Annotated in this window: 41 protein-coding genes and 1 tRNA gene (2 of these 42 cut by a window edge); 32 read left to right on the top strand and 10 right to left on the bottom strand. The window is 60.7% G+C overall.

Translation table 11 applies throughout. From position 1 onward, the window contains the following. Positions 1-308, top strand: the 3' end of a protein-coding gene (locus tag DW892_RS05705) for a hypothetical protein (protein WP_117766311.1). The gene continues 877 nt to the left of window position 1, outside the view; the window shows 308 of its 1,185 coding nt (coding positions 878-1,185); its start codon lies off the left edge, out of view; its stop codon occupies positions 306-308. A 234-nt stretch (positions 309-542) separates the two neighbouring features. On the opposite strand, the gene gltA is transcribed toward DW892_RS05705, so the two are convergent. The 5 genes from gltA to glmU form a co-directional block, all read right to left on the bottom strand. After that, entirely contained in the window at positions 543-1,952 is a 1,410-nt protein-coding gene (gene gltA, locus DW892_RS05700; protein WP_089572633.1) for an NADPH-dependent glutamate synthase, read from the bottom strand. Then, entirely contained in the window at positions 1,943-2,782 is an 840-nt protein-coding gene (locus DW892_RS05695; RefSeq protein WP_006235793.1) for a sulfide/dihydroorotate dehydrogenase-like FAD/NAD-binding protein, read from the bottom strand. Before DW892_RS05695 ends, gltA begins: the two co-directional genes overlap by 10 nt. 374 nt (positions 2,783-3,156) lie before the next feature. Continuing rightward, on the bottom strand, positions 3,157-3,786 hold the full coding sequence (gene pth, locus DW892_RS05690) for an aminoacyl-tRNA hydrolase (protein ID WP_187364989.1): 630 nt from the start codon (positions 3,784-3,786) through the stop codon (positions 3,157-3,159). Positions 3,787-4,011: 225 nt separating this feature from the next. Then, the gene (locus DW892_RS05685; RefSeq protein ID WP_089573682.1) at positions 4,012-4,998 is read right to left on the bottom strand and encodes a ribose-phosphate pyrophosphokinase; all 987 of its coding nucleotides are present in this window, start codon (positions 4,996-4,998) and stop codon (positions 4,012-4,014) included. A 191-nt stretch (positions 4,999-5,189) separates the two neighbouring features. Continuing rightward, the gene (gene glmU, locus DW892_RS05680; protein ID WP_117766309.1) at positions 5,190-6,602 is read right to left on the bottom strand and encodes a bifunctional UDP-N-acetylglucosamine diphosphorylase/glucosamine-1-phosphate N-acetyltransferase GlmU; all 1,413 of its coding nucleotides are present in this window, start codon (positions 6,600-6,602) and stop codon (positions 5,190-5,192) included. A 206-nt stretch (positions 6,603-6,808) separates the two neighbouring features. On the opposite strand from glmU, the gene DW892_RS05675 reads away from it, so the two are divergent. From DW892_RS05675 to DW892_RS05665, 3 genes are read left to right on the top strand one after another with little or no spacing between them, the layout of a single operon-like run. After that, positions 6,809-7,687, top strand: a complete 879-nt coding sequence (locus tag DW892_RS05675) for an energy-coupling factor transporter transmembrane component T (protein ID WP_117766401.1) — start codon at positions 6,809-6,811, stop codon at positions 7,685-7,687. After that, positions 7,687-9,330: an ABC transporter ATP-binding protein gene (locus DW892_RS05670; RefSeq protein ID WP_117766307.1), complete on the top strand. Its 1,644-nt coding sequence runs from the start codon at positions 7,687-7,689 to the stop codon at positions 9,328-9,330. The genes DW892_RS05675 and DW892_RS05670 overlap by 1 nt, the downstream gene beginning before the upstream one ends. Before the next feature lie 4 nt (positions 9,331-9,334). Continuing rightward, entirely contained in the window at positions 9,335-10,048 is a 714-nt protein-coding gene (locus DW892_RS05665) for a DUF6580 family putative transport protein (protein WP_117766305.1), read from the top strand. 535 nt (positions 10,049-10,583) lie between these two features. On the opposite strand, the gene DW892_RS05660 is transcribed toward DW892_RS05665, so the two are convergent. Continuing rightward, a complete protein-coding gene (locus DW892_RS05660) occupies positions 10,584-11,402 on the bottom strand; it encodes an exodeoxyribonuclease III (protein WP_117629805.1) in 819 nt (272 codons plus the stop codon). Positions 11,403-11,537: 135 nt separating this feature from the next. Here DW892_RS05660 and DW892_RS05655 point away from each other — a divergent pair, with 135 nt between their 5' ends. From DW892_RS05655 to DW892_RS05645, 3 genes are all read left to right on the top strand, one after another. Then, complete coding sequence (locus tag DW892_RS05655; RefSeq protein ID WP_117766303.1) at positions 11,538-12,290, top strand: NAD-dependent protein deacylase; 753 nt, start codon at positions 11,538-11,540, stop codon at positions 12,288-12,290. Positions 12,291-12,385: 95 nt separating this feature from the next. After that, positions 12,386-14,116: a dihydropteroate synthase gene (gene folP / locus DW892_RS05650; RefSeq protein WP_117766302.1), complete on the top strand. Its 1,731-nt coding sequence runs from the start codon at positions 12,386-12,388 to the stop codon at positions 14,114-14,116. After that, positions 14,117-14,818 carry a hypothetical protein gene (locus tag DW892_RS05645; protein ID WP_117766300.1) on the top strand — a complete coding sequence of 234 codons (702 nt, stop codon included), beginning with the start codon at positions 14,117-14,119 and terminating at the stop codon, positions 14,816-14,818. A 188-nt stretch (positions 14,819-15,006) separates the two neighbouring features. On the opposite strand, the gene DW892_RS05640 is transcribed toward DW892_RS05645, so the two are convergent. Further along, the gene (locus tag DW892_RS05640; RefSeq protein WP_158567031.1) at positions 15,007-15,780 is read right to left on the bottom strand and encodes a type III pantothenate kinase; all 774 of its coding nucleotides are present in this window, start codon (positions 15,778-15,780) and stop codon (positions 15,007-15,009) included. A 196-nt stretch (positions 15,781-15,976) separates the two neighbouring features. Between DW892_RS05640 and DW892_RS05635 the strand changes: the two genes are divergently transcribed. The 13 genes from DW892_RS05635 to DW892_RS05575 all read left to right on the top strand — a co-directional run bounded on the left by DW892_RS05635 (position 15,977) and on the right by DW892_RS05575 (position 40,626). Next, positions 15,977-16,053: transfer RNA gene (locus DW892_RS05635), tRNA-Met, on the top strand. Positions 16,054-16,506: 453 nt separating this feature from the next. Beyond that, positions 16,507-18,537 (top strand): bilirubin reductase, long form, encoded by a 2,031-nt coding sequence (gene bilR / locus DW892_RS05630; RefSeq protein WP_233546845.1) that lies wholly within the window; start codon positions 16,507-16,509, stop codon positions 18,535-18,537. 212 nt (positions 18,538-18,749) lie between these two features. Next, entirely contained in the window at positions 18,750-20,054 is a 1,305-nt protein-coding gene (locus DW892_RS05625) for an ATP-binding protein (protein WP_117766294.1), read from the top strand. A 285-nt stretch (positions 20,055-20,339) separates the two neighbouring features. Further along, complete coding sequence (locus tag DW892_RS05620) at positions 20,340-21,389, top strand: hypothetical protein (protein ID WP_147349854.1); 1,050 nt, start codon at positions 20,340-20,342, stop codon at positions 21,387-21,389. Further along, on the top strand, positions 21,390-22,229 hold the full coding sequence (locus DW892_RS05615; RefSeq protein ID WP_117766290.1) for a hypothetical protein: 840 nt from the start codon (positions 21,390-21,392) through the stop codon (positions 22,227-22,229). 14 nt (positions 22,230-22,243) lie between these two features. Beyond that, positions 22,244-23,188, top strand: coding sequence for a hypothetical protein (locus DW892_RS05610; RefSeq protein WP_117766288.1), 945 nt, complete (start codon positions 22,244-22,246; stop codon positions 23,186-23,188). A gap of 39 nt (positions 23,189-23,227) precedes the next feature. Then, entirely contained in the window at positions 23,228-33,988 is a 10,761-nt protein-coding gene (locus DW892_RS05605) for a hypothetical protein (protein WP_117766286.1), read from the top strand. Positions 33,989-34,443: 455 nt separating this feature from the next. Then, on the top strand, positions 34,444-34,839 hold the full coding sequence (locus tag DW892_RS05600) for a helix-turn-helix domain-containing protein (RefSeq protein WP_117766284.1): 396 nt from the start codon (positions 34,444-34,446) through the stop codon (positions 34,837-34,839). Between the two features lie 181 nt (positions 34,840-35,020). Then, entirely contained in the window at positions 35,021-37,903 is a 2,883-nt protein-coding gene (locus tag DW892_RS05595; RefSeq protein ID WP_187364987.1) for a proton-conducting transporter membrane subunit, read from the top strand. 12 nt (positions 37,904-37,915) lie between these two features. Next, positions 37,916-38,494: an NADH-quinone oxidoreductase subunit B family protein gene (locus DW892_RS05590; RefSeq protein ID WP_117766282.1), complete on the top strand. Its 579-nt coding sequence runs from the start codon at positions 37,916-37,918 to the stop codon at positions 38,492-38,494. Beyond that, a complete protein-coding gene (locus DW892_RS05585; RefSeq protein ID WP_117766280.1) occupies positions 38,494-39,183 on the top strand; it encodes an NADH-quinone oxidoreductase subunit C in 690 nt (229 codons plus the stop codon). The genes DW892_RS05590 and DW892_RS05585 overlap by 1 nt, the downstream gene beginning before the upstream one ends. A gap of 5 nt (positions 39,184-39,188) precedes the next feature. After that, positions 39,189-40,277, top strand: a complete 1,089-nt coding sequence (locus DW892_RS05580; protein WP_117766278.1) for a nickel-dependent hydrogenase large subunit — start codon at positions 39,189-39,191, stop codon at positions 40,275-40,277. Between the two features lie 7 nt (positions 40,278-40,284). Beyond that, entirely contained in the window at positions 40,285-40,626 is a 342-nt protein-coding gene (locus DW892_RS05575; RefSeq protein ID WP_117630030.1) for a 4Fe-4S dicluster domain-containing protein, read from the top strand. 799 nt (positions 40,627-41,425) lie between these two features. Here the strand turns inward: DW892_RS05575 and DW892_RS05570 are convergent. Continuing rightward, complete coding sequence (locus tag DW892_RS05570) at positions 41,426-42,055, bottom strand: response regulator transcription factor (protein ID WP_117766276.1); 630 nt, start codon at positions 42,053-42,055, stop codon at positions 41,426-41,428. Next, positions 42,052-43,197, bottom strand: a complete 1,146-nt coding sequence (locus tag DW892_RS05565; protein WP_117778699.1) for a sensor histidine kinase — start codon at positions 43,195-43,197, stop codon at positions 42,052-42,054. The genes DW892_RS05570 and DW892_RS05565 overlap by 4 nt, the downstream gene beginning before the upstream one ends. A gap of 210 nt (positions 43,198-43,407) precedes the next feature. Between DW892_RS05565 and DW892_RS05560 the strand changes: the two genes are divergently transcribed. From DW892_RS05560 to DW892_RS05535, 6 genes are all read left to right on the top strand, one after another. Continuing rightward, the gene (locus DW892_RS05560) at positions 43,408-44,346 is read left to right on the top strand and encodes an ABC transporter ATP-binding protein (RefSeq protein ID WP_117766272.1); all 939 of its coding nucleotides are present in this window, start codon (positions 43,408-43,410) and stop codon (positions 44,344-44,346) included. Positions 44,347-44,355: 9 nt separating this feature from the next. Continuing rightward, the gene (locus tag DW892_RS05555) at positions 44,356-45,543 is read left to right on the top strand and encodes an ABC transporter permease (RefSeq protein WP_117766270.1); all 1,188 of its coding nucleotides are present in this window, start codon (positions 44,356-44,358) and stop codon (positions 45,541-45,543) included. Next, the gene (locus tag DW892_RS05550; protein ID WP_117766268.1) at positions 45,530-46,735 is read left to right on the top strand and encodes an ABC transporter permease; all 1,206 of its coding nucleotides are present in this window, start codon (positions 45,530-45,532) and stop codon (positions 46,733-46,735) included. Before DW892_RS05555 ends, DW892_RS05550 begins: the two co-directional genes overlap by 14 nt. Before the next feature lie 165 nt (positions 46,736-46,900). Then, positions 46,901-47,614 (top strand): ABC transporter ATP-binding protein, encoded by a 714-nt coding sequence (locus tag DW892_RS05545; RefSeq protein ID WP_117766266.1) that lies wholly within the window; start codon positions 46,901-46,903, stop codon positions 47,612-47,614. 8 nt (positions 47,615-47,622) lie between these two features. Further along, entirely contained in the window at positions 47,623-50,289 is a 2,667-nt protein-coding gene (locus DW892_RS05540; RefSeq protein WP_117766264.1) for an ABC transporter permease, read from the top strand. Between the two features lie 201 nt (positions 50,290-50,490). Further along, positions 50,491-51,696, top strand: coding sequence for a DUF362 domain-containing protein (locus DW892_RS05535; protein WP_117766262.1), 1,206 nt, complete (start codon positions 50,491-50,493; stop codon positions 51,694-51,696). Between the two features lie 251 nt (positions 51,697-51,947). Here DW892_RS05535 and DW892_RS05530 read toward each other — a convergent pair whose 3' ends face one another. Continuing rightward, positions 51,948-52,913 (bottom strand): alpha/beta hydrolase, encoded by a 966-nt coding sequence (locus DW892_RS05530; protein ID WP_117766260.1) that lies wholly within the window; start codon positions 52,911-52,913, stop codon positions 51,948-51,950. Between the two features lie 186 nt (positions 52,914-53,099). On the opposite strand from DW892_RS05530, the gene DW892_RS05525 reads away from it, so the two are divergent. The 6 genes from DW892_RS05525 to DW892_RS05500 form a co-directional block, all read left to right on the top strand. Then, complete coding sequence (locus DW892_RS05525) at positions 53,100-53,783, top strand: hemolysin III family protein (protein ID WP_187364986.1); 684 nt, start codon at positions 53,100-53,102, stop codon at positions 53,781-53,783. Positions 53,784-53,891: 108 nt separating this feature from the next. Beyond that, positions 53,892-55,265: a hemolysin family protein gene (locus DW892_RS05520; RefSeq protein WP_117766258.1), complete on the top strand. Its 1,374-nt coding sequence runs from the start codon at positions 53,892-53,894 to the stop codon at positions 55,263-55,265. 24 nt (positions 55,266-55,289) lie between these two features. Then, a complete protein-coding gene (locus DW892_RS10575; RefSeq protein ID WP_222847534.1) occupies positions 55,290-56,123 on the top strand; it encodes a hypothetical protein in 834 nt (277 codons plus the stop codon). Positions 56,124-56,259: 136 nt separating this feature from the next. Then, a complete protein-coding gene (locus DW892_RS05510; RefSeq protein WP_099432470.1) occupies positions 56,260-56,649 on the top strand; it encodes a YtxH domain-containing protein in 390 nt (129 codons plus the stop codon). Further along, positions 56,649-57,404 carry a hypothetical protein gene (locus DW892_RS05505; protein WP_055252569.1) on the top strand — a complete coding sequence of 252 codons (756 nt, stop codon included), beginning with the start codon at positions 56,649-56,651 and terminating at the stop codon, positions 57,402-57,404. Before DW892_RS05510 ends, DW892_RS05505 begins: the two co-directional genes overlap by 1 nt. A gap of 72 nt (positions 57,405-57,476) precedes the next feature. Beyond that, positions 57,477-57,671 carry the start of a polysaccharide deacetylase family protein gene (locus DW892_RS05500; RefSeq protein ID WP_233546843.1) on the top strand. 1,212 nt of this gene lie beyond the right edge of the window, so only the first 195 of its 1,407 coding nucleotides appear in the window; it begins with the start codon at positions 57,477-57,479; its stop codon lies off the right edge, out of view.

The following is a 57,671-nucleotide window of genomic DNA, read 5'->3' as shown; positions in this document are numbered from 1 at the left end:
CCGAGGCTAAGCCGGTCCCGGTCGACCCGGAGATGCCGGCGCCGCAGCCCGAGGTCAAGCCCGAGGTGAAGCCCGAGGTGAAGCCCGAGCAGAAGCCGGGGGTCAAACCGGAGGTCAAGCCTGCCGTAACGTCAGCTAAGACGATTACGGTGACCAAAACGGTCGCCAAGGCCGCTCCGGCCGAGAAAGCCGACACCGCCCTGGCCGCCTCGGGCGATAGCGCCGCGATGACGGTCGCCGCCCTGGGCATCGCCGGCGCAACCGTTGCCGCGGCAGGCATCGCTGCGACCAAGCGCCGCAAGCGTTAGGTTTTGGCGACGGCGCCCATCCTCGGCTTCAGCACAATCTCAATCTGTAACACCAAGCGGGATATTTAGCCTCTAACTGTTACAGATTGAGACAAAACGACCGGGCAAGTCCCCAACCACCACAAAGGTGCCTGTCCCCATCGTGGTGGTTGGGGCGGCCGGCATAGAAAAAAGTCCCCGCCGGGCGTGTGCTCGACGGGGACTTTGCCGTTTGATGGCGAGCGCTGTAGGTGATTACTCGCCCAGCAGGCTCTTGGTGATGGAAGCGGCGGCCTTCTTGCCGGCGCCCATCGCCAGAATGACCGTAGCGGCACCGGTGACGATGTCGCCGCCGGCCCAGATGCGGGGATCGGTGGTCTGGCCGGTCTCCTCGTCGGCGACGATGTAGCCCCACTTGTTGAGCTCCATCTTGCCGCCGATCTTGGCAGCGAAGGGGTTGGCGTTGGTGCCGATAGCCGAGATCGCGACGTCGCAGGGGATCTCCTCGATGGCGCCCTCGATGGGCACCGGGCGACGACGGCCGGACTCGTCGGGCTCGCCGAGCTCCATCTTCTGGACCTTGACGGCGCACACGGAGCCGTCCTCGCCAGCGACAAACTCGAGCGGGGAGACGAGCGGCAGAACCTCGACGCCCTCGGCCTTAGCATGGTGCAGCTCGGCGCGACGGCAGGGCATCTCGTCCTCGGTACGGCGGTAAGCGATGATGGCGTGCTCGGCGCCCAGGCGCTTGGCGGTACGGACGGCGTCCATAGCCACGTTGCCGCCACCAAAGACGACGACGTTCTTGCCGTGCTTGGTGGGGGTGTCGTACTCGGGGAACTTGTTGGCCTTCATCAGGTTCACGCGGGTGAGGTACTCGTTCGCGAAGAAGACGTTGGGCAGGTTCTCGCCGGGGACGTTGAGGAACTTGGGCAGGCCAGCGCCGGTCGCCACGTAGATGGCGTCGAAGCCCTGCTCGAACAGCTCCTCGGCCGTGGCCATGTTACCCACGACGGAGTTGTACTCAAACTTGACGCCCATGTCCTCCAGGCCGTCAATCTCGCGCTTGACGACTGCCTTGGGCAGACGGAACTCGGGGATGCCGTAGACCAGCACGCCGCCGCCGGTGAAGAATGCCTCGAAGACGGTGACGTCAAAGCCGTTGCGGGCGAGCTCGCCGGCGCAGGTGATGCCGGACGGGCCGGAGCCGACGACGGCGACCTTCTTGCCGTTCTTGGGAGCCATCTTGGGCGTGGAAGCGAGCTCGGGGCGGTCACCCAGGAAGCGCTCGAGCTGGCCGATGGCCACGGGCTCGGACTTCTTGCCACGGATGCACTTGCCCTCGCACTGGTTCTCCTGCGGGCAGACGCGGCCGCAGATGGCGGGAAGCATGGAGTCCTCGCGGATGGTATCGAGAGCGCCGCCGAAGTCCTTCGCGCGGATCTGCTCGATAAAGCGGGGGATGTTGATGTTGACGGGGCAGCCCTCAACACAGAACGGCTTCTTGCAGTTGAGGCAGCGCTCGGCCTCAGCCAGCGCCATCTCCTCGGTGAAGCCCTTGTCGACGGGGCGGAAGTCGCAGGCGCGCTCGGCAGCCGGCTCCTCGTTATCGGGGGTGCGGGGCGACTTCATATCGGCAACGAAACGACCGTTAACTAGTGGCATGCGCAGCTCTTTTCCTCATAGGCCTTGAGGGACTCGCCCTCTTCGGAACGGTAAGCGGCCTGGCGGGCACGAAGGTCATCCCAGTCGACCAGGGTGGCATCGAAGTCGGGGCCGTCGACGCAAGCGAACTTGGTCACGCCGCCCACCTCGACGCGGCAGCAGCCGCACATACCGGTGCCGTCAACCATGATGGGGTTGAGCGACGCGGTGATGGGGGTGTCGTACTTCTGGGCGGTGAGGGTCGAGAACTTCATCATCGGAACGGGGCCGACGCAGAAGACCTGGCTCACGGCCTTGTCCTGCAGCAGGCGCTCCAGCGGAGCGGTGACAACGCCCTGCTCGCCGTAGGAGCCGTCATCGGTGGTGATGTGGATGTGGTCCTCGTCGAGGAGCTCGCGGAACTGGTCCTCCATGAGCAGGAGGTCCTTGGTGCGGGCGCCCATGATGGCGTGGACCTCGTGGCCGGTCTCGACCAGGTGCTTGGCGACCGGGAAGGCAATTGCCAGGCCGACGCCGCCGCCAATGACGGCGCAGGGGCCCTCGGCCATCTCGGTGGGAACGCCCAGCGGGCCCACGACGTCGCGCAGTGACTCGCCGGCCTCATAGGTGGAAAGCATCTCGGTGGTCTTGCCGATCACCATGAAGATGAACTCGACCCAGCCCTCGTCACCGTTCCAACCAGCTAGGGTAAACGGGACGCGCTCGCCCGTCTCGTTGGCGCGAACCATGAGGAACTGTCCAGCGTGCGCATGCTTGGCGATCGCGGGCGCCTCGATGCGGAACTTGAACACCTTCTCCGAGAACTGCGTCTTCTCCAGGATCTTATACATAGAACCCCTCTCTTGTTAGGGCCGCCGAACCGTGCCTCCACGGAAATGGACGGTAGCCCGAGTAAAACCGTACGCGCACAGGCGTTGTGCAGACATACGGTGCAAATTATACCCTCATGGACATGCTGTTTACGTGTGTCTTCGGCGGTTGGGAAAAGGGTTTATCCACTTCGACCTACCAAATAGGGATAGGTTTATTTTGGTCGGTTTTATCAGGCAAAACGGCAAAGGGGGCCGGCCTCGGGTTGTGATGAGGCCGGCCCCCTTTGGGGTGTTATGCGTGTATGGCGGCGCGGGGTTTATTGCGATGCGGCCACCGGGGCGTTTCCGCAGATAAAACCTGCCAAAATAAACCTGTCCCTAAACGGTAGGTTTTAGTGCTTGCCGTTGGCGGAGGCGGCGCCGTTGACGTGGTCGCGGGCATAGATCACGCCGTGCACGATGGCGAGACCCGCGGCGTCGGCGGCGCGGGCGCAGGTGTCCTGGAAGTCATCGGCCTCGCGGGCGCGCAGCTGTTTGAGCACATAGTCTGCCACGGCCATCTTGCCGGGAGGGTTGCCGATGCCGGTGCGGATACGGCTAAAGTCGCGGCTGCCCATCTTGTCGATGATGGAGCGCAGGCCGTTGTGCCCGGCGTGGCCACCGCCCACCTTGACGCGCACGTCACCGGCGGGGATGTCGAGCTCGTCGTGAATCACGAGTAGCTCCTCGGCCTTGATCTTGTACTCGCGGCAGAGCTTGGAGATGGGGCCACCCGAGGTATTCATATACGACTGCGGCTTGACCAGCACGATCTGGCGCTTGCCACCCTCTTCCTCGGGATCGTTGATGTTGATGAGTGCGACCTCGGCGCCGGCCTGGTTTTTCCAGTACGTGACACCGGCCTGACGGGCCAGCTCATCGATCGCCTTAAAGCCGGCGTTGTGGCGGGTCTCGGCATATTCCTCACCCGGGTTGCCAAGTCCGGCAACCATGCGAATCTTAAGCGGCTGTGCAGCTGCCATATTTGTCCTTCCGTTACACATAAAAGTTTAATCAACGACAAAGGCTACCACGCCCGCCGAAGGCGAGACTTCGTTTCAGCGAAATCCCACCAGACAAAAGCGCGGCCGCGGCAGAGCGAGCCGTCGGAACAGAAGAAACCCCCGCGCGACCTTTGCGAAGCAAGGGGGAGCGCGGGGGTTTCTTCTGTTCCGACGGCGATGCGCCGGGTTGCAAGGACGATGCGATTACAGCGCGAAGTCGCCGCCGACGAGCGTGGAGACGGGCTCCTCGTGGTAAACGGCGGAGATGGCCTGAGCGAACTCCTCGGCGACCGAGATAGTCTTGATCTTGCCGCCGACCTCGACGGGGATGGCGTCGGTGACGACGCACTCGACGATGGGGGCATCGTTCAGGCGCTCGATGGCCGGACCGGAGAAGATGCCGTGGGTGGCGCAGACGTAGATGTCGCCGGCGCCCATAGCCTTGAGCTCCTTGACGTTGGCGCACAGGGTGCCAGCGGTGTCGATCATGTCGTCGTTGATGATGCAGGTCTTGCCCTTGATGTCACCGATGATGCCCATGACCTCGGCGGCGTTGTGGCGCGGACGGCCCTTGTGGGCGATGGCCAGGTCGCAGCCGAGCATGTCGGACAGCTTCTTGGCGGCCTTGGCGCGACCCACGTCGGGGGAGACGACAACCAGGTTGTCGGTGTCGAAGTGCATGTCGTTGTAGTACTGGCCAAACAGCGGCAGTGCGGACAGGTGGTTAACCGGGATATCGAAGAAGCCCTGGATCTGGCCCTGGTGCAGGTCGAGGGTGATGATGCGGTTGACGCCGGCACGCTCGAGCAGGTTGGCGACGAGGCGGGCGGTGATGGGCTCGCGCGGGCCGGCCTTGCGGTCCTGGCGGGCATAGCCGTAGTGGGTGATAACGGCGGTGATGGAGCGGGCGGATGCGCGCTTGGCAGCGTCGGTGGCGATGAGCAGCTCCATGAGCATGTCGTTGACGTTGCCGCCGGCCACGGACTGAATCAGGAAGACGTCGGCGCCGCGGACGGTCTCGTCGTAGCGGGCGTAAATCTCACCATTGGCGAACTGCTTTAGCGTAAGGCCCGAAAGCTCGACCCCAAGGTACTCAGCAATCTTCTGAGCGAGGGGACGGTTGGAGGAACCGGAATACACGCGGATGGACTTGCGCATATTCTCCGACTTCTCGGGATCATTAATCGGCATTACCCTTCTCCTTTATATCGAATGCCATATAGATGCCTTGTTGCATTGTAACCGCGCGACGGGGTTAATCGGGTCTTGATAACGTCTTTACCGTCAACGGACACGAACCGACCACTCATCCTGTCGCGCAGGTCACGATAGAAAAAGGAGCCGTCCCCATGGGAACAGCTCCTTAGATGCTTGGTAAAACGTTATACCTCGTCGTCCTCGTGCAGGCGGCGGCGATAATCGGCGGCCCAGCCCTCAATATTTACCTGACGGGCGCGGCCCAGACCGAGTGCGTCGGCCGGGACCGGCTCGGTGATGACGGAGCCGGCGGCCACGAGCGCGCCGTCGCCGATCTGGGCGGGCGCGACCATCATGGTGTCGGAACCGATGAAGGCATCCTTGCCGATGACGGTCTTGTGCTTGTGCACGCCGTCGTAGTTGCAGGTGATGGAGCCCGCGCCCACGTTGACGCCGGAGCCCATGGTGGTGTCGCCGATGTAGGACAGGTGCGGAACCTTGGAGCCCTCGCCGATCGTGGACTTCTTGATCTCCACGTGCGTGCCGGCCTTGGATCCGTCGAGCATGTGGGTGCCCGGGCGCAGGTAGGCGCGCGGGCCGCAGTCGACGCCGTTCTCGATGACGGCCTCGATGGCGATGGTCTCATCGATGGTGCAGCCGCTGCCGACGGTGGTGTCGGTGAGACGGCTGTTGGGGCCGAGCTGGCATTCCTCGCCCACGGTGACGTGGCCGATCAGGTGCGTCTGCGGCCACACGACGGTGTCGCGGCCGATGGTGGCGTCGGGGCCGATCCAAGCCTGCGTGGGGTCGATGAACGTGACGCCCTCTGCCATCCAGTGCTCGTTGATGCGGTCGCGCGCGATGGCGGTGAGCTGCGCGAGCTGGATACGACTGTTGACGCCCAGGCCGTCGCGGTAGTCGTCGCAGTGGAAGATGGAGGCTGCCTGGCCGTGACCCTTGAGGATTTCGAGCATGTCGGGCAGATAGTACTCGGACTGCGCGTTGTCGTTGCCGATCTCGTTGATGTGGGCGGCGAGCTGCGCGCCGTCGAAGGCGTAGCAGCCGGCGTTGCACTCCAGCAGCGTGGCGGCCTGCTCGGGCGTGCAGTCCTTCTGCTCGATGATGCGCTCGATCTGACCATCGGCACCCAGCTTGATGCGGCCGTAGCCAAAAGGATCGGGCGGGGTCATGGTCATGACGGTGCAGGCGAGCTCGCCGGTGGCGACGGTCTGTGCGAACTTGGCGACGGTGTCGGCGGTGATGAGCGGCAGGTCGCCGTTGAGCACGACGACGGGGCCTTGCGTGATGCCGCAGGCCTCGAGCGCGACCTTGACGGCATGGCCGGTGCCCAGGCGCTCGGTCTGCTCGACGCACTCGACCTTGGTGGCGCTGTTGGCGTAGGCGCCATCGATGAGGGCGCGCATCTCGTCGGCGTGGCTGCCGATGACGACCACGACGCGGCTGCAGCCGGCCTTGATGGTGGCGTCGACGATCCACTGAACCATGGGCTTGCCCAGGATTTTGTGCGAAACCTTGCAGTGGTTCGACTTCATGCGGGTGCCCTCGCCGGCGGCGAGGATAATTGCGGTTGCGTCCATGTGATCTCCTGTTACGTTATTAGAGACGTGTGTTTGGAAACGATACACGGCGCAATATGATACCGCAGGCATATGATGAGCGCGTAACGATTGGTTTGCGGCAGCTGATGCTTGGGCCGGCGGTGCGGCGTTTGCGCTGGTTGTGTATGGCGGAGGCGCTGCGGCGTTGTCGTTTGAGCGAGGGGACGGGGGTGCCCGTGGATATCATGCGAGAGGAATCGGGCAACGAGCCCGTCGCGGCATTCTCGATGTCGCATCCGGCGGTGCCGGCACTCTACATGGTGCTGACGTTGGGGCTCACCATGTTCTCGATGCAACCGGTGCTGATCGCGCTGTCGCTCGCGGGCGGGTTGGCGTATGGATTTGCGACGCGCGGGGCTGCCCGCACGTTGGGCGCGCTTCGCTGGCAGCTGCCGGTGATTTTGATCATTGCACTGGTCAACCCGCTGTTTAGCGCATCGGGCTCGACCGAGCTTTTCCATATTGGCATGCGCGCGGTGTATTTGGAGAGCATGATGTACGGCCTGTGCATGGGTGGGCTGTTTGTGGCGAGCGTGCTGTGGTTTGAGGCCGCGGCGTCGATGCTTGGCTACGACAAGGTGCTTGCGCTTTTGGGCAACGCCGCGCCGGTGATCGCGCTCATGATTTCGATGTGCATGCGGCTTATCCCACAGTTTTTGCGCCGCGGCCGCACGGTGCTGGCGGTGCAGGACGCGATTGATGTACCGGGACGCGCGCCGGCTGACCCCGTGCGCTCGCGCCTGCGGGCATCGAGCGTGCTGATGGGCTGGGGCATGGAAGATTCGCTTGAGCGCGCGGATGCCATGCGCTCTCGCGGGTGGGGTGCTGCGTCGCGCCGTACGACGTATGCGCGGTATCGGCTGAGGCGCGGCGATGCTGCCGCGCTGGTTGGACTTGCAGTGTTTGGTGCCGCCGCGGTGGCGGTGGCATGGACCGCGACAGCGCAGTATTCGTTTTACCCGCAGCTTTCGGTGCCCGCGCCGTGGCTGGGCTATGTCGTGTACGCTGCCTGGATGGTGCTGCCCTGCGTGCTGCATGCGATTGACGAGAAGAGGTTTGGCTGATGGCTCGGTTGGATAGGGGCCCGGTGTCGGGCGCGGCGTGCGGCCCGGATATTCCGGCGATTGAGGTGCAGGGCCTTAGTTTTGCCTATCCCGGGGCCGGGGCACCGGTGCTCGAGGGACTTGATTGGCGTGTTCCCCAAGGTGCATTTGCGCTGCTTGTTGGCGGTACCGGATCGGGTAAGTCGACGCTGCTGTCGCTGCTCAAGCCCGAGATCGCTCCGGCGGGCGAGCGCACTGGCGATGCGCGCGTGCTGGGCGAGAACGTTGCCGACATGGACGTGCGGGCATCGGCGGAGCGCGTGGGCTACGTGTTTCAGGATCCCGAGAACCAGATCGTGTGCGAGACCGTGTGGCACGAGATGGCGTTTGGCCTGGAAAACTTGGGGCTAGCACGTGATGAGATGCGCCGTCGCGTAGCTGAGACCAGCTATTTCTTTGGTCTGGAGGACTGGCTTCATCGCGATACCGATACGCTTTCGGGCGGCCGCAAGCAGCTGCTGTCGCTTGCCGCCGTCCTGGCGCTGCGTCCGCGTGTGCTGCTACTCGACGAGCCCACGTCTCAGCTCGATCCCGTTGCCGAGAAGAGTTTTCTGCACGCGCTGTTTCGTGTGAACCGTGAGTTGGGCTGCACGGTTGTTGTGGCTACGCATCAACCGCGCCCAATGCTCGAGTATGCGACGTGTGCGTACCGGATTGAGGACGGTCGCGTGCGCGAGGTGGCGGATATGGCTTCTTTGGGACGCCGAGAATCGTTGTTTTCCGACGACATGTTGGGGTGGGGTGCCGTCCGATGTGCAAAAAACGGAGTATTCAGCGGGCGTGAGGACAATTTGGGCTCTCTGGAGCCGCCCGGGGACGTATCGAGCGCGAAAAAAAGTTCGGAATTGGACAAATCGTCCGAATTTGTGGCGCAAACGTCGCTCGAGAACGGCTCGGAAGCCTTCCCGCGCACGGATGGGAGCAGAATACTCCAAAAAATGCACGGCGGGTCGGCTACCACCCTGGCAGGGAGCTGGTTTCGCTACGATCGCGCGGGCGGCTGGGTGCTGCGCGGGCTCGACGTGGCGTTTTCGGCCGGTGCGGTGCATGCGATCGTGGGCGGCAACGGATGCGGTAAGTCGACGATGCTCTCGGTGCTGGCGAAGACCGCCAAGCTGCAGCGCGGCCGCATGGTGCGCGGAGCGGCCTCGGCGGCGCTGCTGCCTCAGAATCCCAAAGCATTGCTGGTTGCCGAGACGGTTCACGATGAGCTGATGGAATGGGCCTCGACCTGCGGATATGACGAGAACTTGGCGCGGGAGCGTGCGGCGAGCTTGGGGCTGTCGGGTCTGGATGGGCGCCATCCGTACGATCTTTCGGGCGGGCAGCGTCAACTGCTTGCATTGGCAAAACTGCTGCTAATTGGCCCCGAACTGCTATTGCTCGATGAGCCCACCAAGGGTCTAGACCTGGCAAGTCGCTGCATTATCGCCCGCGCCCTGCGTGACCATGCGAAGGCTGGCGGCACCGTCATTATGGCCACGCACGATCTGGATTTTGCCGAGCAGGTTGCCGATGACATTGCCATGATGTTTGACGGCGAGATCGCCTGCATGGAGCCGCCGACCGACTTCCTTGCCGACAACGTGTTTTATAGGGCGTGATGGGATGGCGGATTATCGCATCGTGCGCCTACTCGCAAAACTGGAGATACCGCTGCTGCTGGCGGTGCCAGCCGTGATGGCTGCGGCGTTGCTGGCGGGCGTTGAACAGGCGGCACTTGCCATGCTTGTCGTGGTGGCGCTGGTGCTCGCGCTGTTCTTTGCGGGCTACGAGGCGTCGCGCCCGGGCTTACGCCAGATTATGCCAACGCTGGTTCTGGCGGCGTTGGCTGCGGCGGGGCGCATTCTGTTTGGCCCCATTCCCGACTTTAAACCGGTGAGTGCCATCGCCATTATTGCGGGGGCGACGCTTGGTCGCCGCAATGGTTTTATGGTTGGCGCGTTGGCGGCGCTGACCAGCAATTTCTTTTTTGGACAGGGCATGTGGACGCCGTGGCAGATGTATGCCTGGGGCCTGGTTGGCTATGTTGGCGGCGCGCTGGCGCATGCGGGTGCGTTCGACCGCGCCGACGGCACCGTGCGTATGCCGGCGCTGCTGACCTACGGCTTTGCTTCGGGTTTGCTGTACGGCGTTGTGATCAACGCCTACGACATTATCGGTTTTGTTCAACCGCTCACGTGGGCGGGTGCCATGGCGCGTCTTGCCACCGCCGTACCGTTCGATATCACGCACGGCCTTGCGACCTGCGTGTTTTTGGTCGCCCTGTACAAGCCTTGGTGTCGCCGCATCAACCGAGTCGTCGTGAAGTACGGACTGTAGGGCTGGTTGCGCCGGGGCGGGAATCAATACTGCCGAAGTGCCATTTTAAAACTATGCCGGTTTACGGGGCCAGATTGGCACAAGCAGACCATGCCGGCTATTTTTGAAATAGAGCAAGCCGTTTACCTGCGGTTTTATTATTTCGGAATTGCGTATGGTTGGGGGTTCGCGATTTAGCCCCGTAAACTGGCATAGTTTTGGAATGGCCGGCTGATATGACGGGCGTCGTGACCCTCAAGAGCCAAATTGATCCGTTTTCTTCCGTCTCCAGACGTCCCCGGGGAATCAGCTGAACTCGCCCGCCACGAAATCAGCCTATCTACTACGTTTGACCCGACACCCCCAAACACAACCGCGTTTTATGAAAAACCGCAGGCTTTCTACCTGCGGTTTTCTTTTTGCGTTGTTCGCTGTGGTTGAGGGTGGTGGCTTAAACGTAGTAGATGGGCGTGTTTCGTGGCGGATGGGTCACGTGGATACCACCACGAGGCCCAAAATGATTCGTTTTCCTCCGTCCCCAGGGGATCAGCTGGGGCTAGAGCTCTAGCGTGAGGGTGACGGGGCAGTGGTCGCTGCCGAAGATGTCGCCGCGGATGCCGGTGTCGCGTACGTTGTCGGCGATTGCGTCGCTTACCAGGAAGTAGTCGATGCGCCAGCCGGCGTTGTTCTTGCGGGCATTAAAGCGATAGCTCCACCAGCTGTAGACGCCCTCGACGTCGGGGTTTGCCGCGCGCCAGGTATCGGTAAAGCCGGCGTTGAGCAGCTCGGTAAACTTGCCGCGCTCCTCGTCCGAAAAGCCGGCGTTGCCGCGGTTGGACTTGGGGTTCTTAAGGTCGATCTCCTCGTGCGCCACGTTAAAGTCGCCGCAGGTCACGACGGGTTTGCCGGTCTCGCGCTCGAGCGCGTTCAAAAAGCCGCGGTAAGCATCGTCCCAGGCCATGCGCACGTCGATGCGGGCGAGTTCGTTTTGCGCGTTGGGAGTGTAGACATCCACAAACCAGAACTTGTCGAACTCCAGCGCGCAGACGCGGCCCTCGGTTGCGGCTTGGGCGACGAGTACGGCCGCCTCGTTCTCGCCGGCGTAGGGTAGCAGTGCGTCGGCGTGCAGCACGCGCAGCGGTTCCTGGCGGCTAAAGACCGCAGTGCCCGAATAGCCTTTACGCTCGGCGTAGCTCCAGGTTTGGTGATAGCCGGGCAGGTCAATATCGACCTGGCCTTCTTGCAACTTGGTCTCTTGCAGCGCCAGGATATCGACGTCGAGTTCTTGCGCGATCTGGATAAAGCTCGGGTCCTTTTTGAGCACGGCGCGCAGGCCGTTGACGTTCCACGAGGCGAAAGTGTAAGTCTGAGGCATGGTGTCCTTTCGACGGGGTTGGCAGGCTTAAGATTAGCGCAACAGGGGCGGGGTGGGCTCCGCGCATGCTGACTTAAAGGTCGCATGCTGGGACATCGCCCGACGCCGCCCGATCAACAAGGACGGAGGGCTCATATGACGCAGGCAATATCGGACCCCAGGCAGGCGTCCGCCGCGCTGGCGGATCTGTTTGACACCCACAAGCGCGTGGTCTTCTTTGGCGGCGCTGGTGTTTCCACGGCAAGTGGCATCCCCGATTTCCGCAGCGTGGACGGCCTGTATCACCAGCAGTTTGCCTACCCGCCCGAGACTATGCTCTCGCATAGCTTTTATGAGACACATCCGGCCGAGTTCTTCGACTTTTACCGCACCAAGATGATCGCGCTTAACGCTAAGCCCAACAGCTGTCACACCAAGCTGGCCGAGCTGGAGCGCGCCGGCAAGCTTGATGCCGTGGTGACGCAAAACATCGACGGCTTGCATCAGATGGCGGGCTCGCAGCGCGTGTTCGAGCTGCACGGATCGGTCCATCGCAACATTTGCCAGTCGTGCGGCGCGGTCTATAGCGCCGAGTGGATTTGCTCGCGCGAGCACGAGGACGCCGCGGGCGTGCCCGTGTGCCCCGCGTGCGGTGGTCGCATCAAGCCCGATGTGGTGCTCTACGAAGAGCCGCTCGACGAGCATGTGTTGACCGGTGCCGTTGCCGCCATTGCCGCGGCCGATGCCCTCATTGTGGGTGGGACCTCGCTCGTGGTGTATCCGGCGGCAGGCCTTACGCGTTACTTTACTGGCGATACGCTGGCCATTTGCAATTTGGCGCCTACCGATCAGGATGCAAATGCCGACCTGCTGATTTCTTGCGACATCGCGGCCGCGTTTGCGTTCTAGCCCGTGTGCGCGGATACAATAGAAAGACTGAGTGCAAAGCGACCCCGCCGCCAGCTCCCCAAGCTCGGCGGCGTGGGCATTTTAGGAGGATGTTCATGGCGAACGACAGCAAGACATGGCGGTGCGGAAAGTATGAGCTCAGCTTTGACCGTCCGCGCATCATGGGCGTCCTCAACGTGACGCCCGATTCGTTTAGCGACGGCGGGGAGCACTTCGACCCGGATGCCGCCATCGAGTACGGCCTGGCGATGCTTGACGCCGGCGCCGACATCATCGACGTGGGCGGTGAGTCCACGCGCCCCGGCTTTACCCCGGTTAATCCCGACGAGGAGGCTCGCCGCGTGCTGCCCGTGGTGCGCGCGCTGGCCAAAGAGGGCGCCATCGTCTCGATCGACACGCGCCACGTGGCGGTTGCCAAGGCGGCCGTGCGCTGCGGCGCCTCGATCGTCAACGACGTGACGGGCTTCACCGACCCCAAGATGGTCGAGTTTGTTAAGACGAGCACCTGCGGCGTCATCGTGATGCATGCCGGCGAGGTCGCCGCGCCTACACGCACGCACGCAACGGTGCAGCTCGATACCTCGGCTGCGGCGTTTGTTGCCGAGAAGGCGCGCGAGGCGGCTGCCGAGGCCGCGCGTGAGGCTGAGAAGCCGGCTCGCCGCCGTCGCGGCAAGTTGCTGGGCGAGCCTAAGCCGGAGGCCAAGCTTCCGGGCGGCGTGGTGCAGCCCTCGTTGCCGTTTGGCGATCCGGAGCCCGCGACCGAGCCTGCAAGCGAGCAGGAGACGCCGGCCGCCGAGCAGGCTGCTGCCGCCGAGACCGTCGCGCCCGCGCCCGAGGCCACCGAGGCCGCATCGGAGCCCAATGACCGCCTGGCCGCCATGATGCGCCGCAGCGCCCGCCGCGAGGAAGCCTACGTGCCCACCTCGCAGCTCCGCCGCTTCACCCTGCCCGATTCGGCGCCCATCATGCGCCGCGTCATGGGCTTTCTGTCCGACCAGGCCCGCGCGCTCATCCACGCCGGCGTGTCGCGCGACCGCATCTGCATTGATCCCGGTCCGGGCTTTGGCAAGACGGCCAACGAGGACATCGTCATCCAGCGCGAGACTGCCAAGATGGCGTCACTGGGTTATCCGCTCATGTGCGCCGTATCGCGCAAGCGCTTTGTGGGCGCCGTCTCGGGCGTGACCGAGGCCGCCGAGCGCGATGCCGCTACGTTTGGCGTGTGCCTGGGCGCCATCCAGGCCGGTGCCAACATTGTGCGCGTGCACGACGCCGCGGGCTTTGCGCAGTTCCTGAACGGCTACTGGGCGGTTGCCAAGCCGCAGCCGCGCCGCGCGTTTGTGGCCGTGGGCTCCAACCTGGGGCATCGCTGTGACAACATCCGCGCCGCACGCGACATGATCGCCGAGATTCCACTCACCTGCGTGTCCAACTCCTCCAAGATCTACGAGAGCGAGCCGGCCTACGAGACGCGCCAGGACGCGTTTGCCAACGCCGTCATCGAGATTAAGACCGAGCTGGCTCCGCTGGTGCTGCTTGACGAGCTCATGAAGATCGAGGCCGAGCTGGGCCGCGACCGTTCCAAGAAGGCCAAGGCCAACGGCCCGCGCACCATCGACTTGGACCTGCTGTGGATGGACGGCGAGACCCACGGCGGCAAGAAGCTGCGCCTGCCGCATCCGCTGATCGGCGAGCGTGACTTTGTGCTGGTGCCGCTCGAGGACCTGATGCACGACCCGGCTCGGTTCTTCCGCTACAACGGCGTCGAGGTCAAGGAGCCCGAGGATCGCGTGGGCCATATCGTGGGCGAATTGGGGCGTATGTAGATGATCGAGATGAATGCTGTTGCCGCTGGCACCGAGCTCGACGCGGCGCGTGACGCGGGCCGCGAGGGCGTGTCCGCGGGCTGGTGCGCGTGGAGCGTGGGCGATGCTTCGCTGACGTTTTCGCTGGTTGTGCGCCCCGATGTGAACATGCACGCCTTCCACGGCCTGCCGTTTGTGGCCGCGATGGGCATGATGGACGCGCTCGTGGGCACGGCTTCGACGCCGGGGTTGGGCCTTGCCGGTAAAGTGGGTATCCAGTGGCCGAGCGATATCGTGTGCGGTGCGCCTGCGTTTGAGACGTCGTTCGCGCGCGTCGCCGTCAACGGCGGTGCCGGTGCCGCGGGCATGTTTGCCGCAGTGACGGTTGATATTGAGCGTGCGGCGCTGGGTGAGCTTGGCGTGGATATGGCCGACGAGGTGCTGGTCGAGGCATTGGCCACCGCCGTGCTGACCCGCGTGGACACCTGGGCGGTTGCCGCCAACACACCACAGGGCGCTGCCGGCCCGCTGGCTCCGGTGCTGGGTGAGTACTTCGATATGGTGCCGCTGCTGGGTCGTCAGGTTGCGGCGGTGTCGCCCAACGGTTTGCCGCTTGCGGTCGGTGTGTTTGCGGGCCTGGACATCTGGGGCCGCGCGACCATCAAGACCGATGCCGGCGAGCAGGAGTTTCCGCCCGAGGCCGTACGGATTCGCGGACTGTAACGCGAGGCGCCCGCGCTCAAAGATAGCGATGACAACAAGACCCTCCTCGGCTGTGCCGGGGAGGGTTTCGCTTGTTTGGGGAATGGGTTGCCGGCGCCCTATTCCTCAAAACCGAAAAATTTTCGTTTTTGAGGAATAGGACCGATGCGTTGCCTAGTTCGCCGCTCGCGCTCGACTTAAACCCCGCCTTACCCCAGCTTCTGCATGCGGCGGTAGATTTCGCAGATGCCTTTGATGGTGAGCTGCCCGTCGACCACGTCGAAGGCATCGGTCGAATCGGCGACGATGCCGGCGAGACCGCCTGTGGCGATAACGGTGGCGTCCTCGCGGCCCAGCTCGCGCTTCATGCGAGCGACCAGGCCTTCGGCCATGGAGGCGGCGCCCATCACGGCGCCGACCTTGATGCACTCCTCGGTATCGCGGCCGATGGCATGCTCGGGCGCCTCGAGCGGCACGCTGGCGAGCTTGGCGGCACGGGCGGCAAGCGCGTCCATGGAGATGCGGATGCCCGGCGCGATCGCTCCGCCAATGTAATAACCGTCCTCATCGATGACGTCGATATTGGTCGCGGTGCCAAAGTCCACCACGATTGCCGGCGCGCCGTAGAAAGTTTCGGCCGCAACGGCGTTAGCGACGCGATCGGCGCCTACGGCTTGGGGACGCGCCGCGCGCAGCTTGGTCACGGCGGCCGTCTGCGGCCCGATGACGATGGCGTCTGCGGCAATGCGGTCGGCCACGGCGTGCCACTCGCGCGAGAGCTGCGGCACCACGCCCGCAAAGGCGATCGCGTCAACCGCATCGAGCGAGAGGCCGTACATCTTAAAGAAACCCATCAGGCGCACGTGGATCTCGTCGGCGGTATAGGAGCGGTCGGTGGGCATGCGCCACGACTGCACCAGCTCGTCTCCGTCGAACAGGCCCATGGCCGTCTGCGTGTTTCCCATATCGATAGCGAGCAGCATGTCTACTCCCAGTGTTGGCATAAAAGGACGCGCACCATTGTATACGCGCCGTCGACGGCGCTCGGCCGCGATTCGTTTACGGTGATAGGGGCTGAGGGGTTTAAATATGAAGGAATTATGCTCTACGAGATTTTCCTTGCCGTTTACCGAACTCCCGCGTAATATTCTTTCTTGCGCACATGAGGCGCCCAGACATTGCGGGGTGGAGCAGTCTGGTAGCTCGCCGGGCTCATAACCCGGAGGTCGTAGGTTCAAATCCTGCCCCCGCGACCAAGAACTTGCAGCTCGTCGGCCTAGCCGGCGAGCTTTTTTGTTATTCCGGGACCGTGTTTTCGGTCCAATTCCCAACCTCTCAATCAAAGATCTCGATCTGTAACATCTAGACCCGATTTGGGCGGCTAGATGTTACAGATCGAGATATACCGGTGGATTGGGTCCCGTTTGTCTAAATCTATAACACGAGGGACGGATTTCGCCGAGTTGTTGTTATAGATTGAGATTTTCTAGCAGGCGGGTCCCGTTTGTCTCGATCTGTAACAGTAAGACCCGATTTTGCCGCGTAACTGTTACAGATTGAGATAAACCGACGGGCCGCCCCGCCCATCCCCATCCACCCGCCGCCACCTGCTATCCGCCGATTTCCGTTGCGCCCCTGTGGCTCCATGCCATATCCTCTAGACAACTACGCGGCATCATCGCCGCCGCGCCTACAAGAGAGGAATGTCCATGACCACACCTGCGTCCAAGCTGCTTCAACCCATTACGGTTGGCCCCCTTGAGCTCAAAAACCGCATTATGTTCCCGCCGCTTACCACCGGCTACGAGGAACGCGACGGCTCCATCGGTGAGCGCAGCCTGGCTTTTTACGAGCGCCTGGCCCGTGGCGGCGTGAGCTACATCGTCATTGGCGACGTTGCTCCCGTTATGACCGCAAGCCCCACGCCCAAGCTGGCGACCGACGCCCAGATCCCCACGTTTAAGGCGCTGGCCGACGCCGTCCACAAGCACGGCGCCAAGATCGCCCTGCAGCTGTTCCATCCCGAGTACGACGTCCCCGGCGTCGGCCGCATGGTCATGGGCTCCATGGCCGCTGCGAAAGCCGCGCAGGAGGCCAAGGCCGCCGGCGACGAGGAGGCCTTTGCCGCCAAGATGGCCGAGTCCAACGAGATTTGCAAGCAGGCCTACGCCAAGCTGCACCACGACATGCAGCACTTTGTGAACGAGGCCACCGTGGAGCAGCTCACCCAGATCAAGGAGGCCATCGCCGCCTCGGCCGCCCGCGCGCAGCAGGCTGGCATCGACGCCATCGAGGTCCACGGCGACCGCCTGGTGGGTTCGCTGTGCTCCGCCATCCTCAACCAGCGCACCGACGAGTACGGTGGCTCGTTCGAGAACCGCGTCCGTTATGCGCTGGAGGTCGTCGCCGCCATTAAGGAAGCCGCACCGCAGCTGATGGTGGAGTACAAGCTCCCCGTGATCATGGAGAACCCCGACGGCACGCCGCGCGGCAAGGGCGGTCTGCTGCCCGATGAGGCCTGCGAGTTCGCCAAGCTGCTCGAGGGCGCCGGCATCGACATGATTCAGGTGGCGCAGGCAAACCACACCGGCAACATGGGCGACACCATTCCGCCCATGGGCGCCATGCCCTACAACTGGACGCTGCCCGTGGCCGAGCGCGTCAAGGCCCTGGTCTCCGTGCCGGTGGCAACCGTCGGCCGCGTTGTCTCGGTCGAGGCGGGCGAGAAGATTCTGGAAGACGGTTCGGCCGACATCGTCGCGTACGGCCGCTCGCTCATGTGCGATCCCGATATTGCGCTCAAGGCCGCCACGGGCGAGCCCATCCGCGAGTGCCTCAACTGCAACAAGGGCTGCGTCGACGCGATCCAAAACCGTCAGTACATCTCGTGCGTGCTCAATGCCGAGAACGGCGACGAGGCGACCGTCGCCATTAAGCCGGGCGAGGGTGACAAGAAGATCGCCGTGGTGGGCGGCGGTATTGCCGGCCTGGAGGCCGCGCGCGTGGCGGCCAAGCGCGGCTACGACGTGACCGTCTACGAGGCGAGCGACCATCTGGGCGGCCAGATTGTGCTGGCGGCCGCGCCTCCGCGCAAGGACGAGATCATGCGCTCGGTGGAGTACTACGAGAAGATTCTGCCCGGCCTGGGCGTGAAGGTTGAGCTCAACCACGCCGCTAGCCCCGCGGACCTCAACGCCGCCGACGCCGCGATTGTGGCCGTGGGCGCGCACGACGTGGTCATTCCCGTTCCGGGTGCCGATTCGGAGAAGGTCGTCTCGAGCTGGGACGTGCTGGCCGGCAAGGTGGAGCTCAGCGGCCGCGTCGCTGTCATTGGCGGTGGCCTGGTGGGCACCGAGACTGCCGAGCACCTGCTGCAGCACGGCTGCGAGGTGGAGATCGTGGAGATGCTCGACAAGATTGCCGCGGGCGAGTCCGAGACCATTCTGCCGCTGATCATGAGCGACTTTGCCGCCCACAACGTGGAACAGCACGTGAAGACCCGCCTGACCGCCATTACCGACGAGGGCGTGGAGGCCATTCGCACCACCGAGGACGGCGCCGAGGAGCCGGTGAAGGTCGCCTGCGATTACGTGGTGATGGCCGTAGGCTCCAAGGCCAACGCGTTTGACCTGGACGGCGTGACGGTGCCCGTGACCTGCGTGGGCGACTGCTCGGGCGAGCGCACCGCCGACATTGCGAGCGCCATTCGCACGGCGTATCACGCGGCCAACGAGCTCTAAGCAAGAAAGCTATCGCGTATTGAGTGGGCGGGGAGTGCCGTATCGGCGCTCCCCGCCTTTTTGCCAATGAGGGCGCCAACTGACCAGCTGGTTCAGAAAATCCGAATACTTAAAACACGAAAATCCGAATCGCAACCACCCGAAAATCCGAATTTGCTACAGTGGAATAGAAGAATCAGAAAGCAGGACCTGGAAATCTGCGGGGGTGGCTCATGGCGGGCGAGAGGCTACATCGGGACGGATACATCCCGCGTATCGTGGATGCGCAAATCGAACGCTACCTTCGCGTCTTTGGCGCGGTCGAGATTGCGGGCACCAAGTGGTGCGGCAAGACGTGGGCCGCGCTTGAGCACGGGGCGTCCGCCTCGTATGTCGACGAGAATCTCGACCTCGCGCGTGCCGATCCGGCGATGATGTTGCTGGGAGACCGTCCGCATATTATCGATGAGTGGCAGCGCGTTCCCCAGATCTGGGACTACGTTAGACACGAGGTTGACCGCACCCGGGGTACGCGCGGCGCCTATATCCTCACGGGTTCCGCCACGCCTGCGTTTGGCTCAAAGGCGGAGACGCCCGCGCATAGTGGAGCCGGCCGCATCGGCCGCGTTCGCATGCACCCCATGACGCTTGCCGAGACAGGTGAGTCCAACGGCAAGGTGAGCCTGGCGGGCTTGTTTGAGCATCGTTTTGAGCCCTGTCGGTGCAATGGCGATACGCCGGGGCTTGTCGAAGCCGCTTGCCGCGGCGGCTGGCCCGAGGCGATCGATATGGTTTCGGCTGACGCCCAGCTCATCGCCCGCGAATATCTCAACACCACGTTTTCGAGCAGCTTCCCGGCGGTCGGTCTCGACCCCGATATTGCTCGTCGAGTCTCCGCATCGATCGCGCGCAATCTGGGACAGGCAGCCACGTATAAAATGATTCTTATGGATATGTTCGGTGCCGAGGAGGAGCCCGCAGCGTTTGCCGACGAGACCAAGGTGCGTAGGTACCTGGATGCCCTCAAAGGTATGTTCATTCTCGAGGAGGTCCCCGGTTGGGTTCCCGCCGCGCGCGACAAACGGCGCTTTACCGTCAAGCCCAAGCGCTATCTGGCAGATCCGAGCCTTGCTTGCGCCTTGCTAGGTATGTCCTCGCGGGCGCTGCTTGCCGACTGGCAGACATTTGGTCTGGTGTTTGAGAATTTGGTCATACGCGATCTTTCGGTCTACGCACGTTCGCTCGACCTGCTGGATAGCACGCCCGTGCGCTATTATCGCGACGATTCGGGCCTTGAATGCGATGCCATCGTGCAGCTAGCCGATGGACGGTGGGCCGCCTTTGAGATTAAGGTAAGTGAAGATAAAGCGAGCGCCGGCGTCGAGAGTCTCAAGCGCGTTCGCAAGAAGGTCTGTGGAAATCCTCGTTCACGCACACGCGAACCGGAGTTTATGGCCGTGATTGTGGGGGTGGGTGAGTACGCCCGCGAGGTCGAGGACGGTATCTACGCGATACCCGTGCGCGCGTTGGGGTGTTAAGGGGCGGCACGCCGTGTGCCCGCTGCCCGGTGCTGCGGATTGGTGCAAGTGGTCAGGTTTGTTTGCACCATGTCCTTGGCATATGGAAGAAGCTGCTATTCGTAATCTTTAAGACATCATTAAGGCTTGCGCTGTGGAGCAAACCGCAGGTCAATGCTATTCTTTTACCTTATCGTATGGTGTTGTATTCTGCCTGAATTCTATGCCTACGAGCAACGGATTGATCGCGACCAAGCGGAAAGGATGGCACGCCCGCTAGCAGGGCAAACGCAAGCGATGAGTGGCATGGACCGACATAGCGAGCTCCAGCAGCACAAGACGGCGGCCGAGTACCGCCAAGCTGCCGACGAGCACGCGCGGACCCTCAAGGATTTCTGGAAGGATTTCCTGGTGAGCGGTCTGTTTGTGCTGGCCGCCATCGTTGCCATCTTTGCATGCCTGGCCTGGTTTGCCGCGAATAACCGAGTGAGTGCCACGGGGAGCACGATCGCGGCGAAGGGCCCGCGGTTTGTGCTCTCGGGAACGCAGGGCGGCACGGCGGGTAAGTACGACACTCAGGACAACTACGCGTCGGACAGTACAAGCCTTGCCGTGAACAATCTTTTCAACCTCAATAACATGAGCGCCGATGGCGGTCTCTCTCCGGGGTCGGCCGGCCAGCTCCAGCTCAACGTCAGGCCGCTCTGCAATGACCTGCACGATATCACGGTGGAGATGACCTGGGAAATTTCTGTTCAGACGAGCGTTGCGGGCACGGGCGGCACTGCTGCGGATGCATCGAAAAACGAAGAGATCATCAACTCGCTTAAAGATTTGGTGCGCGGTCATATCCTGGTTTTTCAGGGCAAAGACGCCTCTGGCTTTTACTCGAATCCGCTGGTCCCTACGACCACCACGGTGACCCAGGACGGGGCCAGCGTCACCGTCATTACGCAGAGCTTTACCATCCCAAAGTCGAGCTTTTACGCTGCGGACTCAAATAGCACGACCGAAACCGTCACCAAAACCCTCTACTGGATTTGGCCGGAGCAGTTCAAGAGCTATGTTCACACGGGCAACGCCGGCTACGGTGGCAACCTTTTCGCTAACACAGGCGACGAGGGGGGATACACAACCCTCGTCGGCGACATCAACAATAACCATGCGCGCTATTTCCGCGCCGATAGCACGAGCGTGCCAGGTCAGGCGCCTAGCGCGGTTCCGCCTGTCGGAGCCGGCGTGTCCTCTGCGGATGTGGAGACCTGCGCCAATTATTACAACAACGCCGACGAGATTATCGGCAAGAACATCAAGTACATTCGCGTGCGCTTTACCGCCAAGGAGGCGGATGAATAAATGGACGATCAGCTTAATGCCCGCGAGCAGGGCGATATCAAGCACAACGAAGGAGCGGCAAACCCCGGCGGCAATGGGTTCGGCTCGCACGGCGAATCGCGTCCGGTTGGCCGCATCGAGCGCATCAAGACGTGGGCTAGCAACCATCGTCGCGAATCCCTTGCCATCATGGGCCTGGTGGCCGTGCTTCTCGTGTTGCTGGGATTGACACTCGGATGGTTTGTCGATGCCAATCGCGGCTCCACCGTTGGCAAGATCAAGGAGCCGGCGGAGCTCAAAGTGCTGGGCCCCAACGCTACGGCAACAGAGCAGATCGACCTGAGATACAACCCCGAATACGGAGATACCAAGACCGGCAACACGGTGACGCTCAAGCGCCCGTTTTGCGTGCAGACGGGCGGCGATGGGTTTGAGCTGCAGCTTGCGAATACGACCAACATTAAAGGTCTCACTATCGAGCTGTATAAAGCCGAGAACACGCCTGCGCTCCAGACGCCCGACGTGAACGGTACCGCAGGCGGCAAATCTTATAGCTGGAAAGCAACCGGAGAGAACCTGCTGACGAGCTTCGAATATATCAACAAGGAGAACGACGGTCCGGCAGCCGTGCCGGTCCCCGGCGCAAGCGACCCTACATTCAAGGACTATCAAAACGTCCAGCGCAACGCGCGCCCGCTCTACCGATACAAGGTATTCGAAAAAGGCGAGCTCAACGCCAAGACGCTCGACAACTCGATTGGCAATGACACGCTTAACTTTATCATCAAGCTTTCGTGGGACGAGAGCGCCAAAGAGACCGACGTGATCTATCTGATCGCGCGCAACACGAGCGGTAAGTAGGAGAGGGGGCGCACATGGAGGAGCAAGGGAAGCAGCAGGATGCCGAGTGCGAGCAGCTGGCAAAAAGCAAAAGCCTAGTCAAGAATAAGCTGGTTGTGGCAGCAATCGCACTTGCTTGCGCCGTGGCGCTCGTGACGGGTGGTTACTTTACCTATTCCGCCTACACCGCCAACGGATTTCTTAAGTCCGTCGCCGCAACGGGCACTGCGCAGAGCCTATTTGCAAGCGACCTGCTCACGGGCTACATGAGTACGCCCAGCAGAGACGAGCTCGACCGTGCCCAGCGCTCCGTTACGGTGTATCCCAGTAGCGAGCAATGCAGCTTTACCTTTAGCATCTACAACTATTTGCTGAGCAACAGCAACTTTTGCAACGACAAAAACGTGACGTACACCTTGACGGTTGAGGGGTATGGGCTCGATGGCGCCACGTGGAGCTATTCGCCCCGGCCCAGCGGCAGCGTCACACTTCCGGAGAATCAGCCTACCAAGAACGACTACACCGTGACGTTCCCTGAGGACAAGCTGGGACATGCCTACTTTGTGATTAGGGCGACGGTGGTTTCGGGCGATAGCCCCGGCACCGAGCTCACCTGTCTGGCGGCGAAAGTCGTGCCGTCAAAGAGGGCCGAGGCCAAAACCGCTGCGGTTGAGGGCGCGCTGGTTGATGAGGCTGGCAAGTTTGCTGATTACGCTGCGTACAACTACCGTGTGACGGTTACGGGCGCACCGGCAAACGTCACGCTCACATGGGGGGAGAACGTGGAGATCGACCCGTTCTTCGAGACCAACCATGGTGTGACGGCGGATAAAACAAATCACACGGTTACGTTCACCATGGAGCCGGGTTCGTTGGTCGTCAACTTCTACCGAGCTGACGGCAAAACGCCCGATGGCTGGGACAAACTGGGCATTAGCGTGAGCGGAACCACCCAAACGGGTACGACGGAGACTCAATAACTCTGGCAGCAGGGTTTTAGGATAAGAGGTACGGAATCGATGAGAACGGCAAAGCGCATACTCGCAGAGTTCATGACGGTGGTCATGGTGCTCCAAGCATGCTCGCCCACGGTGGCTGCTGTGGCGGCAGGCTGGCAGAACATCTCGAACGAGATTGCTGCCGCATCTGCGAAGGCGTTGGATACTGCCGAGAGCGGCGAGACCAACGGCGACGCCGCGAATGGGTTTGGGTCGAGTGATACCGGCGCCGCGGGTGACAGTGCCCAGGATGGCGCTGCGAAAGACGATGTCGCAACGGGCGATACCGTCGATAGCGCCGCGGGTTCCGATTCCACGGGCGATCAGACGGAGGGCGACGATGCGGCAGGGGATGCTGCCGCTGATGACGTCGAGCAAGATGCCGATGCCGCGGTTTCGGAAGACGCTGAGGCCCAGGCGGGTTCGACGATCACGGATTTGAAAAAGCTTGTCGAGCTGCTCGAGGCTAATGGTGCGGAAGGCATCGAGCTCAAAGAAGATAACAGTGGAATCAAAAGCCTCAATGTCACGTCGTCGGAGGCGTTCGCCGCCCTGTCTAACGCCGACGCTTCGCTTTACTATGATGCGCAGATCAAGGTTATCATCACGGGCGATGCGAAGCTCACCGAGTCGGCAAATAACGGCATGTCTTTCCAGGGCTTTGGCAGCGATGAGCATCCGTTTGAAGGCAGGATCTATAGGTCGATGAATGGCGCTGATAGCCCCGTCGAGCTCACGACTAACCGGACGGTTTTTAATAACCTCAAGCTGACTGACCAAAACAATACAGTCAAGATAAAGTGGGTAGGCGCAACTACCTATAGCGCGCCGATGATCGCTTCGAAGGTCAGCGGTGGGGGCAAGACGCTCAACGCTGTGGTCAACATCGCGAATTCCGTAGGCACCGACGGGACGGATACGACTTCCGCTCTGACGGCGCCCCTTTTGGGTGAGGCGATGGGTGACCTTACTACAGAGGTCACCTATGGCCCTGCCGGTTCTCTCGAGCAGCTCAACGTAAATGCAGCGGGAAACATCGGTCTTTTAGCGAATACAGTCAAGAGCGGAACCTTTACGGTGGGGTCTGTTAAGTTTCCCGATAGCCTTGCCGCGGGCGGTGTCGTCAAGACGAGCTCCGGTAATGCCGGTCTGCTCGTAGGCACGGTCGAGGATGGCGCGACTCTGAACGTCGGCACCCTTGATGTTCCCGCTGCCACCGTTCAGTCTGCAAGCGGTTCCGCCGGTGGTGTCGTAGGTCTCGTCGGTTCGAACACAGGCGCTACAGTCAACGTCACGGAGGCTCTCGACCTGCACATGCTCACCGTCAAGGGCACCACCGCCAGTGGCGGCTTCATCGGTAAGGCGACCAAGCTCACGCTCGGCGCGGACAGCAAGAAGTACACCTGCCCCGCTTCAGTTGGCAATGAAAATAGCATGAATACCGGCGGTTTTATCGGTGAGGTGAGCTTTGCAAGCTCGGTTGAGTTTACCGGCAATGATCAAATTGATACGGATGGAGGTGTCACGCTTGCGGGCAAGGCCAACGAGTCGAATGGCGTTGGTGCCGCTATCGGTAAGTTGAGCTTTGTTGATTCGGCGGCGACTGTATCGTTCAAGGGTGGCGCGTTCAAGAGCACCTACGGCAATGGAGGAGGCACCGCGGTATTCGGTGGTCTTGTCGGTTCGGTGACTGGGTGTGCCAACTCGAAGCCGCTTCATATCGAGAACGTTTCAACGAAGTTTGCGCTCGAAGCTACTCCGACTTTTGCTGGTGGCCTTGTCGGTTGGCTGGGCCGCGGTGCGGGCGCGACGCTTGAAGTCAAGAACGCTACGGTCAACTGCACCAAGCTGCTTCAGTCGAGCAAGGGGTTCGGTGGTGTTGCGGGCTGCATTGACAACAGGAGCATTGCCGATATCAATGGGGTGACCGTCAAAAACGAAGGTGCGATTGAAAACGGCGCGGGAATTGCCGCTGAAAGCTGGGGGTCTGCGATTCGTTTGGGCGGCGTGACCGATTTTTCGGGCATGAAGTTTGCTCCCGATAACAGCTTTACCTACAAGAAGGTTGTTTCTCAAATCACGAACGTTAGCTCGAGTAACCCGACGCTCGTGTTTGCTCGCGGAACGGGAAGCGATAGTGTTCCTGCAGATGCCGACAACGCCGATTGCTGGGCTTATAAGCGTTGTCCTGCGACGAAAATCGATGACTTGGGTAGCGATCAAAACGCTGGTTGCGGCTATGGTGAGATCGTTAGGCTTGATGGGCACACGCTGAGAAAAGACCTCATCAAAATCAATATGGATAAACACGAGCTTGAGGGGCCTTCGACTACGGACTGGAGCTGGCAAGTTGGCTATGGAAGGAGCTGGAACGACGGCAACAGAGAGCTGACGATTACGAGCGAGAAGGACTTTGCATGCTTTGCCCTCTCGCTTCAGTTTGGTGCACTTTGGAACGGCGTTTACGGATTAAACCCTGACAATAGGGGTCAGCTCTTGGGGTCCAATGTGACCATTAACCTCAGCGCTAACATTAATCTGTTGGGTACGGGCATTGGAGGCCTTGGATTCGATAACGCCAGTAATCTTCAGATATTTCAGGGAACGTTTAATGGCAATGGCCATACGATCACCCTTGGTGTTGGCGAGCCGTACGGCATACGCGGTGATAATGCGATTGCGTCCAACGATACGTCCGACGGCAATGGCAAGATTTACCGGCACAGCCGTCTGGGCCTCTTTGCCGCTATCGGCGGTGGCGCGACGGTGAATAACCTTACCGTCGATGGCGTTATGAAGTTCGATAACGGCTTAGGCGTCGACGCTGGCTCGCTTGCGGCAACTATCACGGGTGACGCAACGCTCAACAGCGTTATGTGCAACGCGGCTATTACCTGCGACGATTCGTTCGGAAACGATGTCAACATCGGCGGCATTGCGGGTAGCGTGAGGGGCGGCGGAACCGTTACTTTCAGTAGCAGCAACACGGGCGGCAGCACAAAGGCACAAGCGACCGTCAAAACGGGCGCTACTCTCAACGGCAACACATGCATCGGCGGCGCTGTCGGTTATGTGGCGGACGTTGTCGCTATCGTTAACGTGGCGAGTCTCGAGGTCGGTGACGCGCCCGCGGGTGAAAATGCGATTACCGCGGGCGACAGCGCGAGCAATAAGAAATCCCAGATTGGCGGCCTTATCGGCTGCATCACTCAGGGCATCGCGGCGAATGCGACCAACGTCAACATCACAGGACTTACGTTCAATTCGTTCAGCATGACCGTTGGCAAGAACGGTGACGCGAAGAGCGGCGCTGGCGGTCTTTTGGGCTACAGCTGGGGCAATACGGTTGTCACCATCGGGGATAGCAGCAAAAACACTAGCGACAGTACGTATGCTCTCAAGACGAACAACGCTTCCATAACAGCAAACAGCTCAGGTGAACTCGGCGGGCTCGTATATGCAGCCAGCGGTCAATGGGTTATCAACAACTACGCCATCGATCTTTCGGGTGCCACCATCAATGCCAAGAGCGCTACAACGCTTGGTCTGCTCGTTGGCCGCGGCAGTAAGGTGGCTTCTGGAGTATATGGCTCCGAGTCCTATACGGGTTTGTACCTGGAAGATAGGGCATATTGGGGAACTGCATACAAAGTTTCTGGTATCAAGATTACGGCACCCGATATAACGACCTTCGACGAGTGGGTGGGCAATGGCGTAAAGCCGGGCAGCAAGCTCATGGACGGCGAATGGAACACGGTCGTTTCTCTGCATACCAAAGACGACGTTAATGAGGGTAAGCTCGACATGAGCGGCGAGAAGGGAAGCGACAACAGCTATCACAACCGTTCTGATTTCGGCAAGAACCACAACACGAATGCCTGGACGAGGTATTACTACAACCTCGATAAGGCATATGCGAAGGTGGGTAATAATCCCGAGAATAATAGCAGGGCGAATTTTATGGACTCGCCGGAGTACTTGCTGCTCTGGTGCGCATATTTGTATGCGCCCAGCGATATTCGGAGTTATATCATTCCGGGAAACCAGCAGATTTTCCAAGGAAACAATATTGGCACGAACGATGGCACACGCGTGTCTATCGACATGAATGGATATAGCTTCTATCCCAGTAATCCCGCTAGTGGCTCCAAGGTGACGGTGAAAAATGCCGACATCAAGTTCCATTATTCCAAAATCAAAGCAGAGCAAAATGGCAACAAGAAGAACAGCGAAGCGACGCAGCACGAGAACATGCATTGTGGGCTCATTCGAACCCATGCGGGCGACCTTACGGTAAACAATGTCACGCTGGGCGGTACCGTGGGCTCCCTTGTAAAAGATGCGGGAAGCTCGTCCGGTGCTTTGGTGTGCCGCTATATTTACGGGTCTTCGACTTCGGTTAAGCAGATCTCTATAGATAATCTTACGCTTGATGGCTTGACCGTCGATGGCGTAACCGATAAAACTGACTACGCGCCTTTGCTCATCAACGAGATGCAGACGTACGTGAATCTGAACGCAACTAATATCTCAACCAAGGGGTATGGGGGCGACACCAAGGCGGCGACATCACTGTTCGGTAGGCTTGGTGTGGGCAGTACGGCCGACCAGGTGACGGCAACATTCAGCGCGATCAGCCTCCCCAGTGCAACTGATAACGCGATGTTCACCCGCGCAAGCTTGCTTGAGAGCTTTGGCTACGGCGAGGGCAAGACTGGCTCTGCGGTGTATACCTTTATGAAGGATGACCAGACGAACGAGAAGGTCACATTCGGTAGCGAGATCGACTCGAAGGGCGAATACTCCGGTAAGCAGCTCTGGTACTACGACGAGAGCACCTATGGGACCCCCGCTGGCCTCGTCACCGTTGACAACAAAGAGGCAAATGCGGATACTCCGCAATTCGGTGGTTATCTCCCGTATGTGAAAAAGGGCAATGTCAACGAAAACAAAGTCCAATACCACGAAATCAAAGTTAACCAGCGTGTGCCCAAGCTTACGACGGGCTGCGGTACCTATGGCGATCCCTATGCCATAACTAAAGCATCAGAGCTCAACACGGTTGCTGAGTATATCAACACGCAAAATGCAATCGACGGTTGGGAAGTAACGATTGCCGCCAATCAGGAAGAGCTATGTCAGCGTCGTTCGTCCAGTGAGAAGCCTGAAAACGAAGTGACGTACATCTACAAACAGGCGAAAAAAAAGTGGGAGAAGAAGACGGGGGAAGGTGCCACTGACCCCAATAACGCGCTAGACGATGCGACGATGCACAGCTATCTCCAAAGCGCCTACTATAGTATCGAGCCGGTTGATAGCGAGGGAAATGGTACCAATACGCTTGTGCTCGATACCACCGCCTTCCAGGGTTTGGGCAATCAGAGCAACCCGTTCAGAGGGGTTGTTGTTGGCGACCTGGGAAGCAGCGGTTTAGCGACCATCAAGATAAACAAGACCGAAGGCGCAAGCGCGCTTTCCGGATTGATCCGGTATAGCTACGGCAGCGTTGTGAGCAACCTGAATATTGAATACTCGGGCACGCCAGCCTCAATTGCATATAAGAGTAAAGATACATCTGGTTCTGGTGTGCCGGGCGCGTTCTTTGGCGGCGTGATCGGTTGCATCATGGGCGGTGACAATATCATCGATGGCGTGTCGGTGAATACGGATGCTGGCTTTAGCGTTGCTGGGGCGGCAGGCGATAATGGCGGCGGTGCGCACCTTGTGCCCGTTGGTGGCTACGTTGGTGCTGTTGCGGGTGGTGGCGTCATTTTCCGCAACTCTTCGCACAGAGATGGTGCTCTCAACGACTGGCATGGCACCGGCGCCTCTCTCTATGACAACCCGTATGTTGGCCGCGTAATCGACGGCTATGCGTTCAGCGAGCTTGCCGATAGCAAGAGACTCAACAACACTGATCGCAACTACAAGGTGAACAATCTTGATACTTCGAAAACGAACTGCATCGAGACAGGTGCAACACAGGGCCGCTATAGGGGAGATGGCACCAATAATAACCTCGCCATAACCACAACCGTCAATGACTCGCAGGGACTGCTCGTACTTTCGGCCATTATCAGCAGCGGCGCGGCTGGTGGTTCGGCGAATACGAATACCACGAACGATGCGTATGGAACGTATGCGGGCTCGCGTGCCTACATGGGTGGCGGCAACGCAACGGGAATGTACAAATTCGGCAACCAACAATACGGCAAAGTTCGCAACGCGAGCTATACACATGTTGGAAGGCCGGCGAGTGCCGCTGACGACTTTGCTAATGCGAAAAACGATGACATGAAAAGCCCCGGTATCCAGGAGGGTAACGCTCTCGACTATGCAGGCGATGGCTTGGATGTTAACTCTCCCTACCTGGTATCGAAGTATGCCACGTGGCAGACGGGCAACATCTGTGCCGCGCAGGTCTCGGGAATGGATTTGCGGTTCGTGAACACGGACAAGGACATTGATTATGACATGACGCCTTACGGTACGGGTTACACGGGCCTTTCGGGTCGCTACTACTCAAACGCATGCGCATCCGGTAAGGGCGCCGACCGCGATCGAATCGTGCCGCTTGTTGCGTGCATCAACGGCAACGGTGCAAAAATAAAGGTCGGTAGCAAGGCGGCCAGCAAGGTATATGGGGTCACGGAGTACGCCGACGATAATTACAAACTCACCGGAGTGGGCGCTCTCTTTGGCACCGTAACGTACGCCTCGACCAACGTGAGGGAGAGCATCGGCACTTCGGCAACGGACGGCGCTGCTGCTGCGGGCAACGGTGGCTATACCGTCCAGAACCTAAAGTTCGATGACTGCAATATTTCTCTTACGTATATCAATGCAGCCGGCGCCCCCAGTGGTGCGGGTAATGAGCAGGTTGGCGTCGGTCTGCTTGCGGGTACTACGGCGAACGCGAGCTCGCTGGCAGATTACGGCAAATATGCAGGAATTACCATGGATAACTGCAGGGTGAATGGCCCCAATAACGCTGGCGGATTGCTCGGCGCATCCGGCTATGGTAGCCGCAGGACTGATAAAGATACAACTTTGCTGGTGAATCGTAATGACACCTCAAATTCGAACACGCGCTATTCTCCGGTCAAGCTTTACGATTGCTCTTATAGCAACATGGACATTTCTGGCGTGAAAAACGTCGGCGGCTTCGTCGGCAAGCTGAACCAAAATTCCGCTGGTGGCGTTTGGACAAAGGCGAGCACGCCTATTGCCAAGAATTCCACGATTATGTCAACTGCTTCTAACGCAAGGACCGGCGGTGTCGTGGGTCTTGCTGGAGGTGGTTTCCTGGTGAACACCGATGATGCTGGAACGCCTTCGCAGGGTGCCGGAAAGGCGGAGATCAGCAATGTCACGCTTCAGCCGGCAGCATCGAGCGCGACCGAGGGGACCGGCGGCCTTATCGGAAGGTCCGAAAATGGAATCGTGTCTGTCTACAATCTGTGCATCCAAGGCGACGTGCAGAGTAAAACGGTATTTGGTGTTAGAGGATCGAATAATCTTAAGTACGTTGCTGGTGCAGTCGGCGAAGCGGCTTCGGGCGGTGCATTTAAGTTCGATAGCTGTGTAATAAAAGACATCTATCTTGGTGCTCGTGAGTGCTCTGCCGGTTTAATCGGTGATCTGAAAGGTGGGTGTGCCCTCGAGGTCAAGAATTCAACTATCACTGGACTGGTCGTCGATGGTTCGTATTCTGGTGGTGTTGTTGGCTCGATCGGTAACACGGCGAACTCTGTCACGCTTTTGAATTCGACCATTGGCGAGAATAACTTTACCGGTAGCAAGAACGCTGCATGGAACTCATCGCTGGGAAGTTGTTCTGGTGGCGTGTCTGGCGATGGCCGTGGCTCATTTAGGCTCGTAAACGTGCTCATGGATCGCAATATCTTTGGGGCGCAAACTAGCCAGGGATATTTGTTCGGAAATAGTTCATCCGCTGATCTCGTCAACGTTTTTGTCGCAGGAATTGCCATTAGACCAAACAGTGCGAGTGAATCGCTCAAGCTGATGCGCAATTCTTCCGGCACCGACGACCTTAAAAAGGTGAACAAAAAGTCATACATCGCATTTGCTGCCTATGAAGACAAGCTTTCCGATGCCAAGGGCGCGACACTGTATGGCAACGATGCTGCGAACGGCAATGTGACGGCGGCCGTTTCGCCCTACGTCACGACGAGTCCGACGAGTGGCCTTGCTGTGCGCGCCTCCGATGCTGACACGGCCGGCCGTTATCTGTTCGGCGACGGCATGAACGTTGGCCTTGCCACGGCCATCCAGAATCCGTCGAGCCCCGGCGTTGCCAACCGTTACACCTACACCAACATCGGCGGCATCAATGACGATGGCGCCTATCAAAATACGTCGAGCTATAACGCCAAATCCGTGGCGAGCATGTTCAATGCGAATAACGATGCAAGCGACAGCAAGGTTGCAACGGATTTTCCCGTTTTGGTGATCTCGGGTACCGATAATACGACGGTCAAGAGCTATCTAAACATCATCACGAACGGCGGCTTCTCCGACGCTTGCAGATTGAATAACGAGAATGGCACCAATCCGCACGTGACGGCCAAGGCGGAGGTGTTCCAACTCAAGAACGGTGTATTCGTTAAGGACGATGGTGCGTCGAGCAATCCCACACTTCGTGTGGTGAACAACGGTAAAAAGAACATGTCGTTTAGCCCAAGCTCCGATTGGGACAACGGCAAAGGTCGCTTTACGCTCCTGACCGTTACCTTTACCGAGGCGGGTCAGAGCTACAACGTTCAGGTGCCGATCATCGTTAAGCGCAAGCTCGAGATTGATTTCACTGCAACGTATGATTACGGCACTAAATTTAAAGAAAGCGACTACGCTAACCTTGGAAGAGATGCACACGTGCTTACGAGCTTTGGCGAGCCGATGACGGGTCTGCTTACCTGGACATACAATTCTGCCAATGGGACGGAAGTCGACTTTGGCTGGGACAGCTATATGGCTGCTGGCGGCTCGATGAAGGGGCTCGGCAAGAGCATCCTCTTCAATGGTGCCGACGGAAGGCTGCCCCAGGGCACCCAGCTTACGCTCGTCGATGCGAACGTTGACGGCAAGGCCGGTGGCAGGGAATATCACTATACGGTGGGCGAAGGCGGCGCAACGAGCGCTTCCCTGAGCGGAGATGCCGGCTTTGAGGATTCTGCGGGCAATCCATATCAGGAGCGATGGCTGAGCGAGATCTTGGGTGTGTCGGCCACAAAGGATGGCGCCGGCACATGGGTTGCGTGTGAAAACGAGGCAGAGGCGACCGCTAAGGCGAAGATCGGAGACAAGTGGACGCTGTTTAAGGTTGCGGGCGCTAACGTTCCCAGCAACAAGCGCTATACGCTAAAGGTACCTAAGGAGAAGGATACCGGCAGAGAGAAGCGTGCATCGGAGAGCGTCTACCTAGTTGTCAACGTGCCTAAGTCGGGCGACGGCGGGACGCAAGCTAGTATCAACGGTTTTACGGCTTCGTCTATTGACTCAAATTCTTCGGGTGCCCGCATATCTTGGAATTTGCATCACGTCTTGCGCACCGGTGGCGAAGATAATCAAAACAGTACGGCATCGACATACAGCATCTTGTCCAATTATGAGCAGAGTGTAGTCGACAATAAAAATGCGGCGCGCATTCCGGTTTCGAAGTCGGAGGACGGTGCCGCCTACGTGCTTTCTCTTGACGTCAAAGATAGGGTTACGTTTAGCCCGAGCCAATACTATACAGAGAGTGACCATCTGTTCTATCAGCTCGATACATCGCTGTGTCGCTATGGCGCCAACAACAACCTAATGGGAGTAAGTAGTTTCCCGAGCGGAACCTCGGCAATTGCGAAGTTTTATGTTGCCATCGGCGGTCAGAACTACAGGTGGAATGGCGGCGATTGGGAGCCGTGTGACGCTTCGATGCCTGCGTTCACGCAGACCGTGACGGATACAGGCGATGATTCGCTGAAGCTCACGCTCGACCATGACCTCGCCGGAATCCGCAAGATCGCAACGGACGGATCCTTTACCGTGCACACGGTGGTGGAAGAGATTCGCCTTACGCCGGACGGCTGCAACAAGGTTATCTCCCTGTCCAAGCAGTCTGGCGAGGACGCCTGTACCAAGATGTCCTATACTGCCAAGCTTTCGACGCGTAAGGAAGGCCTTAATACCTCGAGCCTGACGCAGACGAAGCCCGGTAACGTCGGGTACTATCGCATGGACACGGGTGATACGACCATTACGCTTTCTGCGCCAGATAAGTCGCAGCTTGGTATTAACGTGGACGACCTACGTCCGATCGCGAATGGCACGATTGGTCTGGGTGCCACGTATGAACTGGGTGGACTTAGCAACGCCGCCGAGGCAATTGCAAATGCCGACTCTGTTGTGTACACGCTCGAGCTGCAGCGCCGCGGAACCGACGGCACGTATGAGAGTGTAACGGATGATATCTCCAACTACGTAACAGTGACGGAGAGTAAGCTTGCCGCGGTCGCTCCCTCCGGTAGCACGATCACCTTCACTGACTCGAAGGAGAATGGCAAGTTCAAAACGCAGAACGGTGACACTACGTTTAGCCTGCCCTTTACCGTTAAGGTCAACACGCAGGTCGAACAGCGTGAGCAGTTCTACGCGAACTATCGATTGGTAATGAGAGCGAGCCTGGTTAAGGGTGACGTGGCGAGCGCAAAGCCTCAATCGCCCGACTATGTGACCTATACGCTCACGAGGGTGAACCTCAACGGCATCGACCACTAGTTCCGAAGCCAACTAGCTTCGCAAAGGGGGCGGCAACCACCCGGTTGCCGCCCCTTTTCTTGTTCTCCTGGCCTGCTGCTGCCCCAGCTTCCCACCTAGCTTTCCAGCTTTCCACCTTAGGTGGTAAGTTAAGTGGAAAGCTGGAAAGCTAGGTGGAAAGCTGGAAAGTAAGTGGAAAGTTGACATGTAGGTGCGGGCTGAAGAGGGGTTAATAATTACACAAACCATACCAGCCAAACAAAAAGATACCAATCTGGTTGGTAAAACACCCTCAATGAGCTGCGAGCTAACTAGCTGCGTAAATTAAACGTAAAGAAATGTCGCGAATAAATAGCAAATGCCCAGATACCGCCGTTGCGATTTTCAATTAACTGTTACGCGGGAACAGCAAAATGCTACTATCTAACATGCACGTAAGAAAGCAGATTAACGGTTGAGGCTAAGAAGTGGCAGGTATGTCAGAAGCAACAAGGACTCGCACGCATGCGCCCGAGGTCAGGCAGCGCGCCGTCGAGATCCTCCAAGAGGGGGTCGGTCATCGCGCCCTCGCCGCGGAGCTTGGCATTCCCCAGGCCACGGCTCGTCAGTGGGCGCGCGCGTATGCCGTGGGCGGTGTCGATGCTGTTCTCAATGCCGGTTCGCATCATCACACCTATTCGTACGAAGTTAAGCTCGCCGTGGTCAATGACCGCTTGGAAAACGGCTTAACGGTTCGCGAGGCCATGGTCAAGCATAAGATTCCCAGCGAGTCTTCGGTCAAGGCTTGGTGCCGCCAGTATCGCGACGGCGGCGCGGATGCGCTGGTCGACAAGCCGCGCGGTCGTAAACCACGCGTTAAAAAGGCGGAATAGCGAACGGGATGGTGCGCCCACGGGGGCGCATTTTTCTTGCCGCCCCTCTGCTCCAATGCGGACAGACTCCTTACCCCGTACACCTAAAACTCCCCAGTTGACCGAAAACCCGCTGCCGCTACTCCTCAACTGAGCTATAACGTTAAACAATTGCAGTGTTTTTGCCTGGGGGAGTGATGGTATGACACCACTGTATTTCCTTACCCTGTTTCCGCTGGTACCGGCGCTGGGCATGCTGTCTGCGCACGGTGACCGCGCCCGCGATGCGGTAGGGCTTGTAGGCTCCGGCATCATTATGGCGGTGACAGTTGTAGTCGCCGTCATGTTTTTTGGTACGGGTCCGCAGAGCTTTGAGGTTGCCCCCGACACCTCGAGTACGCTCTCGATCATCTGCTCCGCCATCGATGTCATCCTGTGCGACGTCATCCTGTACAACGCGCGCAAATTCAAGAGCACGCTCGCCACGGCGCTCGGCATAGTCCAGCTGGTGGGCTCGTTCGCCTTTCAGGCCATGGCGTTGCCTGCGGTCGAGGTCGTCACCGCCACGCCGCTCTACCTGGATTACATGAGCGTGATCATGGTCCTCGCCGTTGGCATTGTCGGCAGCCTGATCTGCATCTACGCCTTGGGCTACATGAAGGACTTCCAGGCCCATGACGAGCACGAGGCCGCACTGCGCGGGCAGACCGCTCCCGACCGTCGCCCGCAGTTCCTGGCGCTCATGTACCTGTTCCTCTCGGCCATGTTCGTCATCGTGATAAGCGACAACCTGGAGTGGCTGTTCTGTGGCTGGGAAATCACCACCGTGTGCTCGTTCCTCATGATTGGCTACACGCGCACGCCCGAGGCCATAAAAAACGCTTTCACCCAGATCATCCTCAACATGCTGGGCGGCATCGCGTTTTTGGCCGGACTCATGTACCTGCACGTTAACGGCATGCCGCTGACCATCTCGGGCATGATCGAGCTTTCCAGCGCCGGAACCGCGCAATCCGCGCTGCTGGTGATGCCGGTCCTGTTGCTGTCGCTTGCCGCGCTCACCAAGGCCGCACAGATGCCGTTCCACACTTGGCTATTGGGTGCCATGGTTGCCCCCACGCCCACGAGTGCCCTGCTGCACTCGTCAACCATGGTCAAAGCCGGCGTGTTCCTGATGGTCAAGCTCAGCCCGCTCTATGCCATCTATCCCGTGACCGGCTTTATGGTCACGAGCGTGGGTGCCATCACGTTTTTGCTCGCTGCCCTCATGGCCATCTCGCAGAGCAACGCCAAACGCGTCCTCGCGTACTCCACCATTTCCAACTTGGGCCTCATCAGTGCTTGCTTGGGTGTCGGCGCGCCCGAGGCCGTATGGGCCGCCATCTTCCTGATCCTGTTCCACACGGTGGCCAAGTCGCTGCTGTTCCTGTGCGTGGGCACGGCCGAGCATCATATCGGCAGCCGCAATATCGAGGACATGGACGGTATGTTCAGCCGCATGCCGCACCTTACGCGTCTGATGATGCTGGGCATCATGGGCATGTTCGTGGCACCGTTTGGCATGCTCGTGTCCAAGTGGGGCGCCCTGGTGGCGTTCGCGCAGACCGGCAACGTGCTCATGATCATGGTGCTTGCCTTTGGCTCGGCCGCGACGTTCTTCTTCTGGGGCAAGTGGCTTGCCAAGCTTTCGGGCGTCGACCCCACGGCTCAAAACGTTGAGGTCAATGTCCATAAGACCGAATGGATGGCCCTCAACACCATCGCCGCGCTGCTGATTCTTTGCTGCGTGGCGTTCCCGCTCATCTCGAGCGGCCTGGTGTCGCCTTACTTGGCCATGGTGTTTGGCCGCGTGCCGTACGTTATTGGCAAGGACTCCATGTATCTGATGGTGGTTATCGTGGCGTTTATCGCCGTGGTGCTGCTGACGTCGTTCCGAGTGAGCAACAAACCGCACGTAAACGTATATCTTTCGGGCGTGGGAACCGACAAATATCGCCATTTCCGTGGCTCGATGGGACACGAAGTGAAGGCCGAAAAGCGCAATTGGTACTCGGAGGACGCCCTTGGCGAGAAGCGTATTGGCCCCGCGGGCAGCGTCGTGTGCTGCAGCATTATCTTGTTTGCGCTGCTGTGTTGCGCGTGGATTGGGCCCGAGAGACTTGCCATGAGCGCGCCCTCGGTGCTGCGCGGCAAGTATTTCGAAGGCTCGGGCGTCGTGGGCATATTTATTGGCACCGTGGCGTTTGCCCTGCTGGCGCCGCTTGTGGGCGGTTTGATCGACGGCGTTGACCGCAAGCTTTCGGCCCGCATGCAGGGCCGCGTGGGTCCGCGCCTGCTTCAGCCTTTCTACGACGTTGCCAAGCTGTTGCGCAAGGCCCCTGCCAGCGTAAACACCATGGACGACACCTATATGGCGTGTGCGCTCATCTTTACCGTGGTGGGCGGCGGCATCTTTGTGTCGGGTTCCAACACGCTGCTGTGCGCTTTTATGGTGACGCTCGCCGCGATCTTTGTGGTGTTGGCGTCCGCCTCGACGCAAAGCCCGTTTGCCCAGGTTGGTGCCGACCGCGAGCTGCTGCAGGTTATGAGTTACGAGCCCGCCGTTCTGCTGATGAGCGTGGGTCTGTACCTTGCCACCGATAGCTTCGATTCCATCGCCGTGACGGGGCAGTCGGCCCCCATCATCGTGTACAGCGCGCCCATTTTCCTCGCGCTGCTTGCGGTGCTTACCATCAAGCTGCGCAAGTCGCCGTTCGATCTTTCGTACTCGCATCACGCACATCAGGAGATTGTCCAGGGCGTCGCCACCGAGATGAGCGGCGGCACGCTGGCCAAGATGACCCTTATGCACTGGTGCGAGACCGTGCTGTTTTTGATGTGGGTGGGCATGTTCTTTGTTTGGGACAACCCGGTGGGCTGGGTGGTTGCCCTGGTCGTGATGGCTGCGACGTACTTTGTCGAGGTGCTGATCGACAACACCTTCGCCCGTAGCACCTGGCGCAGCTGCTTTAAGCTCGGCTGGGGCGTGGCGCTGGTGTTTGGCCTGCTCAACCTTATGCCCATCCTCGTCGACGTATTTATTTAGGAGGCGGCATCCATGGATCATAAAATGTCGCGCTCGCCGTGGGTTATTCATTACGACGGTTCGAGCTGCAACGGATGCGATATCGAGGTGCTGGCCTCGCTCACGCCGCTGTTCGATGCGGAGCGCTTTGGCGTGGTCAACACCGGCAACCCCAAGCATGCGGATATCTTTTTGGTGACGGGGTCGGTCAATGCCCAGAACCTGCCCGTCGTGCGCCAGATCTACAACCAGATGCTCGAGCCCAAGTGCGTGGTGGCGTGCGGCATCTGCGCGTGCTCGGGCGGCGTGTTTCGCGATGCCTACAACGTGATCGGCGGCGTGGACCGCGCGATTCCCGTGGACGTGTACGCGCCCGGGTGCGCCATTCGCCCCGAGACCGTGATCGATGTCATTGTGGAGGCGTGCGGCATCCTTGATCAGAAGGAGACCGTGATGCGTGCCGGCGGCGACCCGCTTACCGTAGGCGGCGCTGCTACCTGGGACGGTGGCGTTGAGCTGGGCGAGGACGGGTTTGTGGCTGCGGGGGCCGGGGCCGGTGTCGACGCGGGCACGGCTGACGGTGCGCCCGCCGCTGCAAAGGAGGCCGAGTAATGCAAAAGGCAATCTATACAACCGTCGGGATCGATGAGCTCCTGGCGCACGTGCAGGCGCTCAAGGGTGCCGGCGCGCGCTTTGTGCAGATGCATGCCGAGCGCTGTGTGGACGACGGATCGTATCGCCTGGTCTATACGTTTATCAACGTCCGCGCTGCGCAAGAGCAGATCGCACGGGACGGAAACTATGCGATTGAGAACCTGGTAGTCGAGGGTATCGACCAGTACCAGGAGATTCCGTCCATCAGCTCGTACTATCCGGCGGTATTTCCGTTTGAGAACGAGGCACATGACCTGTTTGGACTTGCCATCACCGACATGCAGGTCGACTTTAACGGCTTTTTCTACCAGGTCTCGACTGCCGAGCCCATGAGCGTCATCACGCCCGAGGTGAAGGCTGCGCGCGAGAAGGCCATGAAGGTCCGTGCCGCCGCCGAGGCCAAGGCGCGCAAGGCCGCGGCCGAGAAGGCCGCCGCTGCGGGGGAGGGCGCTGCGGGCGCTGCTGCCGCCCAGCCCGCTGCGGCTGCCGGCTCCGATGCCCAGCATGACGATGCCGCTGCCAAGGCCGCGCTCAAAGCCGCCGAGCTGGAAGCAAAGCTTGCCGCCATGGATCCCGAGAAAGCGGCCAAGGTCCGCGCGGCGCTTGCCGCCAAGGCCGCCCGCGACAAGCAGAAAAAGGAGGCGTAAGGTCCATGGCACATCGCTCCGTTATTCCGTTTGGCCCGCAGCACCCGGTGCTGCCCGAGCCGCTTCATCTGGACCTGGTGATCGAGGACGACCGCGTCATCGAGGCAATTCCGCAGATCGGCTTTGTGCACCGCGGACTCGAGAAGCTCACCGAAAAGCGCGACATGCATCAGTTTGGCTACATCGCCGAGCGCATCTGCGGCATTTGCGCCGTGGGTCACAGCTGCGGCTATGCCAGCGCCTGCGAGCGCATGCTCGACATCGAGGTGCCCGGCCGCGTGCAGTATATTCGCACCATTCTGCACGAGCTTTCGCGCATCCACTCGCACCTGCTGTGGCTGGGCCTGCTCGCCGATGCCTTTGGCTTCGAGGCGCTGTTCTATCGGTCGTGGACCCTGCGCGAGCAGATTCTCAAGATCTTCGAGAGCACGTGCGGTGGCCGCGTGATCCTTTCGATTAACGAGATCGGCGGCCTAAAGCACGACATTGAGGACTCCGAGCTGGCTGGCATTGTCCAGACGCTCGATGCCATGCGTCCCGACTACGAGGCCCTGGTGCATACGTTTTTGGACGACGTCAGCTGTGGCGAGCGCCTGCATGGCGTGGGCGTGATCAGCAAGAAGGACGCGCTGGATCTGTCGATGGTCGGCCCGTTTGGGCGCGCCTCGGGCGTGGACTACGACGTGCGCATGTTTAGCGACGGTGCCTATGCGGACCTGGCTGCGTTTGAGCCGGTTGTCGCCACCGATGGCGATTGCTATGCCCGCTGCCAGGTGCGCTGTGCCGAGGTCACGCAGGCCATGGACATCATTAAGGAGCTTGTGGGCAAGATTCCGCACGACGGGATCGGCGGGCGCACCAAGCTTACGCCGGCCGACGGCGCACGCGGCGAGGTTGTGATTGAGCAGCCGCGCGGCGAGGCGTATTACTATGTGCGCGGTAACGGCACCAAGAACCTGGACCGCTTCCGCGTGCGCACGCCGACGTCGCAGAACCTGGCGGGTCTGACACATGCGCTGCAGGGCGTGCTCCTTGCCAACGTGCCCATGATTATCCTGACCATCGACCCCTGCATTAGCTGCACGGAAAGGTAGGCGCGGCATGAGTTTGCTGACATTTGCCAAGACGGCCTTGGGCTCTATGGTCAAGCAGCCGGTAACGGTGTGCTATCCGCAGGAGAAGCTCGCGGCACCCGAGCGCTTGCGCGGGCATATCGTCAACGACATGGACGCGTGCATCTGCTGCGGCATGTGTGCGCGTCGCTGTCCGGCGGGCGCGCTCGCAGTCGATCGCAAGGGTGGAACGTGGTCGATCGACCCGTATGCCTGCGTGGTGTGCGGTGAGTGCATCGAGAGCTGCCCCAAGCACTGCCTGACTATGGACACCGCCCGCACCCCAGTCGCAGCGGACAAGACTCCCACAGTAGAAACCAAGCCGGAGTAGCGCAGGGGTAGAACTGGAATAGGGGCCGGCGGGGCAAAAAAGCCCCGCCGGCCCCGCGCGTGAGCGCGCGGTTGTGCCGCTGCGAACAAAACTATGCCGGATTACGGGACTGGATAGCGAACCTCCGACCATATAGAAAATCGCAAAAACAAAACCGCAGGTAGATAGCCTGCCGTTTTTCAAAAAATGAAGGTATGGATGAGGGCCCCGACTTTAGCTCCGTAATCCGGCATAGTTTTGAAATGGCACCATATCCGTGACAGCTCTTGATCTCCCATGGACGGAGGAAAGCGGATCATTTTTGCCTTGCGAAGGCTGCCGCGTGATCCGTCTGCCACGAAATGGGCCCATCTACTATGTTTAGGCGGCAGCCCTCGACCACGGCAAGCAATGCGAAATGAAAACCGCAGGTAGAACGCCTGCGGTTTTTCATGAAACGCGGCTATGGTCAGGGGTATCGGGTCAAACGTAGTAGATGGGCCGATTTCGTGGTGGGCGCCGTCAGCCGATCTCCGTGGGCGGAAGAAAACGGATCATTTTGGTCTCGCGAGGTTTGCGGAGGCACTCGTGCAGGGCCGTCGCGAATAAAACTATGTCGGTTTACTACGATGAATTCGGCATTCCCGACCATGACTGCATTTTTCTAAATATTGCAAGCGTTCTACCTGCGGTTTTGGAAGCGCGCAATTTGCCGTGGTCGAAGGTGGGCGATTCATCGTAGTAAACCGACATAGTTTTGAAATGGCATTAAATCGATAGCAGCCATTTTGCTATGCCGGGGTGGTCGGTTGTTGGGTAATTACCCTCGCAGGTAGGCGATGGCGATCTGCGTGCGGTTGCGTAGGCCCATTTTGGCAAGGATCGAGCTGATGTGGTTGCGCACCGTGCCTTCGCCCATGTAAGCGGCGGCGGCAATCTCCTTGTTATCGAGGCCGCGGGCGATGAGCTCGGCGACTTCGAACTCACGGTCGGTCAGGCTGGCAAAGGCGGCGGGTCGGCGAGGCGTGCTGGCATCGGCGCCTGTCCCGTCAAAATCGATGTCCTCGATCGCCTTGCCCTCGAGCACGCGTTTGCCGTCCATGACCTGCGCCAACGCCGGTGGAATAGCGGCGACATCGGTTTTGATCAGGTAGCCGCGGGCGCCCAGCTTGAGCGCCGACACAATGTACTCGTCATCCGAGAATGTTGTCAGAAACACCACGCGCGCCGCAGGGTCGCGCTCGAGGATCTCGCGCGCCGCCGATAGGCCGTCGCGTCCCGGCATCTGAATGTCGAGCAGTGCAATATCGGGTGCGTGTTCGGCATAGAGCGAAACCGCGTCGTTGCCGTTGGCGCCGGTGCCCACTACCTCGATCTGCGGCTGGGCGCCCAGGATAATCTTGAGCGAATCGACCACTAGGCGGTCGTCGTCGACAACAATGAGCCTCATCGGGCCTCATCTCCTTGCTGTTTGGGGACGGTGGCAAACACGCGCCAGCCGCCGACGCCGGCGCGCGGGCCGGCGGTGAAGGTGCCGCCAAGCGCCTCGACGCGCTCGCGCATGGAGCCGAGCCCCATGCCCTCGGCGGCGCCGCGACCGCCCGTCTGGGTCCCGCCCATGCCATCGTCGGTAACGATGAGCTGGTAAAACGATGGATGCTCCATGCATCGCACAGCAACGTTTTGCGCGCGGGCGTGGCGCATGGTGTTGGATAGCGCCTCGCGCAGGACCGCCGCAAAGCAGTTGGCGACGTTTGCGGGCGCATGTTCGGTCATAACTTCAAGCTCAATCTGCGGGCCGCCGTCCGAGCGTGCGCCTTCAACAATGCGTTCGAGCTGCACGGAAAGATCGACGGCGTTGTCGTTGAGCGCGTGGACGCTGGTGCGCACAAGCTGGAGCGCCTCGTCAACGGTGTGCTTGACGTCGGCGAAATCGGCGGCGACGCCGGGTTCATCGGCGTGGACTATGCACAGGGCCTCGGTCTGCAGCGAGGTACGCGTGAGCTGGTGCCCGACGTTATCGTGGATCTCGCGCGCGATGCGGGCGCGTTCGGCGAGCGTCGCGAGCTCGACTTCGTAGTCCTGGCGATCGGCAAGATCGCGGTTGCGCGCTTCGAGCGCGAGGGCTCGTTCCTGCAGCTCGTCGCGGGTGCGGCGCATGCGCTGCTGCTCGCGTTCCAACTGGGCGGTGCGCAGCGATAGCAAGGTAGCGGCAACCGAAAGGATGGCAGTCAGCAGGAGCGTTCGGGCGGTGAGCGCGTCGGTGCGAAGGTCCGCGACAAGCGCAAAGACAAAGGTGGCGCCAATGCCCAGCGCGGCCCAGGCGTGCTCACGGCGCACCCGCCGCGCGATGTCATAGAGGGCGAGAGGCGCAAACGGCACAAACGGCGGCACGAAGACAGCCGCGATGATGTAAGCGCAGCTCGCGGTCTCGCTCGCGCGCCGGGCGCTTTTCCCCTGCGCGAGCTCAGCCAGCGAGGTGGCAATAACGCCAAGGCAAAACGCCGCGACCAGGCGAGCGTCCACAGCAAGGCCCAGAGCGGCTGCGATACAGCACGCCAGCACAATCGATTTGTCGAAAAGCCTGTTCATACGGGTATTGTACGCGAAGCCGCGCGTGGTGGAGGGGCCGCCCGGGGCAACCGTGACATTCCTCCCGCGCGGCAAATCGGCGTCGATCGCTCGCGCGAGCGGGGGTTTCGCCTCCGCCCCCCTCACTCGTGACAAAGCTCACTGGTGCGCGCCGCCCGCTCCTGCGATGATGAAATCGTACCGGGCCACGACCAACAGAAGGGCCGCCTCATGACAGACATCGTCCATGTCGAAAACCTCGTCAAGCGCTACGATGACCTTATTGCGCTCGACCACTTTAACCTGAGCATCGCCCCCGGCGAGATCTTTGGCCTGCTGGGCCCCAACGGCTCGGGCAAAACCACGTCCATCAACTGTATCTTGCAGCTGCTTGCCTACGACAAAGGCACCATTGAGCTGTTCGGCGAGCCCATGACGCCCACCCGCTACGACCTTAAGCGTCGCGTCGGCGTGGTGCCACAGCAGGTGGCGGTGTTCGACGAGCTCACCGTGCTCGAAAACATCGACTATTTCTGCAGCCTCTACGTCAACGACCGCAAGCGCCGCCGCGCGCTGGTGGACGAGGCGATCGACTTTGTCGGCCTGGGCGACTTTACCAAGTTTCGTCCCGGAAAGCTCTCGGGCGGCTTGGCACGCCGCCTCAACATTGCCTGTGGCATCGCGCACAAGCCCGAGCTCATCTTCTTTGACGAGCCCACGGTGGCAGTCGATCCGCAGAGCCGCAACGCCATCCTGGAGGGCATCTGCCGCCTGCGCGACGAGGGCGCCACGGTGGTGTACACCAGCCATTACATGGAGGAAGTCGAGCAGATCTGCAGCCGCATCATGATCATGGACGGCGGGCGCGTGCTGGCGCAGGGCACCAACGACGAGCTCAAGCGCATGATTCAGATGGGCGAGAAGATCGTGATCGAGGTCGGCGAGGTGCCGAGCGCGGCGCTCGGTGCCGTCGCGAGCCTGCCGCATGTCCTGGACCTGTCGGCGACGGCGGGCCAGCTCACGTTTTCGTGCGAGGCGAGCCCGCATAACCTGACGGACATTCTCGATGTGCTGCGTTCGCATGACGTGGCGCTCGGCCGCATTTATTCCGAACCGCCGACCCTCAACGACGTGTTCCTCGAGATCACCGGCCGCGAGCTGCGCGACTAGGGGGCAGCCATGTTCAACACCATCATCACTACGGTCAAGACGCTGCTGCGCCGGCCGAGCACGTGGGTCTGGGGTGCTCTCTTTCCCGTCGCACTTTCCACGATGTTCATGTTTATGTTTGCTAACCTCAGCTCCGACGGCAAGATCGACCCGGTGCCGGTTGCCGTCGTGGCGGACGAGGCTTGGGACGCTTCGACCTTTAAGGGCGTGGCGACGTCGCTTGCCAAGGAAGACAACGATCAGCTGCTCGAGATCCACGAGTGCGAGGATGTGGACGCCGCGAACCGTGCGCTCAAGTCCGGCGAGGTCGCGGGCATCTATACGGTTGATGCCGCGGGCACGCCCAGGCTCACGCTGCTGTCGAGTTACGACAGCTCGCGCGCCTCGTCGGTGCTCACCGACCGCAGCATCCTTGAAACGGTGGCAAGCTCGTATACGCAAAATGTCGAGCTCATGCGCCAGATTGCCCAGGACAACCCGGCGGCGCTCGCCGATCCGGCGGCGGTTGCGCACGCCCTGTCGCTCGAGGGCGGAACCCGCCGCATGAGCCTGACTCGTGCCACGCCCGATGGCACGGTCATCTACTATTACGCGCTTTTTGGCCTGGTCGCGATGATGTCTGCCGAGTTTGCCGCCTTGAGCGTCGTCGATTTGCAGCCTAATCTGTCGGGCCTTGGCGCGCGCCGCTGCGTGGGCGGTCTTTCCAAGACGGCGTCGCTGGCCGGCATTTTTGTCGGCTCGTGGCTGGTTTCCTTTGCATCGATGGCGGTTGCGATCGGCTACGTGCGCCTGGTCGTGGGCGTCGACTTTGGCGGGCGCGAGGGGTTGTGCCTGCTGGGCGGGGCTGCATCCGCGCTTGCCGCCACGGGCCTGGGGCTTTTTGTGGGCACGCTTCCCGTTAAGGGCGGCAAGGCATCCAAGTCGGGCATCCTCACGGGCTTTGCCACCACGTGCGCCCTGTTCGCCGGCCTCTACGGCGAGCCGGCGATGGCGCTTGCCGACGACGTCGCCCGCGCTTGTCCGGTCGAGTGCTGGCTCAACCCCGTCAAGCTCATCTGCGACATGTTCAATCGCCTGTATTTCTTTGAGGACCTGGGGCCCTTCGCTGTTCGCGCCGGCGCGCTCGTCCTGATGGCCCTGGTGTTTGTCGCCGCCGCTACGCTGATCTTTGGAAGGAGCCGCTATGAGCACCTTTAAGACCGCGCTTCGCATGGCGCTGGCGCACCCGTTCTACCTGCTCATCTATACGGTGTTCATCTCGCTCATGGGCGTATTCATCGCGGCTTCGGTGAGCTGGAACTCGTCGCAGCTTACCGAGTACAAGCCCTACGACACCAACGTGATCGTGGTCGACCGCGACAATAGCGACCTTTCGCGGGCGCTTACCAAGCACCTGGGCTCACGCTTTGACCTGGTCACGGGCGTCGGCGACGACACATACGACCTTGCCGACGCGCTCTCCAAGAGCAACAGCGCCAAGGGCAGTGCCGATTGCGTGTTCTTTATCCCGGAGGGGTTTGAGGACGATCTTGTTGCAGCCGCCCGTGCGGGGGAGGCCCTGCCCAAGCTCGACGTGACCTATGGTTCCGGCACCATGGCGGCGGCGCTTTCGTCCGCCGAGGCCTCGCGCTGGATCTCGCTCGCGGGCGCTGCGGCGGCGCTTGAACCCGCTGCCTCCAACGGTGACGTCGCAAGGGCCGCCGAGCACGCGGCCGCAAAGCGCGCGGAGGTCCAGATCGAGCAGGTCAAGGTCGACTCGACTGCTGCTACCACGCTCGAGTCGTACTTCAACTTTGGCGCGTACGCGATCATCTCGTCGGTCATCGTGTCGGTGGGACTGGTGTTTTCGGGCATGAACGAGCCCGAGCGCGTGCGCCGCATGGATGCCAGCCCGGTCTCTGAGCGCCAGCGTTCGCTCGCTGTGTTCGCGGCCGCCGCCGTGCTCGCCGTCTGCATCTGGCTCGTGTCGAGCATGATGGGCGTCGTGGGCTTTGCCAGCGCGGTTGCCGAGGTCGGCGTGGGTCGCGTGTGCCTGGCGCTGGCGGCAACGTTTGCCCTGGCGTGCACGCCGCTGGCCGTTGGCTTTACGCTGTCGAGCCTGGGCGCGCGCGAGGAGCTGCTCAACGGTGTGGGCAACCTGCTCGGCATGCTCATGACGTTTTTGGGCGGCGCCTGGATGCCACTGTCGCTCATGGGCTCGGCCGTGCAGACGGTGGCGCACTTTGTGCCGACGTATTGGGTGAACGACGCGATCGGCAAGGCGCTCGCCGCGGACCTGACGTCCACCGTGCTGGGCGACATCGCCTGCGATCTGGGCGTCACGGTGCTCTTTGCCGCGGCCATCGCCGCCGTAGGCCTAGCCCTCGCGCACAACAAATCCCACGCCTAGCCACCTAGTCATTGGGGACAGTCTTTGCCGATTCGCCGGCAGGGCTGGCAGGGACTGTCCCAATGAGTAGGTTGGAAAATAGTTCGCGCACGTCGCTTAAAAATAGTTCGCCCGGGTTTACTATTAGCCTAGAAAAGTAGCAGAAGGCTAACAACGGGGGATAGCATGGCGACAAAGCGTGCCTACGTCCAGGTCAACGGACTCAAGAAACACTACGGCGACGGCGATGCGCGCCTGACGGTACTCGACGGCATCGACACGTCCATCAACCGCGGCGAGATCTGCGTCATGCTGGGGCCCTCGGGCTCGGGCAAGTCGACCTTTCTCAACCTGATCGGCGGCCTGGAGGATGCCGACGGCGGCTCCATCATGGTGGACGGCTGCGATCTCACGGCGCTCAAGCCCGCCGATCTGGGCGAGTACCGACGCCGCGAGCTGGGCTTTGTCTTCCAGTTCTACAACCTGGTGCCCGACCTTACCATCAAGGAAAACATCGAGGTCACGGCGCACCTGTCCAAAAACCCGCTCAATGTCGACGATCTGCTGCGTTCGCTGGGCCTCTACGAGCACCGCAACAAGTTTCCGCGCCAGGTCTCGGGCGGCCAGCAGCAGCGCTGCGCCATCGGCCGTGCGCTCGTCAAAAATCCGGGCCTGCTGCTGTGCGACGAGCCCACGGGCGCGCTCGACTACAAGACATCCAAGGAAATCCTGCAGCTCATGGATGACGTCAACCGCACCTACGGCTGCACCATCATCATCGTCACCCACAATGCGGCCATCGCGCGCATGGCCAATCGCGTGCTGCGCCTGCGCGACGGGCGCATCGTCGAGGATGAGCTCAACGAGTCACCCGTCGCGGCCGCCGAGCTCGATTGGTAGGCGGCGCCATGACACCTCTCGCAAAACGTCTCCCGCGCGAGCTGCGCCGCAATATCGGCAAGTACCTGGGCATCTTTTTGCTTATGTGCGGAAGCATCGCTCTCACGTCGGGCTTTTTGCTCGCGGCGCATTCCATCGGCTGCCTCATTGACGACATGCGCGATGCATACACGATCGAGGACGGCCGCGTGACTACCTCCTTCGAGGCCACCAAAGACCAGCTCAAGGCTGCCGAAGACGCGGCTGAGGACGTCGGCGGCGTTACGTTCTACAAGAACTTCTCTATCGACGCCATCATCAAAAAGGCGGCTGGCGACGACGGCACCAAGCGGACCCTGCGCACCTATGCGCACCGCGCTAAGGTGGACATTGCGTCCTACTGTGAGGGCAAGGAACCCAAGGCGGACGACGAGGTGGCCATCGACCGCGTCTTTGCCACCAATAACGACCTCGCCATCGGCGATAAGGTCGAGCTCGAGGGGCGCACCTATACCATCTGCGGGATCATGACGCAGCCCGATAGCCAGGCGTTGTTCCTCGACAATTCGGACTTTACGGTGAACACCATCACGTATGGCGTAGCCGAGGTCACCGACGCCGGTTTTGTTGCGCTCGAGGATGCCGGCGGCGCACCCGCCTATACGTACTCCTTTACCTTTAACGACCGCGACCTCCCCACCGCGGATCGCATCGATACGGAGCAGGATATGGTCGGGGCGCTGGCCGATGCCGATGCGCGCGTGGACGATCTGATCGATGCCGATTCCAATCAGGGCATTGGCTATGCGCGCGACGACGTCGACGGCGACTCCATGATGTGGATGACGTTGCTCGACATCATCATCGTGATCATGGCGTTTGTCTTTGTGGTGCTCACCGACGCCACCATCGAGGAGGAGAGCGCCATCATCGGCACGCTGCTCGCCAGCGGCTATCGCCGTCGCGAAATCGTGCTGCACTACCTAGCGCTTCCCGCCATCGTAGGCGTGGCCGCGGCGCTACTGGGCACCGCTCTCGGCGTTGCGTTCTTTACCGAGCCCATGCGCGGTCTCTACTACGGCTCGTACAGCCTGCCGCCCTTCCAGGTGTACTGGAGCTGGGAGATCTTTGTGAAGTGCGCCGTGGTTCCCGCCGCCGCGCTCATCCTCATCACGCTGGTGGGCCTGCTTCGCAAGATGGGCAAGACGCCGTTGCGGTTCCTTCGTCACGAGGCGAGCGGCAAATCGGGCACCAAGCGCGGCCTGCAGCTGCCGGAGCGCATGGGCTTTGTCTCGCGCTTCCGCCTGCGCGTCTTCCTGCGCAACCTGGGCAACTTCGCCACGCTCTTCGTGGGCATCGCGTTTGGGTCGCTGCTTTTGCTCTTTGGTCTGGCGATCCTGCCCACGATGACGCACTATGCGGACAACCTCGAGACGAGCCTGGTCGCCGAGCATCAGTACACACTCAAGGCTCCGCTAGAGCTTGAGGGTACTGCCGAGGAGCGCGAGCAGTGGTCGGCACTCGAGCGCTTGCAGTCGGTTGACGGCGCGCTGCTTTCTGCCGCCCAGGATGCCGATGACGAGCTTGACGGCGCGGCCGATGCGGCGCAGACGGCAGCCGATGCCGCGACCGCATCTCCGTCTGCCGAGAGCCTGACCGCAGCGCAGGATGCGCTTGCCAAGGTCCAGGACAAGAAGGATGAGCTCTACGCGCGCCTTGACGATCTTGCCGACGCCCTCGGCTGCAACCGCGATGAGGCCATCGATCTGATCGACAAGGCCTCTAAGATCGACACTGACAACGACGATATCCACCCGGTCAATACGACCGACAACGGCGCGGGCGCAATCGCGCAGGCCGAGAAATATGCCGTTTACCAGCTGCAATACGACCGCGGCGATGGTAATGGCGAGGAGACGATTTCCGTCTACGGCATTTCATCTCATTCGCGCTATTGGAAAGACCTCAACGTCGGCGACGGGCGCGTCGTCTTTGGCGGCGGTCTGCTCGATAAGTTTGGCTGGAGCGAGGGCCAGAAGGTCGAGCTTCGCGACAAGTACGAGGCTCGGGATTATTCTCTTAAGTACGCGGGCAAGGACTGTGCCTGGGGCTCCAAGTCGGACATGAATATCTATATGAGTATCGATGACTTTAACGAGCTGTTCGACAACGATGCCGCCTACTTTAACGGCTATGTGAGCGACGAGAAGCTCGACCTCGACGCGCGCTACTTTGCCGGCGACACCACGCCCGACGACATGCGCGCCGTGGGCGACCAGTTCATCGGCATGATGAGCAAAATGATCGGCATGATGGTCGGGCTCGCGGTGTTTATCTTCCTGCTGTTTATGTACCTGCTGACCAAGGCGGTGATCGACCACAGCGCCCGTTCGATTAGCTATATGAAAGTCTTTGGCTATCGAGATAGCGAGATCTCGCATCTGTACATCCGCTCGATCACGCCGTGCGTGGCGGCGTCGCTCGTGCTGAGCCTGCCGGTCATTATTGGCTCGCTCACGGCCATCTTCCGCTCGATGCTGCTCGCCTACAACGGCAATATCGAGATCTACGTGCCCGCTTGGTCCATGGCTGCATGCGTCGGCATTGGCTTTGCGACCTACCTGGTCGTGGCGCTGCTACACACGCGCTCTATCAAGCGCGTCGGTCTGGCCGAAGCCCTCAAGGTGCAGGAGTAGTCATTGGGGACGTTCTTAAACGACTAGTCGTTGGGGACAGTCTTTGCCGGATCGCCGGCTCGCTGGCCGGGCGGCAAGCACTCATTTAAGTCTGTCCCCAATGAGTGCCTAGCGACTCGGCGTTGCGCTTGACTTCAACCCCACTTCAACGGGTACCATCCTCTATGTCTGTAACGCCATATAGACCGAGGGGATATAACTATGACCGCAACTGCACCCGCAGCACCCGCTAAGGTGTACTTCACCAACCTGCGCACGCATGCTCGCGAGAGCCAGCTCGACAAGCTCAAGCGCCTCATTCGTCGCGCCGGTATCGAGCAGATCGACTTCGAGAATAAGTTCGTCGCCATCAAGATCCACTTTGGCGAGCTGGGCAACCTGAGCTTTTTGCGCCCCAACTACGCCCGCGCCGTCGCGGACGTGGTGAAGGAGCTGGGCGGCAAGCCCTTCCTCACCGACTGCAACACGCTCTATGTGGGCAGCCGCAAAAACGCGCTCGAGCACATCGACACCGCCTACCAGAACGGCTTTACCCCGTACGCCACAGGCTGCCAGATCATCATCGCCGACGGCCTCAAGGGTACCGACGAGGCGCTCGTCCCGGTCGAGGGCGGTGAGTATGTGCGCGAGGCAAAGATCGGTCAGGCGCTCATGGATGCCGATATCGTGATCAGCCTCACCCACTTTAAGGGCCATGAGCAGGCCGGTTTTGGCGGCGCCATGAAGAACCTGGGCATGGGAGGCGGCAGCCGTGCCGGCAAGATGGAGCAGCATGCCGCCGGCAAGCCGAACGTCGCGACTGAGCACTGCGTTGGCTGCCGTGCCTGCGAAAAGATCTGTGCGCACAACGCCATCTCGTTTGACGATACCCGCGAGCGCGAGCTTGCCAACGGCAACGCCCGCACGGTGCACGTGGCCGCCATCGACCACGATCGCTGTGTGGGCTGCGGACGCTGCATTGCGGCGTGCAACCAGGACTGCATCAAGCCCGACTATGATGCCGCGGCCGACGTACTCAACTACAAGATCGCTGAGTACACGAAGGCCATTGTTCAGGACCGTCCGAGCTTCCACATCTCGCTCGCCATGGACATCAGTCCCAACTGCGACTGCCACCCCGAAAACGACACGCCTATCGTTAACGATATCGGCATGTTCGCGAGCTTCGACTCGGTCGCTATCGATCAGGCCTGCGCCGATGCCGTCATGGCATCCGAGCCGCTGTCCAACACCGAACTCACCGATAGCGCGGCCAAGATGGAGCATAACCACGAGCATCTGGAGGGCGAGCAGGCCAAGGACCCCTTCTGCATCACGCATCCCGACACCGACTGGCGCGCGTGCATCGCGCATGCCGAAAAGATCGGCCTGGGCACGAGCAAGTATGAGCTCATCGAGGTCAAGTAGCACCTGTCTATTGGACATATCAAGCGCTTTTGTAGCGCAACGTTAGCAAAAGCCGCCCGTGAGCACAGCGCTTGCGGGCGGCTTTCCGGAAGTATGCGGCAAATTTCGAGACCGCCGAGCACACGACATTTTTTGGCAACAAAACCCCTGATAAATTGTTGGTAAAACTGCGGTCTGGTCGGCAGTTCCAGATTTTGCCGCATACTTCCGAAAATAGGGGGTTAGATAAATCCCCAGACGCCGCTTTTTCCCTAAAAATTCCTATCGAGGAAGTCGTCGACCGTATTCCAGTAGAGCTCGGGGTCAACTTGCGCGCTCTTGGCGTGGGTGGCGCCGTGGATAGTGAGCTTCTGTTTAACCTTGCTGGCGCACGCCTCGTAGTTTTGGTCGAGCATACTGTACGGCACAAAGGTGTCCTGGTCGCCGTGGATAAACAGCATGGGAACCGTCGCGTGTTTGAGTTGCTCCACACTGCTCGCCTTATGAAAGTCGTAGCCCGCGCGCACGTTGCACACCAAGTTTGCTACATCGAGCAAAGGAAAGCTGGGCAGGCCGAACACGTCCTTGAGCTGCAGAGAAAACTCGTCCCAAACACTCGTATAACCGCAGTCCTCGATAATGCATTTCACGTTTGCGGGCAGAGATTCCCCCGCGACGTTCATGGCGGTTGCTGCACCCATCGACTCGCCAAAGACCAGGATGCGCGCCTCGGGGTCAGCCTGAACGATTCGCTCGATCCATGCGACGATGTCGAGGCGCTCGGGCCAGCCCATGCCGATATAGTCGCCGCCGGAGCGCTCGTGGGCGCGGGCGGCGGGTGCGAGTACGTTCATGCCGCGGTCGTGGAATCGCTTGACGTATCGGGCCATACCGATGGGCTCGTTGGTATATCCATGCAGGCAGACGGCGTAGTCGTGCGTGCTCTCCGAGGCGGCAAAATACCAAGCGGCGAGCTCGGTTCCGTCATCTGCGGTGAGGCTGCTGCTCTTGCGGATCTCTTTAAACCATGCCCGCGCCTCGGTATCCTCGGCATCCGGCTGCTCACCTTCTTTGTCGTTCTTGCTATCCTGCATCATCTTCATGGTGTATGGCGCGCGGGGATTCAGCGCGAAGTCAAACAGAAAGTTGCCGGCAAATCCGAGCAGCGCAACGACAGCCACCAGTGCAACGATGCCGGCTATCTTGAGCTTTCGATGGGAACGTGCGTTTTGAGACATAAGAAGCTTTCCTATAAGATGTTAATACATCAACATTTAATGCAAGCGCATTATGGACGTTCGCCGTTGATGCGTCAACAGACAAAGAATGGGTAAACAAAGGGTCACGTATGGTGCAAATTTCGCACGTACCTAGACGCTTTGATATAGTGTTGAGAACTCTTTACGTTGGAGGATGTAACCGGCATGTCCGATTCGAGCGACAGTTCTAAGCCGCGACCCAAGACCGCGGCCGTTCCACACTACACGGTGGGCGAGGAGATCATGAACTCCGTCACCCATGGTGTCGGCTGCCTGCTGGGTATCGCGGGCCTGGTGCTCCTGATCGTATTCGCTGCCCTGCGCGGCGGAGGCCCGGCCCACATGGCCGCGGCGATTGTCTATGGTGTCAGCATTATCCTCGAATACCTAGCCTCCACGCTCTACCACGCGATTCAGCCCGCGGGCGCCAAGCGTGTGTTTCGCATCATCGACCACAGCTGCATCTACCTGCTCATAGCCGGCAGCTATACGCCGTTTTGCCTCATCACGCTCGCAAACGACGGCGGCGCTGCGCTGTTCTTCGCCGTATGGGCCATCGCCATTATCGGCATTGCCCTCGAGTGCTTTATGCGCGAGCGCCAGCCGCACTGGGTAAGCGGCCTGGTCTACCTGCTGATGGGCTGGCTCATCGTCTTTAAGCTGCCCGAGCTCGTGTCGCTGCTCAACCCCGTGGCGCTTGCCCTGCTCGCCGTCGGCGGCGTGTGCTATACCGTGGGCGTGCCGTTCTATATCGCCAAAAACGTGCGCTATCTGCACAGTGTTTTCCACTTGTGGGTGCTCGCCGGCAGCATCTTCCAGTTCATGGCGGTGATCCTCTTCGTAATCTAGCGACCGCGCCCACGGCCCCGCTCCCACGGGCGACCGGCGCAATTGCCCTATCCGTCACCTACGCTTACGACCTAACGTCCCGAATCTTGGAGGTTCGAGAAACTCCCGATGGACATAACCATCTCCCTTATTACCACGCTCGTTTTAACGCTTATCAACGGCTACTTCTCCATGTCCGAGATGGCTCTCACCACGGCTAAGCGCGCCGTGTTGGAACACGATGCCGAGGAGGGCGATAAGCGCGCCGAGCGCGCCGTCCAGCTTGCCGCCGATTCCGACCAGCTGCTCGCCACCATTCAGGTCGCCATCACGCTCGTGGGCTTCGCCTCGTCCGCCGTCGCCTCGACGAGCCTGTCCGACCCGCTCGCCACATGGCTCATGAGCTTTGGCATCGCGCCGCTTTCCGCCATCGCGCGCGGCCTGGCGCCGGTCATCATCACCGTCGCCGTCGCCTTTGTGTCCATCGTGATCGGCGAGCTCGTGCCCAAGCGCATCGGCCTTGCTAACGCCGAGGGCGTATCCAAGCAGGTCGTGGGACCGCTCTCCGTGTTCCAAAAGATCGCCCGCCCGCTCGTGTGGCTGACCGGTGCCTGCTCCGACGGCCTGGCCCGCATCTTGCGCATCAAGAGCGCCGATGACCGCCAGAACGTCTCGGAGGAAGAGATCAAGTACATGGTCTCGGAGCAGGATGACCTGCTCGACGAGGAAAAGCGCATGATTCACGAGATCTTCGACCTGGGCGACACCGTGGCTCGCGAGGTCATGGTGCCGCGCGTGGACACCACCATGTGCGAGGACGACGAGACGGTCGCCGACGTGCTGTCCACCATGCGCCAGACCGGCTTTAGCCGCATCCCCGTCTATCACGAGGATCCCGACAACGTCGCCGGCATCGCGCACATCAAGGACCTGATCCAGCCCTCGCTCGACGGCAAGGGCGACCAGCCTATCGCCGACTTTTTGCGCGACGCCACCTTTGTGCCCGACACCAAGGACATCCTGCCGCTGCTGTCCGAGATGCAGACCTCGCACGACCAGATCGTAGTGGTCGTGGACGAGTACGGCGGTACGGCCGGCATCATCACCATCGAGGACATCGTCGAGGAGATCGTGGGCGAGATCGAGGACGAGTTCGACCCCGACAACAAGTACCTCACGCGCCTTTCGCGCCGCGAGTGGCTCGTCGATGGGCGTTTTTCGTGCGATGACGCGATTGAGCTTGGTTGGCCGCTCGAGGAAAGCGATGATTATGAGACCATCGCCGGCTGGATTTTGGAGCTTTGCGACTCGGTGCCCGACATCGGAGAGGTGTTTGAGGTCGCGGGGTACAAGTTTAAAGTGCAGTCGATGCGTGGCCAGCGCATCTCGCTCATTCGCGTGATCGCTCCGGCCGAAACCGATAAGAAGGATTCCGAGTCTTCGGTAGACGAGCCGACGACGTCGGGTGCGGGTTCCGCGAATCCGCACGACGGCGACGAGTAGGACAAGGAAGAGTAGGGGAGAGTTATGGCAGGCCTGTTCAACATCCTTAAGGTCACCGTCAGCGAGGACAAGATCTGCGCGCATGTGCTGGTGAACCCCGGCATGCCGCTCATGACCTCGGAGGACATCGAGGCCACGGCGCGCGTGTACTACCTGGTGCCGGCGATTGCCAAGCACCTGTGCCTGGGCGATTCCGGCCGCGAGTTCCAGGACTGCATGGGTCAGACCGAGCTCTGCCACCTGCTGGAGCACGTGACGGTCGAGCTCATGAACGAGACCGGTCTTGCCGGTAGCATTTCGTGCGGCCGCACGCGCGTAAGCGAGCATGACGAGCGTGTCTTTGAGGTCGAGCTTTCGTGTCCCGACGACGCGCTGGCCATCGGTGCGCTGTCGTCGGCCACCTTTATGATGGACTGGGCGTACCTGCACGCCGACCAGCCTGCCCCCGACGTGGAGGGTACGGTCGCGGGCCTGCGCAACCTGGTGCTGGGCATGCGCGCCGAGGCCGAGGGCAAGGATCCTCACGAGGCCGTCGCTGCTGCGAACGGCGAAGATGCTGCCGAGGACGAGGGCGCTGACGAGGGCGATGTGCCGGTCGACGCCGAGCTCGTTGCCGATGCGACCGCCGAGCCCGTTCCCACCGAGCCCCAGGGCGTCCCCAACTTTGACGACGAGCCCCAGGTGGCGATTGATACCGAGGGCGCGGTTGCCGAGAACCACGAGGCCTCCGCTGCCGTCTTTGGCGGTGCGGCGACGGTTCCGGCGGGACCTGCGCATGAGGGCGGTCTGCCGCTCGTGGACGGCGCCGGCGAGGACCCGGGTGCCACGGTGGCCATGCCGGCTATGCCTCAGGAGTAGGCCTACGCGTTTATCACCATCACGTACCTGCGCCTTTGCCGTACGCAGATGAGCGGAGCGGCAAGTGATGCGCTGCGGGTATAATGGACAGCATTCAAACGGTGGGCACCGACGTGCCCGCAGGAGAGGAATGATCATGGGTAAGACTTTCAGCTTTGTCTCCGGCGCACTTTTTGGTGCCGCTGCCGGCGCTATTATCGGCGTTGCTCTGGCCCCGCGCTCGGGCGCCGAAACCCGCGCCATGGCTGCCGATATCGCCAACGACGCCTGGGACAATATGCGCGACACCTACGAGCACAGCGCCGAGGAGGCCCGTGCCGCGGTGAATGACTTTGGCCCGATGGTCGACGCCAAGACCGACGACCTGCGCGCCAAGGTCGACCTGGCCCGCGAGCGCATGGACCAGCTGCGCGAGCAGCTCAACGACGCCATTTCGGGCGGCAACGTGACGCCTGCCGCCGACGTCGTGGTCGAGAACGCCGTCGAGGCTGATACCGAGGCTGCGGAGCCCTCGACCGAGGCATAATGCGCGCCGGGGATTTTGTCGGCGCCAAGATCTATCGCAAGCCTACCGAGGACAAGCGCACCAAAAAGGACGGCACGCCGCGCAGCCCTAAAAAGCTCGGAAAGATTCACTTTCCGGTCTTTACCCCGGGCGGTACGCGCGTGGTCGGCTTTATGGTCCGCCAGTCCGATATCGCGGGCATGATCGAGCGTCCCGATCGATTCGTAGCGCTCGACGCCATTGGTGTCTACGAGGGCGCCATTGCGGTCGATGACGTCAAGGACACGTACGATGCCGCCGCCGCCAAGCGCCTCGACATCAACCTGGACGATTGCATCATCTGGGTCGGTATGGACGTGCGCACGGAATCGGGCGACGTCGTGGGCTATTGCTCGGACGTTGAGTTCAAGCCGCGCTCGGGCATCGTGCAGGCATTCTATGTGACCGCCGGTGCTGCTTCGAGTGTTTTGGTTGGTGACACGCAGGTGCCGCCGACGATGCTGCGCGGCTACGAGAACGGCGCGATGGTCGTCTCGGACGAGGTCAAGTCGCTCGGGTATTCGGGCGGTGCGGCTGCCAAGGCCGCCGAGGCCAGCGTCGTGGTGGGCGATAAGGTCAAAAAGGGCGCCAAGGTGCTCGACGACAAGGGGTCGGTTGCCGTGGACAAGGGCAGCCGCGCACTGGGCAAGCAGCTCGGCAAGACGCGCGGCATGTTCAAGGCCTTTAAGGACGAATACCAAAAGGCGAGCGGAGGCTCGTCAAAAGCTACAAAATAGCGACGTACCAAATGATGGGAGGCAAGCCGGAGACCTGTTGCTCCGGCTTGCTGTGTTTATGGGGGAGGGCACATGCGCCAAAATGGATCCAACTTAAACGGGCGTTCGGGTGCGCGTCCGACGGCGCGCCGCGACCTGGGGCAGCTGCCCAGCGGTCAGCGCCGTCGCCGCCGTAAGCCCGGCGCGATGTACCTCAACCATAGCCGCGGGTTTAGCGACCGCAGTGCGCGCATCGGCAACGGGCGCTCGCCGCGCCGACCGTCCCGT

This window comes from Collinsella sp. AM40-7AC (genome assembly GCF_003468125.1).
Taxonomy (GTDB): domain Bacteria; phylum Actinomycetota; class Coriobacteriia; order Coriobacteriales; family Coriobacteriaceae; genus Collinsella; species Collinsella aerofaciens_O.
This window is presented reverse-complemented; position numbering and strand designations above follow the sequence as displayed.

What these genes read in the sequence shown, in the direction of transcription:
- pth (WP_187364989.1), bottom strand. Translation starts at nt 3,786, where the DNA reads ATGGCAGCTGCACAGCCGCTTAAGATTCGCATGGTTGCCGGACTTGGC.
- DW892_RS05600 (WP_117766284.1), top strand. Translation starts at nt 34,444, where the DNA reads ATGTCAGAAGCAACAAGGACTCGCACGCATGCGCCCGAGGTCAGGCAG.
- DW892_RS05540 (WP_117766264.1), top strand. Translation starts at nt 47,623, where the DNA reads ATGACACCTCTCGCAAAACGTCTCCCGCGCGAGCTGCGCCGCAATATC.
- DW892_RS05615 (WP_117766290.1), top strand. Translation starts at nt 21,390, where the DNA reads ATGGACGATCAGCTTAATGCCCGCGAGCAGGGCGATATCAAGCACAAC.
- DW892_RS05685 (WP_089573682.1), bottom strand. Translation starts at nt 4,998, where the DNA reads ATGCCGATTAATGATCCCGAGAAGTCGGAGAATATGCGCAAGTCCATC.
- DW892_RS05585 (WP_117766280.1), top strand. Translation starts at nt 38,494, where the DNA reads ATGCAAAAGGCAATCTATACAACCGTCGGGATCGATGAGCTCCTGGCG.
- DW892_RS05660 (WP_117629805.1), bottom strand. Translation starts at nt 11,402, where the DNA reads ATGCCTCAGACTTACACTTTCGCCTCGTGGAACGTCAACGGCCTGCGC.
- bilR (WP_233546845.1), top strand. Translation starts at nt 16,507, where the DNA reads ATGACCACACCTGCGTCCAAGCTGCTTCAACCCATTACGGTTGGCCCC.
- DW892_RS10575 (WP_222847534.1), top strand. Translation starts at nt 55,290, where the DNA reads ATGGCAGGCCTGTTCAACATCCTTAAGGTCACCGTCAGCGAGGACAAG.
- DW892_RS05665 (WP_117766305.1), top strand. Translation starts at nt 9,335, where the DNA reads ATGGCGGATTATCGCATCGTGCGCCTACTCGCAAAACTGGAGATACCG.
- glmU (WP_117766309.1), bottom strand. Translation starts at nt 6,602, where the DNA reads ATGGACGCAACCGCAATTATCCTCGCCGCCGGCGAGGGCACCCGCATG.
- DW892_RS05550 (WP_117766268.1), top strand. Translation starts at nt 45,530, where the DNA reads ATGAGCACCTTTAAGACCGCGCTTCGCATGGCGCTGGCGCACCCGTTC.
- folP (WP_117766302.1), top strand. Translation starts at nt 12,386, where the DNA reads ATGGCGAACGACAGCAAGACATGGCGGTGCGGAAAGTATGAGCTCAGC.
- DW892_RS05605 (WP_117766286.1), top strand. Translation starts at nt 23,228, where the DNA reads ATGAGAACGGCAAAGCGCATACTCGCAGAGTTCATGACGGTGGTCATG.
- DW892_RS05535 (WP_117766262.1), top strand. Translation starts at nt 50,491, where the DNA reads ATGACCGCAACTGCACCCGCAGCACCCGCTAAGGTGTACTTCACCAAC.
- DW892_RS05595 (WP_187364987.1), top strand. Translation starts at nt 35,021, where the DNA reads ATGACACCACTGTATTTCCTTACCCTGTTTCCGCTGGTACCGGCGCTG.
- DW892_RS05590 (WP_117766282.1), top strand. Translation starts at nt 37,916, where the DNA reads ATGGATCATAAAATGTCGCGCTCGCCGTGGGTTATTCATTACGACGGT.
- DW892_RS05655 (WP_117766303.1), top strand. Translation starts at nt 11,538, where the DNA reads ATGACGCAGGCAATATCGGACCCCAGGCAGGCGTCCGCCGCGCTGGCG.
- DW892_RS05675 (WP_117766401.1), top strand. Translation starts at nt 6,809, where the DNA reads ATGCGAGAGGAATCGGGCAACGAGCCCGTCGCGGCATTCTCGATGTCG.
- DW892_RS05640 (WP_158567031.1), bottom strand. Translation starts at nt 15,780, where the DNA reads ATGCTGCTCGCTATCGATATGGGAAACACGCAGACGGCCATGGGCCTG.
- DW892_RS05555 (WP_117766270.1), top strand. Translation starts at nt 44,356, where the DNA reads ATGTTCAACACCATCATCACTACGGTCAAGACGCTGCTGCGCCGGCCG.
- DW892_RS05575 (WP_117630030.1), top strand. Translation starts at nt 40,285, where the DNA reads ATGAGTTTGCTGACATTTGCCAAGACGGCCTTGGGCTCTATGGTCAAG.
- DW892_RS05645 (WP_117766300.1), top strand. Translation starts at nt 14,117, where the DNA reads ATGATCGAGATGAATGCTGTTGCCGCTGGCACCGAGCTCGACGCGGCG.
- DW892_RS05505 (WP_055252569.1), top strand. Translation starts at nt 56,649, where the DNA reads ATGCGCGCCGGGGATTTTGTCGGCGCCAAGATCTATCGCAAGCCTACC.
- DW892_RS05570 (WP_117766276.1), bottom strand. Translation starts at nt 42,055, where the DNA reads ATGAGGCTCATTGTTGTCGACGACGACCGCCTAGTGGTCGATTCGCTC.
- DW892_RS05670 (WP_117766307.1), top strand. Translation starts at nt 7,687, where the DNA reads ATGGCTCGGTTGGATAGGGGCCCGGTGTCGGGCGCGGCGTGCGGCCCG.
- DW892_RS05530 (WP_117766260.1), bottom strand. Translation starts at nt 52,913, where the DNA reads ATGTCTCAAAACGCACGTTCCCATCGAAAGCTCAAGATAGCCGGCATC.
- DW892_RS05610 (WP_117766288.1), top strand. Translation starts at nt 22,244, where the DNA reads ATGGAGGAGCAAGGGAAGCAGCAGGATGCCGAGTGCGAGCAGCTGGCA.
- DW892_RS05560 (WP_117766272.1), top strand. Translation starts at nt 43,408, where the DNA reads ATGACAGACATCGTCCATGTCGAAAACCTCGTCAAGCGCTACGATGAC.
- DW892_RS05625 (WP_117766294.1), top strand. Translation starts at nt 18,750, where the DNA reads ATGGCGGGCGAGAGGCTACATCGGGACGGATACATCCCGCGTATCGTG.
- DW892_RS05525 (WP_187364986.1), top strand. Translation starts at nt 53,100, where the DNA reads ATGTCCGATTCGAGCGACAGTTCTAAGCCGCGACCCAAGACCGCGGCC.
- DW892_RS05520 (WP_117766258.1), top strand. Translation starts at nt 53,892, where the DNA reads ATGGACATAACCATCTCCCTTATTACCACGCTCGTTTTAACGCTTATC.
- DW892_RS05510 (WP_099432470.1), top strand. Translation starts at nt 56,260, where the DNA reads ATGGGTAAGACTTTCAGCTTTGTCTCCGGCGCACTTTTTGGTGCCGCT.
- DW892_RS05580 (WP_117766278.1), top strand. Translation starts at nt 39,189, where the DNA reads ATGGCACATCGCTCCGTTATTCCGTTTGGCCCGCAGCACCCGGTGCTG.
- DW892_RS05565 (WP_117778699.1), bottom strand. Translation starts at nt 43,197, where the DNA reads ATGAACAGGCTTTTCGACAAATCGATTGTGCTGGCGTGCTGTATCGCA.
- DW892_RS05545 (WP_117766266.1), top strand. Translation starts at nt 46,901, where the DNA reads ATGGCGACAAAGCGTGCCTACGTCCAGGTCAACGGACTCAAGAAACAC.
- DW892_RS05695 (WP_006235793.1), bottom strand. Translation starts at nt 2,782, where the DNA reads ATGTATAAGATCCTGGAGAAGACGCAGTTCTCGGAGAAGGTGTTCAAG.
- gltA (WP_089572633.1), bottom strand. Translation starts at nt 1,952, where the DNA reads ATGCCACTAGTTAACGGTCGTTTCGTTGCCGATATGAAGTCGCCCCGC.
- DW892_RS05620 (WP_147349854.1), top strand. Translation starts at nt 20,340, where the DNA reads ATGGACCGACATAGCGAGCTCCAGCAGCACAAGACGGCGGCCGAGTAC.